This is a genomic window from Galbitalea sp. SE-J8 (assembly GCF_030345695.1).
GTDB lineage: Bacteria > Actinomycetota > Actinomycetes > Actinomycetales > Microbacteriaceae > JAUASV01.
On sequence record NZ_JAUASV010000013.1, the window covers coordinates 1 to 57302 of the forward strand.

Here is a 57302-nt window from a genome sequence, read left to right on the forward strand (position 1 = left end):
ACAACCCCACAAAGGCACCCTAGGCGCACCGCTTAGTGCGCAACTTCCCGACCGCGAGGCCCGGAAAATCAACCATCGCACCCTCAAAACGCCCAAAACGACGACCATGTGGCACGAACCAGGTCAGGACGCCGGCGAGGTCGTGACGATGCGGGTCCACGGTCCCGCGGGCACGTCGGCGTCGTCGACGAAGCGCCACGAGACGCGGTCCACGTCGCCGTCCAGATCGGCGAAGCCGAGGCATCCGTTCAGCGCGGGGGAGACGTCCATCCCCGCGCCGCCGTAGCGCGCGTTGAGCGGCCGCCGGTCGTCGGTGCCGAAGACGTACTCGGCGTCGTCGTACTCGCCGGGCCCGGCATCCTCGATCTGGCCGAAGCAGGTGCGCGAGCCCTTCCGGAGCTCGACCCAGCGGTTCTTCATGAGGCTCGCGTTGCCGTCACGCAGCATCGACGAGTACGGCGCACGGCTCGCCCACGGGATGACCGCGCCCCGCCGCGCGTGGGCGGCGCGATCGTTGAGGTCGTCGAAGGGCAGGTCGAGGTAGAACGGGTTCTGCCGGGGGGTCATGCTCGTCGGGAAGTAGTCGTGCGCGGCCGTGCGCTTCTCGGTCGAGCAGGTGCCGCCGACAACGACGCCGTCGCAGCCGCCGTACGCGGTCATCCAGTGCGAGTCGTAGGTGGAGTAGACCTGCGTGCCGTCGTCGGCATCCGGGTCGAACACCTCGCCGACCCAGAACGTCGTCGACACGATCTCGTGGTGCCAGGGGTAGGTCGAGCCCGCGCTCGGGCGTGCGGACGAACGCGTGGGAGTCGGTCGGTGCGACGGGGTGGCCCGGGGGCTGGGCGTCGTCCGCGGGGTGGCCCGGTGGGTGGGCGTCGTCGACGGCCGCGAGGTCGACGACGGTGAAGACGACGGCGGCGGAGAGGTCGGAGTCGTGGTGGGCTCGACCGGCGCCTGCGTGCCCGGCGGCCCGGTCGGCGTGGGCACCGGCACGACGACGGTGGAGGTGGCCGGGGGCGTGGGCTCCGGCGCGGACTCGCCGGCGCAGCCGCCGAGCAGCAGGGGGATCGCGATCGCGGCCGCGGCCAGCCGCACCGGGCGGGCGCCGCGCTCGGGGGCGCTCATCCGTTCCCCGGTCCCGCGTCGACCATGGCGTAGTCGTCGGTCGTGAGCCGGCCGTCGGAGAACAGGTTGAGGCCGAAGCTGAGGGCCTCCGTGTCCTTCGGCACCCGGGGTGTCGTCCAGATCGCGGTGGTGTACTCGTCGGCCGCGTCGAACCACGGACTCGACGTCCAGTACGACCAGACGCCCTGCCCGTCGCGCCGGTACACGGCGAACTGCGTGACGGCCGTGGAGCGGTACCAGGCGCTCAGCGCATAGCGGTGACCGGATGCTGCGGGCGGCGAGCAGGAGCCCTGGTCGAGGGCGGGCAGCAGCTTCGCATCGCCCGAGCCGTATGCGGTGAGCAGCAGCCGCGCGGCGGTCGCACCGCCGTGCGGCTCGGCGTCGTAGTCGACCGCGGCGTCGTTCGCGCCGTACTCGCCGAGGCTCCAGCACACCGGCACGCCGTCGGCGCCGCGCTCCTCGAGTCCCGGGTTCGACACGAGGTTGCCGTCGCGCACCGCGGACTCGCCGCCGCCCGAGATCACCGGGCGCAGGGGACCGCCGAGCACCTGCTGCACGGTCGCGACCACGGTCGTCGTGCGCTCCCGGGTGCGCTGGACGAGCCAGTCCGCGAACCGGTCGAACAGGGCGGGCGTGATCGCGAGGGGGTCGCATCCGTCGTCGCACACGCGGTGGAAGGTCAGCTGCACCCAGCCGCCCGCCGCCTCGGCCTGGGTGACCACGGACGTCAGGTCGTCGAGAGTCCAGGTCGCGTCGACCTGGGTCGGGGCGCGGGTGAGCATCGGGTCGGGCGGCGGCACGACCTCGGCCCGCGCGCAGGTGGCGCAGCCGAACCGGGTGCGGATGTCGCCGAGACCGCGCGCGCTGGTGTACCCGCACTCCGCGGCGATCTTCTCGACCGCGGGCGAGGTGCTCGCGAACGGATACGCGAGGCTGCGCACGTCGAAGCCCCAGCGCGAGAGCGTCACGCGGTCGTTGCAGAGCTGGAGGCGCGCCTCGACCGGGTCGATCGCGGCGAGGTCGGGATGCGAGACCGTGTGACCGCCGATCTCGTCCCCGAAGCCGACGAGGTCGTGCAGCCGTGCCAGCGGCATGAACCCCTCCGAGCCGACGAAGCCCGAGTTCACGAAGAACGTGCCGACGAGCCCGCGCTCGTGCAGGGCGCGGGCGGCTCCCCACTGGTCGGCGTGCCCGTCGTCGAAGGTCAGCGACACCGCGGTCGTCGGCGGCACGTGACCGAGTGTCGGCAGGTTCACCACGGCGCTGATCACGAGCAGGGCCGCAACGCCCAGGGACAGCCCGACGGGTCGCGACGCCGGCATGACATCACTCGACCGTCACGGACTTGGCGAGGTTGCGCGGCTTGTCGACGTCGCGTCCCAGCACGAGCGCGAGCTCGCGGGCGAGCACCTGCAGCGGGATGACGCTCTCGAGCGGACCGCACGCGCGGAAGCCGCCCGCGACCGGCGCCGCGAGGCTCAGCCCCAGCGCGGGCACGGATGCGCCGGGGCCGCCGATCGTGATGACGCGGCCGCCGCGCGCCTCGACCTCGGCGATGTTGCCCGCGAGCCGCGGATCGCCGTCGTCGATGACGATGACGGGGGTGCCGTCCTCGATGAGTGCGAGCGGCCCGTGCTTGAGCTCGCCGGCGGGGTAGTGCTCCGCCCAGCGATAGGTGAGCTCCTTGAGCTTGAGCGCGCCCTCCGCCGCGTAGACCACTCCGGAGCCGCGGCCGAGGAAGAGGAAACCGGTCGCCTCGGCGAGCTCCGCGGCGAGCGGGGGCACCGCGTGCTTCGAGATCGCGAGCGACTGCGCGAGCAGGTCCGGCATCCGTCGCAGGTCGTCGACGACGGCCGAGGCCCGCTCGGCGTCGATGCGGCCGGTCGCCCGCAGGGCGGAGACCGCGAGCAGCACACCGGTGAGCACCTGGGCGACGAACGTCTTCGACGCCGCGACGCCGACCTCGTGGCCCGCGGCGCACGCCATCACCGCCGCTGCCCGGCGGGCGAGCGTCGAGTGCGGGTTGTTGGTGATCGCGAGCAGCGCGGCGTCGCGCAGGGCGGTCGAGTCGAGAGCGCGCAGGATGTCGGCGGTCTCGCCGGACTGGCTCATCGCGATGACGAGCGTACGCGGTTCCACGACGAGCTCGGACGCCTCGCTCGCGATGACCGTCGTGACCGGCACGCTGCCGAACCGGCGGAACGCTGCGCCGACCACGCCGCCCGCGTTGAGCGAGGTGCCGCAGCCGAGGACCGCGACCCGGTCGAAGGGTGGCAGCGCCTGGTCGGCCCAGAGTGTGCCGCTCACGGCGTCGAGCGCGAGGGCGTCGATGATGCTCGCCGACATCTCGGGCTGCTCGTCGATCTCCTTCTGCATGTGATCGTGGTGATCGCCGAGGCCGCTCGATCGCGCAAGCCGGGGGATGCGCAGCCGAGCCGGCTCGTCCGACGACCAGGTCACGGGATCACCGAGCTCCACGACGTCGCCGTCGCCGAGCACCTGGTAGTCGTCGACCCAGCGGTCGATCGCGCTCGCGTCGCTCGCGAAGTAGGAACCGCGCGCCGACGAGGCCACGAGCAGCGGGGCGTGGAACGCCGTGCCGACGACGCGGGATGTCGCCGACTCGAGCACCACCACGGCCCAGCTGCCCCGCAGCCGTGCCGCGGTCGACGCGACCGCGGCCGCGAGGTCATCGCCGGATGCCTGGGCGGCCTCGACGAGGTGGGCGATGACCTCGCTGTCCACCTCCGACGCGAACACGTGGCCGGCGCTCTCGAGCTCGGCGCGCAGCTGCGTGGCGTTCTCGATGATGCCGTTGTGCACGACCTGCAGGCGGCCGGTGCAGTCGGCGTGCGGGTGGGCGTTGTCGTCGCGGACGCCGCCGTGCGTGGCCCAGCGGGTGTGGCCGATGCCGACGCCGGTGAGATCGAGGCGGGCCTCGCGGCGCACCCGTTCGGCGAGCGTCGCGACCCGGCCGGTGGTGCGCAGCCGCATCGTGCCGCCGTCCCGCGTGCGCACGGCGACGCCGGCCGAGTCGTAGCCCCGGTACTCGAGGGTCGCGAGGGCCTGCAGCAGGAAGGAGGCCGCGGCGCCGCGGGTGCGGCAGGCGACGATGCCGCACATCAGACGATCACCGTCGTCGAGGCGTGCGGGCGCGCCTGCTGCATCGTCCAATCCGAGCGGTCGACGGTGGACTGGAGGCTCTCCGCGACACCCCGCACGATCTCGTCGATCGAGGTTCGCGGCGCGAACCCGACGAGGTCGTGCGCCCGGGTGTTGTCGGGCACGCGGCGGCGCATGTCCTCGTAGCCGTCGCCGTACGCCGTGTCGTAGGGCACGAGCTGGATCTCGCTCGAGCTGCCCGTGACGCGGATGATCGCGCGCGCGAGATCGAGGATCGAGATCTCGTGGGCGCCGCCGAGGTTGAGCGCCTGTCCGCGGGTCGCGTCGTTGTCGATCACGCCGATGAGCGCCGGCACGATGTCGTGCACCGACGAGAAGCACCGGGTCTGCTCGCCCGTGCCGAAGACGGTCAGCGGGTCGCCGCGGAGCGCCTGGCCCACGAGGTTCGGCACGACCATGCCGTACCGGCCCTTCTGCCGCGGGCCGACCGTGTTGAACAGGCGAACGATCGACACGGCGAGGCCGAACTGGCTCCAGTACGCGTGCGCGAACGCCTCGTCGATGCCCTTCGCGGAGGCGTAGCTCCACCGCGACTTGAGTGTCGAACCGAGCACCCGGTCCGAGTCCTCGTGCAGGCGATCGGCCTCGTTCTTGCCGTAGATCTCGCTCGTCGAGGCGAGCAGCAGCGTCGCGCCGGTCTCCTCGCACACCATGAGCACGTTCTCGGTGCCGTGGATGTTGGTGCGCAGGCTCGCGAGCGGGTCGTCGATGATGAGCTTGACGCCGACGGCGGCCGCGAGGTGGAAGACGCGATCGCATCCGCTCACCACGCCGTGCACGACGGTCGGGTCGAGGATCGTGCCGACCACGAGCTGGAACCGCGGATGGTCGCGCACCGCGGCGAGGTTGCTCACGCTCCCGGTGCTCAGGTCGTCGAGCACGGTGACGTCGTCGCCGCGGGCGAGCAGCTCCTCGACGAGGTGGCTGCCGATGAAGCCGGCGCCGCCGGTGACGAGGCTCTTCACGACGCGACCGCCGTCCGGGGATAGGTGATGTCGAGGAGGGTCTCGGCGCGAAGCCAGGACAGGTCGGCGTTGCTGTGGCGAGTGTGCAGGATGACGAGGTCCGCGTCGAACTCGGGCGGCGCATCCGTCGCGGTGACGATCGTGCCGTCGCGCAGGGCGACCCGGTCGAAGTGTGCGTCGACGAATCCCACCTGGGCACCCTCCTCGGCGAGGGTGCCCAGGATCTCCAGCGCAGGGGATTCGCGGAGGTCGGCGACGTCGGGCTTGTACGACACCCCGACGACGAGGATGCGAGCGGATGCCACCGGCAGCCCGCGCTCGGAGAGCAGGCGGCGTGCGCGGTCGACGATCCGGCCGGGACGGTGCGAGATCTCGGCCATCGAGTGCTCGATGACCGGGGCGCTGATGCGGTCGCGGCGCAGCTGCCAGAGCAGGTAGTGCGGATCGCACGGGATGCAGTGGCCGCCGACGCCGGGTCCGGGCCGGAACGGCATGAAGCCGTACGGCTTCGTGGCTGCGGCGTCGATGACGTCGCTCACGTTGATGTCGAGGTGCTCGCAGATGTCGGCGAACTCGTTCGCCAGGGCGATGTTGACCGCGCGAAACGTGTTCTCGAGCAGTTTCGTCATCTCGGCGGCGGCGAGCGAGCCGACGTGGTGCACGGAGGTCGCGTAGCGGCGCAGCAGGCGGTCGGCCTCCTCGGCGCACTCGGGCGTAGCGGCGCCCATCACGCGCGGCACGTCCTCCTGGTCGAAGGCGGCGTTGCCGGGGTCGATGCGCTCGGCGCTGAACGCGACGAAGACATCGCGGCCGGCGACGAGGCCGCGGGCGGCGAGCGGTCGAACGAGCAGATCCTCGGTCGTGCCGACGTACGTCGTCGACGTGAGCATGAGCACCTGGCCGGGCACCGCGTTCTCGACGACGGTCGCGCAGGCGCTCGCCAGCATCCGCAGGTCGGGGCTGAGGTAGTCGTCGACCGGGGTGGGCACGCACACCACGACGGCGGCCGCCGAGGCGAGCCGGCCGAGGTCCGCCGTGATCTCGAGCGTCCCGTCGTCGCTTGCGAGCGCGGTCGCGAGCCGGTGCTGATCGCGGTCGAGCAGGTCGGCGGCGCCGCTGCGGATGGCGTCGATGCGCCGCTCGCTCACGTCGACGCCGAGCACGCGGGAGCCGGCGGCGTGGTACGCGATGGCGGTGGGGAGCCCGACGTATCCGAGCCCGACGATCGCCACGTCGTAGTCGAACGCGGGACGCGATCTCGGTCGGGGCACGGCGGCCAGGGCGGTGCGGAGGGCCGGGCTCTCGGGGGGCGCGGTCTGGGTGAGGACGTTCATCGTCGGCTTCCTCTTCGGGTGGGGGGTCGATACGCCCCTCACCATGACTCAGCCTCACGGATCGGGGCGAGCCCCGGACGGCGATCGTGCGGGAATGCGGGCGTGGTGTGCGGGCCGACCGCAGGATCCGCACAAGAGTGCGGGACGGACGGCATCGCGCGAGCGCGCGCGGCGCCTACCGTGAACCGCGGGACCGCGGGACCGCGGGACCGCGTGAGGAAGGAGCACCATGTCCGATCCGTGGGTGCTCGTCGCCCTGCTGTCGGCGCTCGCCGTGGTCGGCGTCGGCACCCTGGTCTGGGGCACCGCGGGCCTTGCGCGCAGCACCGCGCGGCTGCTCCGCCGCCGGCCGCCCGCAACCGACCCAGCACTGACCGTCGACGATGTGGCGGTGCTCATCGCCGCGCACAACGAGGCGCTCGTGCTGCAGGGCACGATCGACTCCGCGCGCCGGCACGTGCGCGCGGACCAGGTGTTCGTGGTCTCCGACGGCTCGACGGATGCCACGGTCGCGATCGCGCGCGCCGCGGGCGTGAACGTGCTCGCGCTCGATCCGAACCGGGGCAAGGCCGGCGCGATCGCGGCGGCCGTCGAGCGATTCGGGCTCGAGCGCCGGTTCGCGGTCGTGCTGCTGCTCGACGCCGACACCGTGCTCTCGGACGACTATTTCGCGACGGGCCTGCCCCTGTTCGCCGCGCCCGACGTGGTGGCCGTCGCGGGGCGCGCGTCGACGCGGCACGCCCGCGGCGCGGGCGGCGTCGTCGCGGCGGTGCTCACCGCGTACCGTCAGCGCGTCTATCTCGTGATGCAGTGGGCGATGAAGTACGGCCAGGCCGCGCGAGCGGCGAACGCCGTGTCCATCGTGCCCGGCTTCGCGAGCATGTACCGCTCGCACGTGCTCGCCACCGTCGACATCGCGGCGCCCGGCCTCACCATCGAGGACTACAACGTCACGTTCGAGATCCACGCCCGCGAGCTCGGGCGCATCGCGTTCCATCCGCGAGCGGCCGTGGCGTACACGCAGGACCCGGCGACGCTGCGCGACTACGCGAAGCAGGTGGCGCGCTGGTCGCTCGGCTTCTGGCAGACGGTGCGCCGGCATCCGTGGCGGCCGCGCGTGTTCTGGGTCGCGCTCTGGGCGCACATCGTCGAGCTCGTGATCGCCGCGGTCGCCGTGCTGCTCGTGCTGCCGCTCGCCGCGCTCAGCCTCGTGGCGAGCGCGATCGTCGCGATCGCCGGACCGGTGGATGCCGCAGCGGCCGATGCGGTCGCCGCGGCCCTGCCGCCGGGCGCCCTCGTGGTCGGGGTGCTCGCGCCCGATCTCGTGCTCACGCTATGGCTCGCCGTCGCGATGCGCCGGCCCGTCGTGCTGCTGTTCGGACTCGTCTTCCCGTTCATCCGGATGCTCGACGCGGCGATGTGCCTGCGGGCCGTCGCGCGCGCGTTCCGGCGCGGCGCGACCGGGGTCTGGGTCAGCCCGGTGCGCCGCGCCGCCGGCTCTCAGTAGCTCTCGTCGCCCTCCCCGTCGGCGGGCAGCAGGGCGAGCAGGTGCGAGCGCGAGCGCGCGTCGAGCTTGCGGTAGATCTGGGTGATCCGCACCTCGACCGTGCGGAGCGACACGAACAGCGCCGCCGCGATGTCCTTGTTCCGCACGCCGCGCCGGATCAGCCGGAGCACCGCGAGCTCGTTCTCGGTGAGGGTCGCGAGCAGCGGATCGGGACCGGTGCGGTGCGACCGGGCTCCGTGCAGCGCGGTGCGGGCGACCGCCGCCCACGCGAACGCGGAGGACTCGTCGAACAGCCGTTCCGCGGCGGCGCGGTGCTCCTCGGCGGTGCGCCGCCCCGCGCGCGCGAGCACGCGCGCGGCCGCGAGGTGGAGCTCGGCCACCTCCACGGTCGGCGTCGAGCGCCGGACCGTGCGGAAGGCGGCGTCGACCGCGCCCTCCACGCCGTCGTCGTCGATGAGGAAGAGGCGCGCACGCAGCAGTGCGAGATCTCCCCACCGCGACGGGAATGCGGCGTGGGCGCGTTCGAAGTCGGCGAGCGCCGTGCGGGCGCGGCGCGCATCGCCCGTCATCGACAGCGCCTCGACGTGGTCGGGTGCGAACCGGAGCACGGCGGGCCGCGCCCACGGCACGACCGCGTGCGCCCGGTCGAGTCGCACGATCGCCTCGCCGAGGTCCCCGCTCATGAGCGACGATCGCGCACGGAGCGACCAGGCTCGCGCCCGCGCCGAGGGCAGGCCGCTGAACCGGGCGAGCTCGTCCGCCTGTTCGACGAGGTCGCGCACCGCATCCGGGCCGCCCGTAGCGAGTCCGATGGAGGCGGCGGTCAGCAGCGGGCGCAGCGTGCCGCGCGCGCCGTCGGCCAGGAGCTCGTCGGCGAGCGGAGCGGCGTCGGCGAATGCACCGGCGCGGTACTCGTTGAGCGCCGCGAGCTCGAGGTGCCACCGGCGCCACGGCGAGGCCGGGTCCGTGGCGTTCAGCCGCATCGAGAGCGCGGTGAGCGCGCGCCGCCCGGCGTCGTACTCCTCGGCGTACATCATCGCGCACGCGCACATGAGCAGCGCCGGAGCGCTCATCGCCGCCATCGTCTCCGGCGAGGGCGGACGGCTGACCGCGGCGGGGACGACCTCGCGGGGCAGTGCGTCGACGCCTCGTACGAAGCGGATGATCCAGGTGCTCATGCCGGTCTCGCTCGGCACCCGATCGCGCATGAGCAGGCGGGCGCCGAGCACCCGGGCCTGGGCGCCGAGCGTGTCGAGGTCGGCCGCGAGGACGGCCGCGACGACGAGCAGCAGGCGGCCGCACTGGTCGGGGTGCGTCGTCCGGTAGCGGCTGACGTACACGTCCACCTCGCCCGTCGCCGGTCGTCGGGTGAGCACCGCGTCCGCGACGAACTCGAGAGCCACGGCGCTCAGCAGGTGCGCCGGATCCTCGGCGATCGTGCGCGCCATGGTCGCGTAGCGCAGCACGACGGCGAACGCGCCCTGTCGCGCGAGCTCGCCGGACACGGCGAGCAGCCCCGGCACCAGTCGGTCGCGGTCCCGGCTCGTGAGCACCGCCCGCTCCACGATCTCGACGAGCGCGGGGATGCACGACGTCTCCGCGAGCGCGACGGCGAGCGCGAGCGCGAGCTCGAGCAGCTCGGCGTCGTGGGCGCCCTCGGGGTCGCCGAGCGCGTCGTGCCAGGCGGCCAGCCCGAGCGGCAGCGGCCGTTCCCGCTCCGCGGCGGCGGTGTGCATCCACCGCCGCTCGGTCGCGTCCATGCTCCAGTACACGGTGGCGCGCAGCGCCGGATCGCAGATCCGGAGGAACGGTCCGAGGCGCTCGATGACGCGGTCGCTCATCAGCTGATCGACCGCGTCGCGCTCGGAGTCCGCGAGCGGCCCGAACGCGCCGGCCGCCGTGAGGGGCGCGATCGACAGCCGACGCAGCATCCGCACCCGGGTGTCGTCGAGCGCGAGGCGACCGGTGTCGACGTGCGGGGGCAGGCTCATCGCGGCCGCGCCGACCAGCTGGTCGGGGGAGAGCTGCTCGAGCGCGCGGCGCATCACGCCCGGCCATCCACCGGACTGGGACCGCACGATCCACAGGGTGCCGGGGTGGGTGTCCGGCTCCGCGAGGCTCAGGAGCAGCTGCTCGGCCTCGGTGGGGTCGAGCGGCTCGAGCCGGAGCACGCGGGCGCCCTCGAACCGCGATCGCTCGAGCGGGGCGAGGACCGTGGCGACGACGGCCAGCCCCGTGCCGGTGAGACGGGTCGACATGCACGCCAGGATCTCCTGCGTGAGGTCGTCGAGCTGATCGAGGTCGTCGATGAGCACGAGGGTCGGATCGACGTGCGCGCCGCGCAGCATCCGGATGAGGTCGACGGCCGCCGACATGACCGCGTCGGGCCCGCTTCCGATGACCGCGAACCGTCCGGCGAACTCGGCGAGCCGGGCGTGACCGAGCGCGTTGATGAGCGCGGACAGTCCGGACAGCGGCAGCTGCTTCTCGGCCGGGTGGGCGGTGACCGTGACCCGGCGTCGGGAGCGCGGGTCGATCACGTCGCGGAGGAACGTGGTGCGCCCGGACAGCGACGGCCCGGCGGCGAACGTGAAGGACTCGGCTTCCGCGGCGAGCACGGCGGCGAGGGCGTCCCGCGCCGCGGCTCTGCTGGGGATCACGATGCACGCTCCGCGAGCGGACATCCCCTCCGTGGAGTCGAGCGCGACGGAACGGTGATGGAGAGCATTCGGGTTACCTCACAGTGATCGACTTGGCGCCGACGGGAGTGCGAGGCATCGATGACCCGCACTCCCCGCCGGCGCCGGCCAGGGACGTCGCGTGCCGCCCCGGTCCGGGTGTGGGGGGCGGAACGGCCGGCGCGGGGTCTGGGCGGCAGCCGGTTGCATGAGTGTGCATCGTAATTCGAAGCCGTGCAATTACTCGGCGTCTACCCAGGAAGGGTGCCGCCGCACTCGATCGCAGCTCCGTCGCGGGCCGTTCGGCACCTTCGGGGCGGGGGCCGAACGTCGGGGTGATCGCCGACGGGATCGAGTGCGGCGACGGGGGTCACCCCGTGACGCGCAGCGTCTTCGCTGCGCTGGTCGACGTGGTGACGTGGACCGACGAGGAGATGCGCGCACGGAGCGCGTACTTCCCCGTCGAGGTGAATCGGGGCAGCCGGATGGAGATCACCCCCTTCTTGGCGGCGGAGAGCTTCGCGGACGCGATGCGGTGTCCGTTGGCGAGAATCGTGATGGTGCCGGTGGGCTTGGCGGCCGTCTTCGGCACGCTCACGTGCACGGTCGCCTTCACGACGCTCCGGCGGACCACGGCGTGCTTCTTCGACGCGGAGATCGTCACCTTCGCCTTGGCCCGGGTGACCTTGAGCACGTGCGTGGTCGACGACGCGGCCTTCACCGCGGTGCTGCCGAGGTATCGGGCGACCACGCGATGACCGCCGACCGCGAGCTTCGCGGACAGCGCGACGGATGCGGAGCCCGCGACGAGCGTCTTGGTTCCCACCGTGCGCCCGTCGACCGTGATCGAGACCTTCCCCGTGGGCACGACACCGGCCGCGCGAACGGTGACCCGAGCGGACGCGGAGTGTCCGTAGGCGGTCGATCGGGGCGAGAGCGTGAGCCCGACGGTTGCCGTGGCCGCGGGCGGTGCCGAGGTGGGCTGGTCGGTCGGGGTGTCGGTGGGCGTGCTCGTCGGCGTGCCGGTCGGCGTGTCGGTGGGCGTGCCGGTCGGTGTGTCCGTCGGCGTGTCGGTGGGTGTGTCGGTCGGGGTATCGGTGGGTGTGTCCGTCGGGGTGTCGGTCGGGGTATCGGTGGGCGTGTCGGTCGGCGGCAGCGCGGGCACCGCGAGCGTTGCGACCGCCGACGTGTTGCCGGCGACGTCGACGCTGCGGAACTCGAGCGACCGGGCGGCGTCCCCTGCGGGCACGGCGCCCGAGTAGCTCGCCCATGCGCCGCCGGCGTCACGCCACTCGATCGCCGCCACACCCGAGCCGGCGTCCGCCGCCGTCGCGCTGATCACGCGGGACGCGCTCAGCGCGGGCGTCACGGTCGGCGCGGTGGTGTCGACGCTGAGCGTGAGCGTGCGCGTCTCCTCGACGTGGCTGGCATCCGTGCTCGAGCGGTAGGAGAGCGTGGAGAGCCCGGCGGGCGCGGTGATCGGCGCGGTGTAGGTCGTCCAGGTCGTGCCGTCGTAGGAGTACTCGCTCGAGCCGTCGAGCGGCGCGGTGATCGCGAGCGCGATCGTCGGCGCCGTGCGGTACCAGCCGTTCGTGCCATCCGGCGTGCCCGGCGTCGTGGTGACCGTGGTCACCGGCAGCTGCGACGCCTCCCACAGCGCGGCGTCGTCGACGATGACCGTGCCGACGGCGGCGACGTTGAGACCGAACGAGATCGCGGTCGCACCCTCGGGAACGGGGGGAGTGGTGAACTGGGCGCGGGCGTACGTGTCCGTGGCGGGGTAGGGGCTGACGCCCGAGGCGCTCGACACCCAGTAATCCCAGCCGCCGGCGGGATTGCGCAGGTAGACCTCGAACGTGGTCGGGAGCGTAGAGGTGTACCACTCGCTCATCGTGTAGGAGCTGCCGGGCGTCACCGCCGGCGCGCACGACCCGAGATCGAGCGTGGGCAGGTACTTCGCATCGCCGCCCGCGTAGGCCGTCACCGTGACCTTCCCCGCCCGGATGCCGGAGTGGGCGGTCGAGACGAGGCTGAACTCGGGCGAGTTGTCGCCGTATCCGCCCTGCTGCCAGCACTCGGCCACACCGCTCGGGGTGAGCGTCTCGAAGCCGGGATTGCGCACCGTCGTGCCGGCGCTGCTCGGCGGCGCGGCGACCGCGGGCTTGACAACACCGCCGACGACGTCGCCGACCGTCTTCACGGTCGTGCCGGTGGCGGCGCGGGCCTGCAGCCAGTCGAGGAACTGGTCGAAGACGGCGGACGGGACGGACAGCTCGCCGCACACGCTGCCGCAGATGTTGTGGAAGGTGTACTGCACCCAGCCGCCACCGTGCGACTCGGCGTTCGTCACCGCGGTCTGGAAGTCGGCGAGCGTCCAGGTGCTGTCGACCTGGTCGAGTGCCTTCGTCTCGAAGGCGCTCTCCGGGGGGATCGACTCGGCGTAGTCGCAGTCGTCGCATCCGAACCGGGAACGGATGTCGCCGAGGTTGCGCGCGCTGTTGTAGCCGCAGTCGGCGACGAGCTGCTGCAGGTCGGCGTTGGTCTCGGCGAACGGGTAGGCGAAGCTGCGCACCGCGTGGCCCCAGGAGAGCAGCGTCGACCGGTCGAGGCAGATCTGGCGCTGCGCCTCGTCGAGGGGCAGCGACGGGAGCGACGGATGTCCGACCGTGTGCCCGCCGATCTCGTTGCCGGCCGCCTCCAGTGCGGTCAGCTGCGCCTGGGTGAAGAACCCGGGCTGACCGATGGTGCCGGAGTTGACGAAGAAGGTGCCGGCCATGCCGTGCGCGGCGAGCGACGTGGCGGCCGTGCTCTGATCGGCGTTGCCGTCGTCGAAGGTGAGGCTCACGACCGTCGCGGCGGCCGCGTGGGCGGTCTCGACGGCCACGAGGCTCGAGGTCAGACCGACGGCCGCCCCGAGCACGATCGCGAGGATCCTGCGTCTCAGGGCCGGTCGCGTCGGTGGCGGTGTGGGGTGGGAGCGTGAAGAGAGCACGGCGGGTCCTCGGATTCGATTCGGGTGCGATGCCGGTCGGCGGCTCTTACGATCGACCGGCGGCGACGCCGGGTCAACGAATCCTCGATAACAGTGCGGGGCCGCGAGTGGAATCTGCGGGAACCCGCACGACCGCAGTGCGGGGTGCGGAGACGACGAAGGGCCCCGCCGAAGCGGGGCCCTTCGTCGGGGGAGGAGGGTCCGGTCAGGCCTCGGGCGTCTCCACGTCCGCCTGGTCCAGCTCGTCGTCGATCCAGAGGTCGTCGTCGGCGCGCAGCGTCTGCCAGGCGGCGTACGCGATGCCCGCGACGACGACCACGCCGAGTCCGATCAGGATGTACTTGCCCGGGCCCGAGGACGTCGGCTTCACGACACCGGCGCGTGCCGCGAGCTCCGCGGCGCGCTTGCCGGCCGGGCTCTTCAGCGCCGTCGCGCGAGCGGCCGACGCCTTCTTCGACGCCTTCTTGATGGCCTTCTTGACCTCGGGCTTGCTCGCGATGTCGAGCGACGCGAGTGCCGACCCGATGACGGCGCCGACCTGGGGGAGCACGTCGTCGACGATCGCCGAGCGCGTGGTGTGCGCCGCGTTGAGCGCGGCGGCCGCGCCGCGATCGACTGCGGGGTGAACGCGGGTCTCGTAGGCGTCGCGGATGCGCGGAGCCACCTCCTCGCGGGTGAGGTGCGCGGCCTGCTGCCCGGCCTCGCGGACGACGCTGCCGGCCTGGCCGAGCACCTCGCGCTGCTCCTTGAGCAGCACGCCGGCGTCCTTGCGGAGCTGCGCGAGCTCCTTCTTGCGCTTGCGGGACAGGGGCATGCGGAACCTCCAGCATCGGGGAGATGATCGGGACACCATAGTGGCACGGCGGCTCCGCGCGTCGAGGAGCCTGCCAGGGCGTGCCCAGGATGCGCGCGGCGCTCATGCAAGAATCGTCGTCATGCCTGCACACACCGCCGTCGCGACGATCGTCACCTCCCTCGGCACCATCAAGGTCGACCTGCTCGGCAATCACGCCCCGAAGACGGTCGCCAACTTCGTGGGCCTCGCGACCGGCGAGAAGGACTGGACGCACCCGGCGACGGGCGCGACGCAGAGCGGCGTGCCGCTCTACGACGGCGTGATCTTCCACCGCATCATCAAGGACTTCATGCTGCAGGGCGGCGACCCGCTCGGGCAGGGCATCGGCGGACCGGGTTACGAGTTCGACGACGAGATCCACCCCGAGCTGAGCTTCCAGGAGCCCTACGTGCTCGCCATGGCGAACGCCGGCAAGCGTCTCGGCCGCGGCACGAACGGCTCGCAGTTCTTCATCACGACCGTGCCGACCCCCTGGCTGCAGGGCAAGCACACGATCTTCGGCTTCGTCACCGACGAGGAGTCGAAGAAGGTCGTCGACGCGATCGAGGCGGTGCCGACCGACGGCCGGGACAAGCCGCTCGACGATGTCGTCATCCAGAGCATCACCGTCGACGAGGTCTGACCCTGAGCGCGTCCGCACCGCAGTACGGCGAGCGCAGCAGCGACGTCTGCTACCGGCATCCGGACCGGCAGAGCTTCGTGCTCTGCCAGCGCTGCGGACGCACCATCTGCCCCGAGTGCCAGATCCCGGCCGCGGTCGGCGTGCACTGCCCGGAGTGCGTGCGCGAGCAGCGCGCGGCCTACGACCACGCGCAGCGCTCCCGGCCCGGCTCCGGCGCGGGCTCCCGGATGCTGCGCCGCGTCCGCGGGGCGGCGAGCGCCGGTCGTCCCGTCGTCACCTACGCGATCATCGCCGTGTGCGTGCTGGCCTGGCTGTTCGAGATCGCGCCGGGCATCGGTCCCTACGTGCAGCTGTACGGGCTGTACCAGCCGCGGTTCACGGACCAGCTGCCGTGGACGATGCTCACGAGCGTCTTCCTGCACTTCTCCTGGCTGCACATCGGGCTCAACATGCTCTCGCTGTTCTTCATCGGGCCGGCGCTCGAGCAGATGCTCGGCCGCTGGCGCTATCTCGCCGTGTTCCTCATCGCGGGCTTCGGCGGATCGGTCGCCGTGCTGCTGCTCGCGCCGGGGGCGGCGGTCGCGGGGGCGTCCGGTGCGATCTTCGGGCTCATGGGCGCCTACTTCATCATCGCGCGGCACCTCGGCGGCAACGGCGTGCAGATCCTCGTCGTCGTCGGACTCAACCTCGCGATCGGGCTTGTCATCGGGTCGGTGTCGTGGCAGGCGCACGTCGGCGGGCTCATCGCCGGAGCAGCCGCGGCACTCGTGCTGGTGAACACCCGGTCGCGCACGCGGCGCGGCACGCAGATCGCCGGGCTCGCCGGGATCGTGACGGCGCTGATCGCGATCAGCGCCGTCGGATACGCCGCGCTCTACTGAGGCCCCCGCTCGCCCGCCCGGGCGAGGGGTTATCCACACCCGATTGCACAGGTGGATAGTTACACCGGTGTGATTACCGCCAGCGCGTCGTCATCAGGAAGCCGATGAACATGATCCCGAAGCCGATGGCGATGTTCCAGTTCGACAGGCTCGGGATCGGCAGCGTCTGGCTGCTGACGTAGTACACGATGATCCAGGCGAGCCCGACGATCATGAAGCCGAACATGATCGGCTTGAACCAGACCGGATTCGGGGAGCTCTCGCGCGACTCCGGCGGCGCGACGGACTTCTCGGTGTTGCGGGCCATGGCCAGCATCCTAGCGGGGCGCGGCCGGGAAGCCGGGCGCGGCGGGGGTCGCCCCTCTCGTACTATGGGTGTTCCGGCCGCAACCGGCGGGCCGAGCCAGGAGGACACCGAGCCATGACGCGTGTGCTCGTCGTCGACAACTACGACTCCTTCGTCTACACCCTGGACGGCTATCTCCAGCAGCTCGGTGCGGAGACCAGGGTGGTGCGCAACGACTCGTTCCCGGTCGAGGACGTTCCCGCGGTGATCGCCGGGTACGACGCCGTGCTGCTCTCGCCCGGACCGGGCGCGCCCGCGGATGCCGGCGTCTCGATCCCCATCGTGCACGCCGCGATCGCCACCGGTCAGCCGTTGCTCGGCGTCTGCCTCGGACACCAGGCGATCGGCGAGGCGCTCGGCGCCACGGTCACCCACGCCGAGGAGCTCATGCACGGCAAGACCTCGCTCGTCGAGCACGACGGCAGCGCCTTCTACGACGGGGTGCCGCATCCGTTCACCGCGACGCGGTACCACTCGCTCGCGATCGTCGACACGACGGTGCCCGACGACCTCGTCGTGACCTCGCGCACCGCGGGGGGCGTCATCATGGGCGTGCGGCACGTGACGCGGCCCGTGTTCGGCGTGCAGTTCCACCCGGAGTCGGTGCTCACCGAGGGCGGTTACCGGATGCTCGGCAACTGGCTCGCGGTCGCAGGCCTGCCCGAGGCGGCCGAGACCGCGAAGGGGCTCACGCCGCTCGTGCGGCTCTGAGCTCAGCCCGCGGGGGCGGGCGGCGCGCTCGGCGCCGGGGCACCCGCGCACCACGTGAGCGTGATCTTCGCGTGCTGCTTCTGCACCCCGGTGAGCGACTGCTTCGTGACCGTCGTGCCCGAGCAGGTGTAGTCGGGCACCTGGTCGACGTCGAGCTGGTACTGCGCCCCGCTGAGCAGGGCTGCGGCCTCGGTGATCGGCCGGCCGGTGACGTCCTCGATGTCGATCTCGCCGTCGGAGACGATGAGCGTGACGGTCGCACCGTCCTCCGCCTGCGATCCCCCCTCCGGGGTCGAGCCCCGGACGACGTTCGCCTTGATGTTCGGCGAATGGGTCGTCGTGACGTCGTCGCTCACCTGGAAGCCGGCGGCCTCGAGCTTCGCCGTGGCGTCCTCGAGGGACAGGTTGATGATGCTCGGCACGGTCACCTGCAGCTTGCCGGTCGACACGTGCACCTCGACGACCTCGCCGCTCTCGACCGTGACCTTCGCGGCGGGCGTCGTGGACACCACGAAGCCCGCGTCGACAGTGGCGCTCGGTTCGCTCACCTGCCGCACCTGCAGCCCGTGGTCGTCGAGCTGCGCGGACGCGTCCTCGAACGACTCGCCGACGACGTCCGGCACGGCGATCGAGTTGTTCGGCACGAAGCTCGTCGTGCTGAACGTGAGGGCCCAGTAGAGCACTGCGATGACCACGACCGCGACGACGGCGATGCCCCCCCAGATCCAGGCCACCGGCGGGCGCGACTGGCTCGCCCGCGAGCCCGTGCGCGTGCGATCGTCGACCGTGAGCTGGCGCATCGTCGCCTCGGCACCCGCGGTGCGGGCCGGATCGACGCCGAACAGGGTCTGGTGGAAGTCCGCGGCGGGGACCGGTCGCTTGATGACGGTCGTGCCCTGGTCGGCGGCGGTGAGCTGGGCGCGGAACTCGGCGGCCGTCTGGAAGCGCTCGAACCGGTCCTTCGCGATCGCCCGCAGCACGACCGCGTCGAGCGCCGGGGACACCCGCGGGTTGATCACGCTGGGGCGAACGGCCTGCTGGTTCACGTGCTGGTAGGCGACGGCGACGGGGTTCTCGCCGACGAACGGCGCACGCCCGGTGAGCATCTCGAACAGCACGATGCCCGTGGAGTAGAGGTCGGTGCGGGCGTCGATGGCCTCGCCGCGCGCCTGCTCCGGCGAGAAGTACTGCGCCGTGCCGACGACCGTGCTCGTCTCGGCGAGGGTCGGGCTCGACTCCGAGACCGCTCGCGCGATGCCGAAGTCCACGACCTTCACCTGACCCGTGCTCGTGATCATCACGTTGCCCGGCTTCACGTCACGGTGCACGAGGCCCGCACGGTGCGAGTACTCGAGGGCGACGAGCACCTGCTCGATGATCCCGACGGCCTGGTGGGGATCCATCGGGCCGCCCGCGATGAGGTCGCTCAGCAGCTTGCCGTCGACGTACTCCATGACGATGAACGGCACCTGCGTCTCACGACCGGTGATCGCATCCCGCACCGTCTCCTCGCCCGCGTCGAAGATGCGCACGATCGACGCGTGCGCCATCTTCGCGGCGTCCTGCGCTTCGCGGCGGAACCGGCTGCGGAACGCCGGATCGGCGGCGAGGCTCGCTTTCAGGAGCTTGATGGCGACGCGGCGGCCGAGGCGCTCATCCGTTCCGGCGTACACGTCGGCCATGCCGCCGCGTCCGATGAGGTCGCCGACCTGGTAGCGCCCGGCGAGCACCGTCACGCCCTGCGCTACGCCGTCAACCACTGGTGATCCGTCTCCCGCCGTTCCGGCCGCCAGTGTACCCGAGCCCGGTCAGGGGTTCGGGGTGGCGGGCGGGCTGGGCGGGGTGTCGGTGGGCGGCGTGTCGGTGGGCGGGGTGCTCGGCTGGGTGTCGGTGGGCGGTGTGCTCGGCGTGTCGACCGGAGCCGGGGTGCCCGTGATCGTGAGCGGGGGCGACACCTTCGACTGCAGTCCGGCGCCGCAGTTCGCATAGTAGGTGAACTGCACGGTGCCGGGGGTGGTCGCCATCAGGATGTTGACCTGGCGCTGGTCGGGAGGGAAGGTCGACAGCCCGCCCAGGATGGTGCCGCCGCTCCCGCTCACCTCGACCGTGTAGCTCTGCAGGTCGTAGCCCGGGATGCACTGCACGTACTCGTTCCACCGGACCGTGACCTCGGTGCCGACCTGCGGGCTCGCGGACGGGGTCACCGAGGCGACGGCGGGGGCCGGCGGGCTCTCGGGGTCGGTGTAGTAGTACACCGTGACCGTCTGGCCCTTGTCGAGCTCCCCGGTGGACGGCGTCCACCGGTAGGCCACCTCCGACGTCTCACCGGAGGGCGTGACGTCGCCCGCCGTCCACTTCAGCTCGAGTCCGAGCGAGTCGAGGAGATCCTGGGCCTCATCCTTGGTCAGACCGTTCAGCTGCTGGAGCTCGGCGGCATCGATCGTCGTGGGCTCGGTCGGCGTGTTCGACGGGGTGCTCTGGGTGGGACGCGGGCTCGACGACGAGGGGTTCGGCTCGGGGCTGTTCGGGTTCGCGAGCAACGCGATCACGGCGGCGACGAGCGCGACGACGAGCACGCCGACGAGCGCCACGAGCGGCCAGGTCCAGGGGCTCCGGCGGCGCGGCTCCTCGGCCGCGGGCTCCGTCAACGGCAGGTTCTGGGTCGCGGGCATCACGCGCGTCGTGGCGGCTCCCGCGCCGAGCACGGTCGTGGCGGCGGTCGTTCCCGGGCGCGCGGAGCCGAGCACGGCCGGCACGGCGGTCGCCGCGGCCGCGACGTCGCCGCGGCGGAGCGACTGCGCGGCGCGCGCGAGGTGCTGGGCGGACGCGGGCCGGTCATCCGGTCGCTTCGCGATGCACGAGAACACGAGGTTGCGCACGGGCTCGGCGATCGTCACGGGCAGCTCGGGTGCGGCCTCGTTGATCTGCGCCATCGCGATCGCCACCTGGCTCTCGCCGGTGAACGGCCGACGGCCGGCGAGAGCCTCGTAGGCGACGATGCCGAGCGAGTAGATGTCCGTTGCGGGGCTCGCGGGGTGTCCGCTCGCCTGCTCGGGGGACAGGTACTGCACGGTGCCCATCACCTGGCCGGTCGCGGTCAGCGGCACCTGGTCGGCGATGCGCGCGATGCCGAAGTCGGTGATCTTCACGCGCCCGTCGGGGGTGATGAGCAGGTTGCCGGGCTTGATGTCGCGGTGCACGAGGCCCGCGGCGTGCGCGGCCTGCAGGGCGGATGCCGTCTGGGCCACGATGTCGAGCACGCGGTCGGAGGAGAGCACGCGCTCGCGCTCGAGGATGGCGCTGAGCGCCTCGCCGGGCACGAGCTCCATGACGAGGTAGGCGCTGCCGTCCTCCTCGCCGTAGTCGTAGACGTTGGCGATGCCCTCGTGGTTCACGAGGGCGGCGTGGCGCGCCTCGGCGCGGAAGCGCTCGAGGAACCCGGGGTCGCCGAGGTATTCGTCCTTGAGGATCTTGATGGCGACGGTGCGACCGATCACCAGGTCGGTCGCCTCCCAGACCTCGCCCATGCCGCCGATCGCGACCCGGCTCGACAGCTGGTATCGACCACCGAAGGTGAGCCCGCTCGTGGGTCTCATCTGTTCAGCACCGCCTCAATCACCTTCTTGGCCATCGGCGCGGCAACGAGGTTGCCCCATCCGTTCTGACCCATTCCGCCACCGTTCTCGACCACGACCGCCACGGCCACCTGGGGGTTGTCCGCCGGGGCGAAGCCGGTGAACCACAGCGTGTGGGGCAGGTCGCCGCCGTTCTGCGCCGTGCCTGTCTTGCCGGCGACGGAGACTCCCTCGATTGTGGCATTGCTCGCCGCCCCGTTGGTGACGCCCTGCACCATGACATCGCGCAGCGCCGCCGCGTTCGCCGCCGTGAGCGGCTGACTGAACTCGGTCGGCTGCGGGTCGTCGATGATGCTCAGGTCGGGCGCGATGATCTGGTCGACGAGGGTCGGGTTCATGAGCGTGCCGTTGTTCGCGATCGCAGCGCTCACGAGCGCCATCTGCAGCGGCGTGACGCGGTCCTCGTACTGGCCGAACGCGCTCAGCATGGTCTGCGGGTCGTCCATTCCCGTCGGGTAGGTGCTCGCCGTCGCCTTCATCGGGATCTGGAAGCTCTGCCCGAAGCCGAACTTCGCGGCCTCGGCGCCGATCGCATCCTGTCCCAGCTCGAGCCCGAGCTCGGCCATCGGGATGTTGCAGGACAGCCGGATGGCCGTGGCGATCGACGCCTTCTCGGTGCCGCCGCAGTCGCCGCCCTCGGCATTGCCGATCGTCGTGGTCGTGCCCGGCAGGGTGAGCTCGGGCGGGTTGTCGAACTCGCTGTCGACCGTGTACTGGCCGGACTCGAGCGCCGCGGCGCCGACCACGAGCTTGAAGGTCGATCCGGGGTAGTAGAGGTCGCCGGCGATCGCCCGGTCGATGAGCGGGTCGTCCGGGTTGTCGATGAGCGCCTGGTACTTCGCGAGCACGCTCGAGGTGCTGTGCACGGCGAGCTCGTTCGGGTCGTAGGAGTGCTTCGAGACGAGCGCGAGGATGCGCCCGGTCGACGGCTCGACCGCGATCACCGCGCCGTTGTTCTTGCCGAGCGCGTCGTAGGCCGCCTTCTGCACGGCCGGGTCGATGGTCGTCTCGACGCTCGCGCCCTTCGGGTCCTGCCCGGAGAAGATGCTGCCGACCTGGTCGAAGAACTGGGCGTTCGCGGTGCCGCTGAGGTAGTCGTTGAGCGCGCTCTCGAGCCCCGCGCTGCCCTGGTTGAGTGTGTAGTAGCCGGTGACCGGGGCGTAGAGGCGGCCGTGCGGGTACTTCCGCTGGTACTTGAACTGGTCGCGGCTGCGCACCGACTCCGCGATCGGCTCGCCGTCGACGAGGATCGATCCGCGCTGGGCCGAGTAGCTCGCGTAGAGCGTGCGGATGTTGCGCGCGTCGTTGCGCAGCGCATCCGCCTGCACGACCTGGATGACGCTCGTCGACCCGAACAGGGTGACGAACATGAGCAGCACGAGGATGCTGACGCGCTTGAGCTCGCGGTTCACGACAGCGCCTCCCGCGGCTCGACGATCCAGCGCGGCTGGTTGCGCACCGAGTCGGAGACGCGCAGCAGCAGCGCGGCGATGATCCAGTTGGCGACGAGCGACGAGCCGCCGGCCGCGAGGAACGGCGTGGTGAGACCCGTGAGCGGTATGACGCGCGTGACGCCGCCGATGACGATGAAGACCTGGAGCGCGATGACGAACGACAGCCCGACGCCGAGCAGGCGGCCGAAGTCGTCCTGCGCCGCGAAGCCGATGCGGAAGCCGCGCGACACGAACAGCAGGTAGAGCGCGAGGATCGCGAACAGGCCGATGAGACCGAGCTCCTCGCCGAGGCTCGCGACGATGTAGTCGCTCTCCGCGAGCGGCACGAGGTCGGGGCGGCCCTGGCCGAGGCCCGTACCGGTGAGGCCGCCGGCGCCGAGGCCGAAGATGCCCTGCACGAGCTGGTAGCTGCCGCCGGCCGCGTCGTACACGTGGTTGTTGAACGCGTCGAGCCAGTTCGTGATGCGCCCGCCGACGTAGCCGAGCGTCGTGCCCGCGACGTACGCGCCGCCCGCGAACAGCAGCAGGCCGAGCACGACCCAGCTCGCCCGCCCGGTGCCGACGTAGAGCACGACGAGGAACAGCCCGAAGTAGAGCAGCGACGTGCCGAGGTCGCGCTGGAAGATGAGCACGAGCATCGACACCGCGAACACCACGAGGAGCGGCCCGAGCGTGCGCGCCCGCGGCAGGCGGATGCCGAGGATGCGGCGCCCGGTCATCGAGAGCGTGTCGCGGGCCTGCACGAGGTAGGCCGCGAAGAACACCGCGAGCGCGATCTTGGCCAGCTCGCCCGGCTGGAACCGCGCCCCGCCGATGCCGACCCACAGCTGCGCCCCGTTGATGCGGAGCCCGATGAACGGCAGCATCGGCAGCAGCAGCAGGGCGAGACCGACGAACATCGCCACGAAGCTGTAGCGCTGCAGCGTGCGGTGGTTGCGCACGACGAGCACGACCGTGATCGCGAGCACCATGGCGATCGCCGTCCAGACGATCTGCTTGATGCTGTTGCCCGACCAGTCGGTCGTGTGCTCGGCGATGTCGATGCGGTAGATCTCGGCGATGCCGAGGCCGTTGAGCACGGTGACGACGGGCAGGATGAGCGGGTCGGCATCCGCTGCCACGACGCGCAGCACGATGTGGAAGACGAGCACGAGGCCGGTGAGCACGGCGCCGAGCGTGAGCAGCGACCAGTCGATGGCGTCGTTCGCGCCGAGCTGGACGAGCCCGATGGCCGCGACGTCGATCGCGCACGCCAGCACGAGCAGCACGAGCTCGAGGTTGCGCTTGCGTGCCGGCTGCCGCAGCTTGATGCGGATCGCGCCGGTCAGCTCGCCGATCGTCGTCGTGTGCGGAGAGGTCGTGGTGCCGACGGCCGCGGTGGGCGCGTCGCTCACGGCTCGAGCCTCTCGACGATGCGCTGGGCCTCCTCGAGCGAACCCGCGCCGATGGTCTGCTTGACCGCGCTGCGTGTGTAACTCGGCAGGTCGGCGATCTGGATCGACGTCTGCTCGTAGACGTGGTGCAGCGCGATCGGGCCGAGGTCCTGCTGCACGCCCTGGTAGATCGCGACCGTCGTGCCCTGCGCGCCGACGTACCAGCGGGTCTGCGTCCACTGGTACGCGCCGACGAGCAGGCCCGCGACGGCGAGCAGGATGACGAGGGTCCAGACGATCCACCAGATCCGGCGGCGCCGGTTGCGGCGTGCATCCTCCTTGATGAGCTCCTGCAGGTAGGTGTCCGACTCGGGCTCGAAGTGCGAGTCGTCGGGCTTCGTCGCCTTGAGCGGATGCAGCAGCAGCGTCGGCAGGCGCACCGGCCGGCGCCCGGTGTCGCCCTCGAACTGCAGCGGGAGCGCGGCCGAGCCGACGATCGCGGGCGGCTCGTGCGCGATCAGTCCGGACTCGTCGATGTCGACGAGCACGACCGTGACGTTGTCGGGGGCGCCGTGGTCGAGGCTGTCCTTGATGAGCCGATCGGCCGTCGCGCGCGCGCCCGTCACCGTGCCCAGCTCGTGCGCGATCCGTTCGACGGGCACGTAGCTCGACAGCCCGTCGGAGCAGATCAGCCAGCGGTCGCCCGGCTTCGTCGGGTACTGCGCCGTGTCGATCTCGGGGCTCGCGTCGACGTCGCCGAGCACGCGCATGAGCACGCTGCGGCGCGGGTGCACCGCGGCCTCCTCCTCGGTGATCCGTCCGGAGTCGACGAGCCGCTGCACGAAGGTGTGGTCGTGGGTGATCTGCTCGAGCTCGCCGTCGCGCCAGCGGTAGATGCGCGAGTCGCCGATGTGGGCGAGCACGACCGTGGCGCCGACGACGACGATGCCGCTCACGGTGGTGCCCATGCCGGTGAGCTCGGGATGGTCGAAGACGGTCTCGGCCATCCGTCCGTTCGCCGAGACGAGGGCCGACGCCAGGGCGTACTCGGCCTCGTCGGGGGTCGCGTACTCGCGGTCGGTGTCGAGGATGCCGGTGATCGCGATCGCGCTCGCGACGTCGCCGCCGGCGTGGCCGCCCATGCCGTCGGCGACGACGAACAGGTAGGCCCCGGCGTATCCGGAGTCCTGGTTGTTCGAGCGGATCTTGCCGACGTGCGAGACGGCTGCGCTGTTGGACGCCACGCCTACCGCCGCAGCTCGAAGCTCGTCGTGCCGATGCGCACCGTGGTGCCGAGCGGCACGAGAGTCGGCACGGCCACCTTCTTGCCGTCGAGGTAGGTGCCGTTCGTCGAGTCGAGGTCTTGCACGACCCAGCCCTCGGCCCACTTGAGCAGGCGGGCGTGGTAGGTCGAGGTGTAGTCGTCGCGGATGACGAGACCGCTCTCGCTCGCGCGGCCGATCGTGAGCTCCTCGCCCTCGAGCGGGATCTCCATGCCCTCCCGCGCGCCGGCCGTGATCACGAGGCGCGTCGCGATCGCGCCCGGTGCCGACGACGCGGGCTCGCTCGGCGCCGGGCGAGCGGCGGGCGACGCGACGGGGGACGCGGCGGGCGGAACGGATGCGGCGGGGGCGGGGGCCGCATCCGTCGCCGGCAGCTTGCGCACGCGCTGGCCGAACAGGTCGGTGCGCAGCGCGTAGACGATCGCGAAGACGAACACCCAGAGCAGGGCGAGGAAGCCGAACCGGAGTACGAGGAGCACGAGTTCGCTCATCGACGGGCGCTCCTCTCGCTCCCGGCGCCGCTGCCGGAGGCCGCCTCGGCGAGCACCCGGAACACGATGCGGGTGCGGCCGATGTCGACGATGGAGTCCGGCGGCAGCAGGGCCTTCGACACCTTCTGCCCGTTGAGCAGCGAGCCGTTCGTGGAGCCGAGGTCGGTGACCTGGGCGCGTTCGCCGTCCCAGAGGATCTCGACGTGCTTGCGCGAGATGCTCGTGTCGTCGACGGTGATGTCGGCGTCGGAGCCGCGTCCGATGACCACCCGCCCGCGGCCGATGCGGTGGGTCTTGCCGTTGACCTCGAGCACGGGCGTCCAGCGGATGCGGCCGGCGGCCGTCGCGCTGCGCACCTCGACCATGCCCTGGCTCAGCCGCTCGGCGGGCTCGAACGCGATGCGCACGGGACCGGGGAAGGTGTAGTGCTGCGCGGCGGCGTGCGACTGCACGAGGCTCGCGAGCTCGCCCGTGAGGCTGTCGCCCATCGCCGTCATCCGCTCGTAGTCGGCCGGCGAGAGGCGCACGGTGAACTCGTTGGGCACGAGGGTGCGGTCGCGGTCGACCGGCGCGGCGCGGGTGTCGAGCTCCCTGCGCAGGGCGCTCGTGATCTCGACCGGCTGCAGACCGCTCTTGAAGGTCTTCGCGAACGCGCCGTTGACGGCACGCTCGAGACCCCTCTCGAAGCTGTCCAGCAGACCCACGGGCGTGAGGCTCCCCTCGGCTCGGTACCGGGCCCCGCTGCCGGGCTCGGTTCCTGCGATGCTAGCGGAGGCACCATGGCGTGCTCTCCGAGGATCGCGGCGCGAGGTGACGAGTGGCGCTGTGGTAGTCTCGTGCGGCTGATCCCGCGGGGTCGGCTTGCGCGCGCGAGTGGCGAAATTGGCAGACGCGCACGGTTCAGGTCCGTGTGCCCGTGAGGGCATGGGGGTTCAAGTCCCCCCTCGCGCACAGAGTGGAATGGCTCCTGATCTGGGATTTCGGTCCTGGGTCGGGGGCCAGGTCCACGACCCGGCTGGTGCTGGTCTTGGTGGGCTTGACCTTGTGGTCCTGCACGGCGTCGGCGGCAGGTCAGCGACGAGCTTGGCGTGCTGCGCTCGGGCTTTCAGTGCCGTGTCGAGCGCGGCCTGCGCCTGCGTCATCGTCGTGTATCCGCCGCGGGTCGCCCGATTCTCGCCGAGTTCCGGCCGGGCCGGGTCGATGGGCACGTAGAGCTGGTGCTTCCATGGGGTGCCTTCCTCGTCGCGTAGTCGGCGACGAGTCCGGCGTGCCCGTAGCGGCGTCGGGGGCGAGGTGGTCGCTCGGTTCGGCGATGCGGCGCTCGTAGTGAAGCAGCCCACGCTCACCATCGACGACATCCGCGCCTCGCGCGCCTTCGTCATCACCCGGCTCGATGCCGCCCGAGCCCTCGGCGTCGATCCCCGCACGATCACCGCCTCGATCGAGGGCGGCACGATCCCGAGCGTGAAGCTCGGGCGGCGCGTCGTCATCCCGCGCGAGGCGTTCCTGCGCGCCTTCGACCAGGAGTCGATTCGGTGACGCGCGCCGCCAGTCATTCGCCGGCTTCCCGAGCGAGCCGAGGGCTACGTCGCCGGCCTGGTGGCGCAGAACAGCTCCGAGTCGCGTGAGGAGGTCGTCACCGTTCCCGCGTCGGACGGTGATCCGACGCCTGCACCCCACGCTTCGGACAGTTCCGTCCCGCGCGACAGCTTCTCTCCGCGTCCGTCGTCGTCGTTCGCCTCCCCGCCGCCGCAACCGGGTGAGATCGCCCGCCTCGTGGCGCAGAACAGCTCCGAGTCGCGTGAGGAGGTCGTCACCGTTCCCGCGTCGGACGCGAGCACGGCGGTGCTCTTCTCGTGCGTCGACGCTGACCGGCTCGGGTGGAAGGTCGCGAAGCCCGACGGAACCGTTATCGCCAGTTCGTGGGGCACCTGCGACGGAACGTCGGAGCGGAACACCGCGCTTCTGCCGTCAACCCGCTCCCAACGTGTCGAGGTGAGCATCGAGGGCGATTTCGGTGCGACGACGAAGGCGGCGCTCGTCGTGGTCCCCGACGAATGATCCCGGGTCCCCTGATCCCGGGTCAGCGGCGGTAGGCGGCCACGAAGAGCTCGCCGCGGATCGCCGCGAGCGCGTCGTCGAGGCGATCGAGCACCGGGCCCGTGATGCCCGAGCACGTCACGTCGAAGGGCCCGAGCGGCTGGAGCGGTCGCGTGCGCAGGCGCACGACCTCCCAGCCGACGGCGCGCAGCAGGCGATCCTTGCGGCGGTCCTTCTGCTCGTGGCGGCCGGTGTGCTCGAGGCCGAAGCGGCCGATCGTGTCGTACTCGATAGCCACGCGCAGCTCGGGGATGACGAGGTCGGGCCACACCTCGACGTGGTCGAAGAACGGCGTCGCGACCCGCACCGCGTTGGCGTCGAGCTCGAACGCGTACCGCGCGGCGAACCGCGCGTGCAGGTCGGCCTCGACCGCGGATGTCACGCGGGGCGCGTGGACGCTGACGAACGCGTCGCCGACGGCCACGGCATCCGCTCCGCTCGCCGCGGCGTTGCGGCAGACCGTGCAGCGCCGCCCGTCGATGACGCGCGAGACCTGCGCCTCGAACGACGGATGCCCCGCCGCGCACTGCCAGCGGTAGCGGCGGCCGACGAGGCTCTCGCTCTCGAGGGCGACGCGCATGCTCGGGATCGCGAGGGCCACGAGCTCGTCGCGCGTGAGCCGGGACCCGTCGAGCTTGCGGCACAGCGGGCAGCGGGTCTCATCCGGCGCGTCGATCGTGCGCTCGTCGCGCGGATGCCCGCAACCGGCATAGACGGTTACGGGCGGCGAGGACGAGCGGGGTGCGACCGGCTGCGCGAGCCGCGCGCACTCGGGGCACCAGGCCGAGCGCCGCCGCTCCGGCCCACCCGGGCGGGAGCGCTGCTCCTCGGGCGTCGCGACGAAACGGTGCCCGACGTCGCACTGCCAGACGAGGTACACCTCCGCCGCGGGCGGGATCTGCGAGAGCACGATGCCCGCGTTGAGGTCGGGGTGGTACTGCCTCACGAGAGTCGGATACGGCTTCCAGGCGTCGCGGTACGCGCCCATCGCGTAGGGCACCTCGAGGCCCTTCGTCCACTGTCGCCTGGCCCACCAGACGCCGACGCTCTCCGGCATGCGCCGAGGTTAGGACCTGCCCCCGACGAACGGCGTCTCCGTGGTGTCGACCTCGCCGGCCGCAGACCACCGCACCGCCGACATCGTGCCGCCGACGGCGAACGCCACCACGATGCCGCCCGGAGGGAAGGTGCGGCTCGACGAGCAGGACGCCGCCACGTCGTCCGCACCGGATGCGACGAGCAGGCACGGGTAACCGGTGACGTCACGGACGGCCCACGCACGGAGGTGGTCGATGTCGCCGTTCAGGCCCGCGTAGTCACCGAGCAACCGGAACGATCCCCGGTCGAACGCCCCGGTGCTGAACGCGGGCACGTCGGTCGGCAGTTGCGGCTGGTCGAACACGGCCAGCGCCGGGGGACTCGCGGTCGGGATCGGGCCCGAGGTCGATCCCGGCGACGGCGAGCCGGATGGCGCGGTCGCGCCGTCGAGGCGGGACGCGTCGAGCGCGCGCCCGATCGACACGCCCGCGAGACCGGCGATGAGCGCGGGGATGGCGACGAGCGCGACGAGCCGCGGCCGGATCCGGCGGCCCGCGGCCGACGCTGCGCCGGCTGCAGCGCCCGTCGCGTGGCCCGCCGGATCGCTCCGCGGGCCGTTCCCGCCGTCGTCCGGCGAGCCGGTCGCGGCAGCGTCGGCCGCCGCCGCGCCGGGTCCGCGCGCCGCATCCGTCGCCGCGGTGGAGGCTGCGATGCGCGCGTCGATCGCCGCGATCTGGTCGAGGAGCGCCGGGTCCGCGTCCCGTGCGAAGGCGGCGCGGGCGAGCTCGGAGCGGCGGGCGCGCAGCGCGGCGAGGTCCGCATCCGTCATCCGTCGAGTCTGGCAGGTGCGAGCACGGGTGGTGCCCGACCGGGCTTGGCCGGGAGCCCGCTGCTACGCCGACGCCGGGCGCACGACGTTCTCCACCGGCTCGCCCGCGACCAGGTGCGCCACCTGACGGCGCATCAGCTCGAGCGTGCGGGTCGGGGTGAGCGTCGTGTTGCCGCCCAGGTGCGGGGTGATGATCGTGTTCGGCGTGCGCCAGAGCGGATGCCCGGCCGGCAGCGGCTCGGGCCGGGTCACGTCGAGCGCGGCCGCGATGCGTCCCGTGGCGAGCTCGGCGACGAGCGCGTCGGTGTCGATGACGCCGCCGCGCGCGACGTTCACCACGAGCGCGCCGTCGGGAAGCGCCGCGAGGAAGGCCGCGTCGACGAGGCCGCGCGTCTCATCCGTCAGCGGAACGATGAGGATGACGACCTCGGCGTCGCGCGCGAGCCCGGGCAGCTCGTCGAAGCCGTGCACGCGCACGCCGTGCTCATCGCGGGCGGTGCGCGCGACGATCGTGAGGTGCGTCTTGAAGGCCGCGAGGCGCGCCGCGATCTCCGTGCCGATCGAGCCGTAGCCGACGAGCAGCACGCGGCGGTCGGCGAGGCTCGGCCGGAGCGTGGCGGCGGGCCAGTGCTCGACCGCGGCATCCCGCACCGCCGTGTCGATGCCGCGCAGGCTCGCGAGGGTGAGGCCGAGCGCGAGCTCCGCGGTCTCGTCGTCGTGCACGCCCCGGCCGTTCGCGACCGCGACCCTGGCCGGGATGTGCGGCACGGCGTGGTCGAAGCCGGCGCTCGGCAGCTGCACGAGCGAGAGCCTCGGCAGGTCCTGCAGCCGGCGGAACACGTCGCGGCGCACCACGAAGTGCGGGATGAGCACGACGTCGATCGTCTCCGGCTCCGGCGGCGGGCTCTGCACGTCCCACTCGACGAGCCGCACGCCCTCGGGAACCGGCCCGAAATCGGCGATGAGGTCGGGGGTCGGCAGCGTCACGGTGAGCACCGATCGACCCTACCGACCCCCGGCGTCACGCGGCGTGCGCGCCCGCGGGCTCCAGCTCGACGGCCGGCAGCTGGATGGGCGCGCGCGAGCGGAAGTGCCCCGCGACGCTCAGCACGAGACCGCCGACCGCCCACGCGGCGAGCACGAGCCACTGCTGCGCGGTGTCCGCGCTCGGGAAGTACGAGATGCTGCGCACGAGGGTCGACGCCGCGCCGGGCACGAAGTACTGGCCGATCTCGCCCCACGGCCCGACGATGAACTGCGCGGGCAGGGCGGCGCCCGAGATCGGGTTCGCGACGAGCATCGTGACGACCGAGCCGATCGCGATGCCGCGCGGCCCGAGCAGCGCGGTGCAGCCGACGATGAGGGATGCGGTGCCGAGCATAGAGACCGCGAGCGCCAGCCAGTCGAGGCCGAACGACCCGCCGAGGATGCCGAACCAGGTGTGCGTCACGAGCCCGACGACGAGCCCGGTGGCGGCCGCGTAGACGAGGAGCGCGACGAGGCGGCGCACCACCCCGACGACGAGCAGCGAGATCAGGATGCCGCCGATCATTCCGCCGAGGACGAGCGGGAACGACATCGCGGTGAGCCCGGACCCGTTCGGGTCGTCCGCGGACAGCGGCACGACGTCGGTCGTCGTCACGGTCGGCGGCTGGGCGCCCGCGGGTGCGCGGGACGCCGCGAAGGCAGCGTCGAGCTGCGCCTGCAGGCCGGTGGCGACGTGACCGAGAAGCTGGGTCGCGGCGGTGCCGCCGGCGCTCGCCGTGAGCACCTCGGGAGCGGCATCCGTGGACAGCACGAGCGCGCCGCTGGTGTCGCGCGCCTCGATCGACGACACCGCGGCGGCACGGTCGTCGACGCGGGTCCAGGCGATCGCGCCGTCGGTGGCGTCGTCGATCGCCGCCTCGACCTGCTGCACGGCGGCGCCGGGTCCGCTGATGGCGACCGGCAGGTCGTGCACCTCGGCGGTCGCGACGGGCCAGAGGAAGGCGAGCACGAGCACGCCCACGATGAGCGATCCGAGCAGGCCGAAGAGCGCGGTGAAGCCCCACCGCGTGTGGGGACGGACGGGCTGAGCCATGGCGGCACCTTTCACAGAATGGTTGTTCTGTTTGTGCACTATACAGAATGTGTATTCTGTTTGCATGCCCCGAGTGTCCGACGAGTACCGCGCCGCCCGGCGCGAGCAGATCGCCCGGGCCGCCATCCGGGCGCTCTCGCGCAAGGGCGTGCCGCACACCTCGATGGCCGACATCATCGAGGAGGCCGGGGTGTCGGCCGGCTCGTTCTACTCGAACTTCCGCGACAAGGCCGAGCTCGGCCGCTACGTCGCACGGTCCGTGCTCGGCGCACGCCTGCAGGAGTTCGCGGAGCTCGCCGACGGCGACCACGTGGTGACCCCGCGGGCCGCGCTCGACGCGATCCTCGGCAGCGTCGGCCGCGAGGTCCCGGCCGCCCTCGTCGTGCAGTTCTGGGCGGAGTCGACGACGGATGCCGCCCTTGCCGAGGCGGTGCGCGACACGATCACCGGCCTCGAGGCCGAGTTCGCGGCGATCGTGCTGCCCTGGGCGCGCGAGCGCACCGCGTCGGAGGCCGCCGCCGGCGCGCTCGCGGCGAGCACGGCATCCGCCCTGGCCGCCATCGCGCAGAGCTGGATCCTGCGCTCGGCGATCGTCGGCGCGCCCGAGCCCGCGGTCTACCTCGACGCCATCTCGGCCGCCCTCGGCTGAGAGGCGTCAGCCGACCAGACCGGTCGCGTAGCGCTCGCGCCATGCCGCGCTCGCCGCCGGACCGGGCGCGAGGCGCGGTCGCTGCGCCGCCGTGCCGTCGGCGCGCACGAAGGCGAGGCGCGCCGGCTCTCCGGTCGCGGCGTCGACGAGCACCGACGCCCGTTCGCCCGTCGCCGGGTCGAACTCGTCGCTCCACTGCGCGAGGGCGGCGATCACGAGCCGCAGCCCGTCGCCGGCCGCCGTCAGGTGGTAGCTGAACCGCTCGCGGGACCCGGGCTCGGCGTACGGGCGCTTCTCGAGGATGCCGTGCTCGACGAGGGAGGCGAGGCGCGCTGACAGCACGTCGGTCGGCGCCTTGAGCGCATCGCGGAACTCGCCGAAACGCGTGCTGCCCTTGAGCGCGTCGCGCACGATGAGCAGGGTCCACTTCTCGCCGAGCACTTCGAGCGACCGGAGGATCTGGCACGAGGGGTCGGTGCCGTGAGCTGCCGCGTACATGCCGACCATCGTACCCCGCTCACTTGGAAAAACCAATCGAGGGGGCTAGGCTCGCGACCATGCCCCGCTCACCCCGTCCCGTCCTCGGCCGCACGGCGACCTTCTGGTCATCCGCCGTCGTGCTCGCGCTCTCCCTCTGGGCCAGCGGGGCGCCGAGCGTGCTCTACCCCGTCTACGCCGCGGACTGGCACCTGACCCCCGTGATCACGACGAGCGTGTTCGGCACCTACCCGGTCGCCCTGCTCGCCGTGCTGCTGCTGTTCGGGGGCATCTCGGATGCGATCGGTCGCCGGCGCGCGATCCTCATCGGCGTCGCGCTCATCGGCATCGCGAGCGCGGTGTTCGCCACGGCGAGCGGCGCGCCCTCGCTGTTCATCGGCCGCGCACTCCAGGGAGTCGGCACCGGGTTCGCGCTGAGCGCGGCGAGCGCGTCGCTCGTCGAGAGCTCGCCGTTCCGGTCGCCGCGGCTCGCGAGCTCGCTCACCACCGCCTCGACGTCGGGCGGACTGACGCTGTCGCTCGTCGTCTCGGGCGTGCTCGCCCAGTTCCTGCCGCTGCCGCTCGTGCTCAGCTACCTCGTGCTCGCGCTGCTCAGCGCCGTGGCGCTCGTGCTCGTCGCGCTCACCCCCGACGACTCGGCGACCGGCGTGCGGTTCGCGCCCCGACCGCTGCGGCCGGCGCCCGGCATCCGTCTGCCCATCGCGATCGCCGCGGTCAGCGTGAGCATCGCCTACGCCGTCGGCGCGATGTTCCTGTCGCTCGGCGCGCAGATGGCGCGCGAGCTCACGGGCACGAACGACCTCGCCGTGATCGGCGCGCTGCTCGGCATCTCGACGATCGTCATCCTCGTCACGTCGCTGCTCATCTCGCGCGTACCGGCGCTCGCGAGCGTGACGACGGGAGCGCTCGCGTCGCTCGCCGCGGTGCTGCTCATGGCACTCGCCGCGGCGAGCGGATCGCTCGTGCTGTTCGTCGCATGGTGCGTCGTCGGCGGAGTCGGCTACGGGTTCGCCTTCACGGGCGGGCTCGCCCTCGTGAGCCGGGCGGCGCCCGCCCACCACCGCGGGGCGACGCTCTCACTCGTGTACCTCGTGAGCTACCTCGTGCAGGCCGTGACGGCGGTCGGCGCGGGCGCGATCGCGACGGCGGTCGGGCTCGGCGAGGCCGTCGACCTCGTCGCTCCGTTGCTCGCCGTGCTGTGCGCCCTCGGACTGGCGCTCGTCGGGGTGAGCGCGGCCGCGTCACGGCGCCGCGCCGCGACGGCCTGAGCCCCGCTAGCCTCGCACCATGCGGGGTCGGCAGCCGTGATCGTCCAGATCGTCGCGTGGGCGCTCATCGCCGTCGACTTCTGCGTGCGCGTCGTGTCGCTCGTCGTCGTGCCGCGCAACCGGCGCCCGCAGACGGCGCTCGCCTGGCTGCTCGCGATCAACTTCCTGCCGTACCTCGGCATCCTGCTGTTCCTGCTGCTCGGCAGCGCCCGGCTGCCGCGTCGGCGCCGCCAGCGGCAGGCGACGGTCGACGCGCTCATCCGCCGGGCGACCGAGGGACTCGCCGACGACAGCGCCGAGGAGTGGCCGTCGTGGTTCCGCACGAGCGTCGCGCTCAGTCGAGCGCTCGGCGCGATCCCGCTCGCGAGCGGCAACGCCGGCACCGTCTGGGCGGATGACGCGCGAGCGCTCGACGCGATGGTGCGGGCCATCGACGGCGCGGCCCGCACCGTCAACGCGGAGTTCTACATCCTGCTGCTCGACGACACCAGCGCCCCCTTCTTCGACGCGCTCGAGCGGGCGCACCGGCGCGGGGTCACCGTGCGGGTGATGCTCGACCACCTCGGCAACCGGCGCTACCCGGGGTGGGGGCGCACCATCCGCCGGCTCGAGGCGATGGGCGTGCAGTGGCACCTGATGCTGCCGTTCCAGCCGCTGCGCGGCAAGATCCAGCGGCCCGATCTGCGCAACCACCGCAAGCTGCTCGTCGTGGACGGCGCGGTCGCGTTCACCGGGTCGCGCAACATCGTCGACCCCGGATACCAGACCGGCAAGAACGCGCGGCGGCACCTGCGCTGGCACGACTTCATGGTCGAGTTCCGCGGGCCGGTGGTCGCGGCGCTCGACGTGCTCTTCGTCACCGACTGGTACTGCGAGACCGACGAGCTCATCGACACGACGCCGTCGATCGAGTCCATCGAGCGCGTCGGCACGCTCGACTGCCAGGTCGTGCCGTCGGGCCCCGGCTTCGACGGCGAGAACAATCTGCGGCTGTTCCTCGCGCTCGTGCACTCGGCGCAGCACCGCATCGTGATCACGAGTCCGTATTTCGTGCCCGACGACGCCATGCTCTACGCGATCACGACGGCGGCCGAGAGCGGGGTCGAGGTCGAGCTGTTCGTGAGCGCGATCGGGGACCAGTGGGCGGTGTTCCATGCGCAGCGCAGCTACTACGAGGCCCTGCTCACCGCGGGGGTGCGCATCCGGCTCTACGAGGCGCCCGTCGTGCTGCACTCGAAGCACTTCACGGTCGACGACGAGATCGCGGTGATCGGATCGAGCAACATGGACATGCGCTCGTTCACGCTCGACCTCGAGCTCTCGGTCATGGTGCGGGGCGAGGCGTTCCTGGCCCAGATGCGCGCCGTGCAGGAGGACTACCGCGCGCACTCCCGCGAGCTCACCGTTGAGGAGTGGAACGCCCGGGGGCGGTGGGCGACCGCCGTCGACAACATCGCGCGCCTGACGAGCGTGCTGCAGTGACCCGCTGAGGCTCCAGTGATTCGCTGAGGGGACGCATCCGGTCGGTATGCGGCACCCGGAAACGACGGAATGCGTCCCCTCAGCGGAAGAGCATGCCGAGCAGGCGTGGCACGAGCTCGTCGTCGAGGGTCCACGGCAGGAAGATCACCCGGTACATGATCGGGGCGAGCAGGCCGTCGATGACCGTGTCGGCGGTGAGCGCCGCATCCGTTCCGGGGGTGGGCGCCGCATCCGTTCCGACGCGATCGACGATGAGCTGCGCCTCCGAGCGCCGGTTGCGCAGGCAGTCGCTCTCGAGCTCGCCGGCGGTCGACGCGCCGCCACGCAGCAGGGCGGCGTTGACCGGATTGCGGTAGTGCTCGACGATCTCGGCGGCCCACAGCTCGAGGTCGCGGCGGATGTCGCCGGTGTCGGGGATCGGACGTGCCGGATCGAGGCGGTACGTCGCCACGTCGTTGATCATCGTCGGCAGATCGCCCCAGCGCCGGTAGACGCTCGACGGCTGCACGCCCGCGCGCTCGGCGATCATCGGGATCGTGACGCGCTCGCGGCCCTTCTCGGCGATGAGCTCCTCGACGGCCGTCTTCACGCTCGCGAGCACGGCGGCACTTCGACCGCCGGGACGTCTCGCGACCTCATTCTCGGGCATAAATGCAATCCTAGTTGCTTTAACCTCCGAGCGGGAGTACGGTCCCGATAACGCAAACCGATTTGCTTTAGGGAGCCGCCCCGTGTCCGTCAGCACCGCATCCATCCCGGTCGTCCCGGCGTCGCGCCGCCGGGCGATCTCACAGCGCGCATCCTTCGTCGGCATCTCGATCACCCTCGTCGCGTTCTTCGTCGCGGCCGGGGCGCCGGCGCCGCTGCTCGGCGCGCTCGAGTCGCGCTGGGGCTTCCCGACCTGGGAGCTCGGCGTCGCGTTCAGCGCCTACGCGTTCGCGCTGCTGCTCACCCTGCTCGTGGTGGGGTCGCTCTCCGACCACCTCGGACGCCGGCCCGTGCTCATCGGATCGCTCGCCCTCGAGCTCGTCGCGCTCGCCGTGTTCTTCGCGGCCGGCAGCGTCGAGTGGCTCATCGTCGCTCGCGTGCTGCAGGGCATCGCTACCGGCGGCGCGACCGCGGCGTTCACCGCCGCCGTCATCGAGTTCGCCCCCGCGCACCGCAAGCGGCTCGGCGCGATCATCGGCGGCGCGGCCCCCGCCGGCGGACTCGGACTGGGCGCGCTCATCGCGGGCGGGCTCGAGTCGGTGACGGATGCGACGCCCCAGCTCGTCTTCGGATCCCTCGCGATCGTGATGGTCGCCGGCGTCATCGTCGCGGCGCTCAGCGCCGAGACCGTGACCCCGGTGCCGGGAGCGCTCGCGTCCCTCCGGCCGCACCTCGCGATCCCGCGCGCCGCGCGCGGCACGTTCCGCCGGGTCGTGCCGACGGTGCTCGCGGCCTGGATGGTGCCGACCCTGTTCATCGGACTGCTGCCGACGGTGCTCGCCGGGGTGTTCGGCATCCACGACACGCTGGTCGGCGGCGTCATCTCGTTCCTGCAGCCGGGCGCCGCCGCGATCGCGGGCGCGCTGACCGGCGGCCGTCGCGCGCGCTCGATGCTCGTGCTCGCCCCGGCGCTCGTCGCGGTCGGGGCGCTCGGCATCATCCTCGGCATCGCGCTCGTCGCCCTCCCGGTGCTCGTGCTCGGCGGGATCGTCGGCGGCAGCGGGTTCGGCATCGGGTTCTCGGCCGCGCTGCGCGAGCTCACTCCGCTCGCGCAGCCGCACGAGCGCGCGGGCCTGTTCGCCGGGCTCTACCTCGTGTCGTACCTCGCGTTCGGCGTGCCCGCGGTGGTGGCGACGGCGCTCGTGGCGCCGCTGGGCGTGCTTCCCGTGGCGCTCGGCTTCGGCGCGGTGATCCTCCTCGCGGCGGGCATCGGCCTCGCGGCCCAGCTGCTCCCTCGGCGCTGAGCGCGTCCGTTCTCGCTGAGGGGACGCAAACTGCTGCTTCGGACGCGTTCAGAGCGACAGGATGCGTCCCCTCAGCGACGGAGTGGGCGCACGCCGGGCCGCCACTAGGCTCGGAGGATCGTGGCAGCATCCGTCCCCCCGCCGCCGCTCGCCGGGCGGAGCCGGATGCTGTGGGTGACGATCGCGATCGTCCTCATCGGTCTCGTGCTGCGCTCGCCCGTCGTCGCGGTCGCGCCCGTCGTGCGCGGCATCCAGCTCGACCTCGGCGTCGGCGCCTCGGTCGTGGCGCTGCTCACGAGCATCCCGGTGCTGTGCTTCGCGGTCGCGACGCCGTTCGCGGTGTGGCTCGCGAACCGCGGCGGCACGCCGTTCGCGATGACCGCGGGCCTCGCCGCGATCGTGGTCGGAGCGATCGTGCGCTCGGTCGGCGACGTGCCCGCGGTGTTCGCCGGCACGGCGCTGCTCGGCATCGGCATCACGGTCGGCAACGTCATCGTGCCCGTCGTGATCCGCCGCGAGTACTCGGGCCGGCGTGCGCGCCTCATGACGCCGCTGTACACGTCGACGCTCAACATCGGCTCGGCGGCGGCGACGCTCGGCGCCCCGCCCATCGCCGCCGGCGCCGGGTGGCGCGTCGCCATCGCGGTCTGGGCGTTCGCGGCGGTCGTCGCGATCGCCGTGCTGCTCGGCCTCAACGGATGGCGCCGCTCGCTCGTCCCGCTGCCCGCGGCGCTCCCCGAGCTCACCGAGGACCACGTGCCGCCGCGCCTGTTCCGCAGCGCGACGACGTGGATGCTCGCGGCGGCGTTCGCCGGCCAGGCGTTCGCCTACTACTCGGTCACCGCCTGGCTGCCGACCCTGCTCGCCGACGAGGTCGGCACGTCGACGACCGCGTCGGGCGCGATCGCTGCGGTGTTCCAGATCAGCGCGATCGCGGGGGCGTTCCTCGTGCCGGCCGTCGCGTCCCGTCTCGGCGACGCCGCCGGGGTCACCGTGATCGGCGCGATGTGGATGACGGTGCCGATCGGATTCCTCCTCGCGCCCGGCGCGTGGGCGGTGTGGTGCGTCGTGGGCGGCGCCGCGCAGGGAGGCGGCTTCACGGCGATCACGATCCTCGTCGTGGTGCTCGCGCGCGACGACCGCCACGCGTCACGCCTCTCGGGCCTCGTGCAGGGCGTCGCCTACGCCGTCGCGGCGCTCGGTCCGCTCGTGGTCGGGGCCGTGCACGAGGCCGTCGGCGGCTGGGTCGCACCGCTGCTCGTGGTGCTCGCGGCGACATCCGTCTACCTCGTCGTCGGAACGCTCGCGGGCGTGCGGATCGGACGTAGGGCACGATGAGGCCATGCCACTGAACGGGGAGTACGCACCGAGCACCGCCGAGCGGGCCCGCGTGCAGGCCGAGACCTTCGAGGCGACGGGCGGCGCGCAGGCAGCCGAGCTGCACGGCAAGCCGATCATCGTGCTGACGAGTGTCGGCGCGAAGAGCGGCAAGCTGCGCAAGACCGCGCTCATGCGCGTCGAGCACGACGGCGTCTATGCCGTCGTGGCGTCGAAGGGCGGGGCGCCCCAGCACCCGGTCTGGTACTGGAACCTCGTCGCCAACCCGCACGTCGAGCTCCAGGACGGCGCCGACAGGCGCGACTACGACGCACACCTCGCCGAGGGCGCTGAGCACGAGGAATGGTGGGCGCGCGCGGTCGAGGCGTGGCCCGACTACGCGACGTACCAGACGAAGACGACGCGCCGCATCCCGGTGTTCGTGCTCGTGCCCAGGGACTGAGCATCGGCTGATCGCACCGATCCCGGCCGTGGCGCGCCGGTAGCGTCACGCCATGACCCGGATCGCGGCCGTCGCGCCGGTGCTGCCCGCGCACGTCTACCCGCAGGCGGCGATCACGGCCGAGCTCGCGCCGCTGCTCACGCGAGACCCGGGCCGACGCGCGGTCATGGAGCGCCTGCACTCGTCGAGCCGCATCGCCCACCGGCACACCGCGCTGCCCCTCGAGGCGTACCGGTCGCTGGGCTCGTTCCGGGAGGCGAACGACGCGTTCATCCGCATCGCGACCGACCTGCTCGAGGGTGCGCTGAGGACAGCGCTGACGGATGCCGCGCTCGCGCCCGCCGACATCGACGCGCTGTTCTTCACCTCGGTCACCGGGATCGCCGCGCCGAGCGTCGACGCGCTGCTCGCGACGCGCATGGGCATGCGCCCGGACGTCAAGCGCACCCCGTCGTTCGGCCTCGGCTGCGTCGCCGGCGCCGCCGGGCTCGCCCGGGTCGCGGACTACCTCGACGGTCATCCGGCCGAGGTCGCCGTGCTGCTGAGCGCCGAGCTGTGCTCGCTGACCCTGCAGCGCGACGACGGCACGACGGGCAACCTCGTCGCGACCGGCCTGTTCGGCGACGGGGCGACCGCCGTCGTGCTCGTCGGCGACGCACACCCGGCCGCGCGCGGACCGCGCATCGAGGCCACCCGCAGCGCGCTCTACCCGCATACCGATGACATCCTCGGCTGGCGCGTGGGCGGCACCGGGTTCGAGATCGTGCTGACGTCGGCCGTGGCATCCGTCGTCGACGCCCACCTGCCGGCGGATGCCGCGGCCTTCCTCGCCGCGCACGGGCTCACCGCCGCCGGCGTCGACCACTGGGTCGCGCATCCGGGAGGTCCACGGGTGCTCGAGGCGCTCGCCGCCGCGTTCGGGGTGCCGGATGCCGCCCTGCAGCGCAGCTGGGACTCGCTCGAGGCGGTCGGCAACCTGTCGTCGTCGAGCGTGCTGCACGTGCTCGCCGACACGATCGAGCTGGACCGTCCCGCGCCCGGCGCGGTCGGCGTGATCGCCGCGCTCGGCCCGGGACTGAGCGCCGAGTTCGTGCTGATGCGGTGGCCGTGATGCCGTTCGCCGAGCCGTCGCTGGTGCCGGTGGTGGTGCTGCTGCCGGTGGTGGTGCCGGTGGTGGTGCCGGTGGTGGTGCCGGTGGTGCTGCTGCCGTCGGTGTCGCTGTCGGTGCTGCTGTTCTGGGCTCTCGTCGTCGGCACGGGCGCCGAGCGCGTCGGCGAGCTCGTCGTCTCGCGGCGCAACGCCGCAGCGGCTCTCGCCCGCGGCGGGGTCGAGTCGGGACGCCGCCAACTGCCGTGGATGATCGCACTGCACACCGCTCTGCTCGTCGGCTGTCTCGTCGAGGCGCCCTTCCGCCCGTTCGTGCCCGCGCTCGGCTGGCCGATGCTCGCCGTCGCGCTCGCCTGCCAGGCCGGGCGGTACTGGTGCATCGGATCGCTCGGCGCCGCGTGGAACACCCGCGTCATCGTGGTGCCGGGCGACCGGGCGGTCGCCGACCTCGGTCCGTACCGGTGGGTGCGGCATCCGAACTACTGGATCGTCGCGATCGAGGGCGTCGCGGTTCCGCTCGTGCACACCGCCTGGGTCACGGCGCTCGCGTTCACGGTGCTCAACGCGGTGCTGCTGCTGCGGTTCCGCATCCCGGTCGAGGAGCGGGCGCTGCGGGCGCTGGGGCCGCCGTGACCGCCTTCGACGCGGATGTGGTGATCGTCGGCGGGGGACCGGTCGGCCTCGTGACCGCGATCGAGGCGCGGCTCGCGGGGCTCGATGCGCTCGTGCTCGAACGGCATCCGGGGGTCGTCGACAAGGCGTGCGGGGAGGGACTCATGCCGGGCGCGCTGCCGCTGCTCGCGCGACTCGGCGTCGACCCGGAGGGGATGCCGCTGCGCGGGGTGAGCTACCGGTCGGCGTCGGGCGCCGCGGACCACCGGTTCGCGGGTCCGGCCGGCCGCGGCGTGCGGCGCACGGTGCTGCACGCCGCCCTGCGCGCGCGGGCGCTCGCGGCCGGGGCTCGCGTCGAGCGGATGCGGGTGACCGAGCTCGCGACGGATGCCGACGGCGTGACCGTGGGCGGCATCCGTTCGCGGTGGCTGGTCGGCGCCGACGGACTGCACTCGACCGTGCGCCGGCTCGCGGGACTCGCCGGGCGGGCCGGGGGCGTGCATCGGTTCGGCTACGTGCGGCACTACGCCCTCGCGCCGTGGACCGACCTCGTCGAGGTGCACTGGAGCCCGCGCGTGGAGATCTACGTGACCCCGGTCGCGCCGGGCCTGGTCGGATTCGCGATGCTCGGTCCGCGACGGATCGCGTTCGACGAGGCGCTCGCGGAGCTGCCCGAGCTGTGCGCGCGCGTGACGGGCGCGGAGCACGCGTCGTCGCTCGCGGGCGCCGGTCCGCTGCGGCAGCGCGCCGTGGCGCCGTCGCGCGGACGCGTGCTGCTCGTCGGCGACGCGTCCGGATACGTGGACGCCATCACGGGCGAGGGCCTTCGGCTCGGCTTCGCGCAGGCGCGGGCGGCGATCGCGTCGCTCACCGGCGGGCCCGCCTACGCGCCGGAGTGGCGGCGGATCACGCGGGGGTTCCGGGTGACGGCATCCGTGCTCGTGGGCGCCGCGGGCACGCCGCTGCGCCGCGCGATCGTGCCGGCCGCGCGTCGGCTCCCGCGGCTCTACGGCGCGATCGTCGAGCAGCTCGCCCGCTGACCCGCGCCGGGCACTCGTGCGCCGCGAACAACGGATTTCACGGATGATCAGCCCCTTCGTCACACGGCAGGCTGCGCGCAAGGGCGGGCCGGCGGATGACTCCGTGAAATCCGTTGTCGCGGGTCAGCCGAGGAGGAGCGGGATGAGGTCGGTCGGGGTCGCGGCGAGGGCGACCGTGTCGGTGCGTTCCGCATCCGTTCCATAGCCCCAGAGCACCGCGATCGTGGGCACGCCGTTCGCGGCCGCACCCTCGACGTCGTGGATGCGGTCGCCGACCATGACCGGCCGGGAGACGTCGAACCCGAGCGCGGCGAGGCGCACGAGCGCCTCGGCCACGACGTCCTTCTTCGCGCTGCGCACCTCATCCGCGCTCGCGCCGGTGATCACGTCGAGGGCATCGACGAGTCCCGCCTTCTCGAGGATGAGCGTGGCCGGGATCTCGGGCTTCGAGGTCGCGAGCGATGACGGCAGGCCGGCCGCGTGCACCTCGCGCACGACCGCGGCGATGCCCGGGAACAGCGGCGAGTGCACCGCTCCGTTCACGATGTAGTGCTCGCGGTAGATGGCGAGCGCACGCGCGGACTCCTCGGGGTCGAGCTTCGCGAGGTCGCGGAACGAGTCCATGATCGGCGGCCCCACCCAGTGGATGAGCTCGTCGTCGCCGGGCACGGGCATGCCGAGCTGCTGGTACGTCCAGCGCAGGCTCTCGAGGATGCCCGCGGCGGAGTCGACGATGGTGCCGTCGAGGTCCCAGAGCACGCACGAGTACGGACGGGTCGGGTCGGCGCTCACGATCCCAGGCTAACCGGCTCAGAACAGCCGGGCGTGCCCGGTCTCGAGGCCGCGCATCTCGTCGTAGTCGAGCACGAGGCAGCGGATGCCGCGGTCCTCCGCGAGCACGCGCGCCTGCGGCTTGATCTCCTGCGCCGCGAACACGCCCGCGACGGGCGCGAGCAGCGGATCGCGGTTCATGAGCTCGAGGTAGCGGGTGAGCTGCTCGACGCCGTCGATGTCGCCGCGGCGCTTGATCTCGACGGCGACGGATGCCCCCGCGGCATCCGTCGCGAGGATGTCGACCGGGCCGATCGCGGTCATGTACTCCCGCCGCACGAGGGTGTGGCCCTCGCCGAGCAGGTGGATCTGCTCGGCGAGCAGCTTCTGCAGGTCGGCCTCGACGCCGTCCTTGCGCAGTCCCGGGTCGATGCCGAGCTCGTGCGTCGAGTCGTGCAGGATCTCGTGGATGTTCACGACGAGCAGGTCGGCGGTCTTCGCGTGGCTCACCTTCCAGATCTCGGTGACGCCGGCATCCCGCTGATCCTCGTCGGGCTCGACGGTGCTGAAGGTCGCGGGCGGCGACATCCAGTTCAGCGGCTTGTACGAGAGCGCGTCGGCGTGCACGAGCAGGCTGCCGTCGGCCTTGAGGATGAGCAACCGCGTGCCGAGGTCGAGGTGCGCGCTCAGGCGCCCGGCGTAGTCGACCGAACAGCGGGCAATGACGAGTCGCACCACTCCACGGTACCCACCGGATGAGGAGGCCGTACCGCGTCAGTCGAGCAGGCTCGCGTGGATGGCGACGAGCACGACGCCCGGTCATGCTCGTCGTGGCGCCGTGACGGATGCCGCGGTCGAGCCGGCAGGCGGCCGCAGAGCCGGGGTGGTGAGCGACGCGGTCGCGAGGATCGCCATCGGGAGCAGGAACGCGTGGAGCACGCCCACGACGGAGCCGAGCCCGCCGATGATCGACGGACCGCCGAGCTGGGCGACCGTGCCGACGGTCGCAACGGCCGCGACGCGGGCGGGGGCGCCGTCCGGATCGTCGGCGGCCGCCGACATCGAGAGCGGGTAGCCGAGCGCCGCGCCGAGCCCCCACACGACGACGCCGGCTACGGCGATTGCGGGCCACGGCACGAGCACCACGACGAGGATGCCGAGCACTGCGGCGAGCATCGAGAGGCGCACGCTGCGCATCCGGCCGAGCCGGTCGACGACGCGCCCGCCGAGTGCGCGCCCGACAGTCATCGACAGGGTGAAGACGCTGAGCATCAGGGCGCCGACCGCGGCGCTCACGCCGCGCGCCTCGACCATGCCGACCGCGAGCCAGTTGTTCGCCGCGCCCTCGATGAACGCGAACCCGAGCACCACGAGGGCGATGCCGAGCACCCGCGGCTCGCGCCACACGAGCAGGCGGTCGAGCGCCCCCATCGCGGGGCGGCCGGCGAGCTCGACGCGCCGCGGCAGCGAGGGCGCGAGCAGCAGGCCGGTGACGAGCACGGCGGCCGCGACGACCCCGTCGTGCACGGCGAGCGGCACGCCCGCAGCCGATGCCGCGGCACCGAGTCCGGCGCCGACGAACCCGCCGATGCTCCAGGTCGCGTGGAACAGCGGGAGCATCGTGCGCCCGTGCGCGCGTTCGAGCGCCGCCGCCTCGACGTTCACGGCGATGACCGTCGTCGAGTTGCTCAGGCCGAACAGCACGAGGGCGCAGGCCGCGAGCGGGGCACTGTGGGCGACGGATGCCGCGGCGCCGAGCCCGGCGACCGCGACCGCCATCCCCGCTGCAGCGGTGCGCACCGTGGTGCGAGCGCCGAAGCGGTGAAGCACGTGGCTCGCGAGCAGCACGCCGACGAGGCTCCCGATCGGCACGGCCGTGATGAGGGCGCCGACCTGCGCGACGCCGAGGTGCAGCTCGGCCTGCACGACGGGGATGCGCGAGGTCCACGTGGCGACGGCGAGCCCGCTGAGCAGGAATCCCGCGAACACCGCGCGGCGCCAGGCCGCGACCGGCGGCCGCGCGTCGAGCACGGGGATCGGTGCCGTCGCCGGACCGGGGCTGACGTCGGGGTCGCTCACGGCATCCGTTCGTCCGTCAGCGCTGCCGCCGTGCCGCGGCGCGCTCGCGAGCCGCACCCGACACGAGACCCGAGACGGCGACGAGCACGAGCACCGGCACGAGCGCGTAGAGCAGCCCGACGTGCTCGCCGAGGAAGCCGATCACGGGCGGTCCGATGAGGAACGCGCAGTAGCCGATCGTCGCGACGGCGCTCACCCGCGCCGCGGCCCGGCGGGGGTCGTCGGCGGCCGCGGACATGCCCACCGGGAAGCCGAGGGACGCCCCGAGGCCCCACAGCACGACGCCGATGCCGGCGACCACGATGTTCGGAACGAGGATGTAGGCCGCGAGCCCGACGACCGCGAGCGCGGCCGAGGCGCGCAGCACGGGCACGCGTCCGAACCGGTCGATCACGAGCACCCCCGCGAGGCGCCCGATCGTCATGGCCGCGACGAACACGCCGAACACGACCGCGCCGCCCTCGTTCGATGTGCCGTGGCCGTCGACGGATGACAGCGCGAGCCAGTCGTTCGCACTGCCCTCGGCGAAGGCCATGCCGAGCACGATGAGTCCGATGAGCAGGGTCGCGGGCTCGCGCCAGATCGCGAGCCGGTCGCGCCAGGTGCCGTGGTCGGCGGCATCCGTCTCGGTCTCGGTGTCGCCGTCGACGAGGTGCTCCGACCGCAGGAAGCGCACGGAGAGCTGCACGCCGACGACGAGCAGCACCGCCGTGCCGCAGATGTGCACGAGCACGGGCACGCCGAGGCGCTCGAGCAGCGCGCCCGCGCCCGCGCCGAGCACGGTGCCGCCGCTGAAGAACGCGTGGTAGACGGGCATGATCGTGCGGCGCAGCACGCGTTCGTTCGCCGCGCCCTGCAGGTTCATCGCGACGTCGCAGACGGCGAAGCAGGAGCCGAAGACGACGAGGCCCGCGAAGATCACCGGGTAGCTCGTGAGGCCGACGCCCATGCCCGCCAGGGCGTAGCCGGCCGGTCCGAGCAGGAACGCCAGCACGATCGTGCGGCGCGCCCCGAGGCGCGCGACGATGTGGCTCGATCCGAGCAGTCCGAGGATGCTGCCCGCGGAGATCGCGAAGATCAGCCAGCCCATCTGGGCGGAGCTCGCGGCGAGCGCGTCGCGCACGGTGGGCAGGCGCGCCGCCCAGCTCGCCATGGCGATGCCGCACATCGCGAACACCACGAACAGGGCGTTGCGCCAGGCGACGACCTGGGTGCGCGAGAGTCCGCCGGCGTACGGCGCGGTCGAGACGGATGAAGCCACGGTGATTCCTGGGGATGGGGCGGATGCGGTCCGCATCCGTCCGCGGTCGCTCGCGCCGTTGGCGACGGTGCGGACGGGCGGCGGAGCGGGCGGGCGGCGGGGCCGGGGTGCCGCGGGTCGAATCGATTCGATCAACCCGGTCCGAGTACTGTAACCAGCCATGGACGCCGAGGCAAACCCCCGCCCGACGCTCGTCGCGGTCGCCGCGCGCGCGGGTGTCTCGCCGTCGACGGCGTCCCTCGCGTTCAGCGGCGCGGGCCCGGTCTCGGCGGCGACCCGGGCGCGCGTGCTCGCGGCCGCCGAGGAGCTCGGCTACGCCGGCCCCGACCCGCGCGCGGCCTCGCTGCGGCGCGGCCGCTCGGGCATCGTGGGCGTCGTCTTCGACGACCGGCTCAGCCGCGCGTTCCGCGACCCCGTGCAGCGCGCGATGCTCGACGGCGTCGCCGACGAGCTGTCGCCCGCCGGCAGCGCGCTCCTGCTCGTGACGGATGCCGGCGACGGCCCGGCGAGCGTCGCGGTCGCGCCGATGGATGCGGTCATCCTCGTCGGCTGCAGTCCGCGCGTGGCGGAGTCCGTCGCCCTCGTGCGGCAGCGCGGCGTTCCCGTCGTCGCGATCGAGGCTCCGCCGCTCGAGGGGGTGCACGCGATCGACCTCGACAACCGGGGGGCATCGCGCCGGCTCGCCGAGCACGTGCGCTCCCTCGGCCACGAGCGAGTCGCGATCGTCGCTCTCCCGCTCGATGCGCGAGAGCGGGCCGCGGGCGGCGCGCCCGGCACCGGCCGCGGTATCCGCGCGCTGCCCGACCCCGCGATCGGCACCGTGCAGGTGACGATGGAGCGGGCGGCCGGGGTGCGGGACGTGTTCCCCGGCGCGCCCGGCGTCGTCGCCGACGGCAGTTTCGTCGAGTCGGGCGAGGTCGCGGCGCGCGTCGTGCTCGAGCGCAGCCCCGCGACGGACCGGCCGACCGTGATCTTCGCCCAGAGCGACCTGCTCGCTGTGGGCGTCATCCGTGCCGCGCGCGAGCTCGGCCTGCGCGTGCCCGAGGACCTCAGCGTCCTCGGCTTCGACGGCGTGAAGCTCGACGGACTCGCCGCGGACGACCTCACGACGATGCGGCAGCCCGCGGTCGAGAAGGGCCGTGCGGCGGCGCGTGCCGCGCTGGACCTCGCCGCGGGAGAGGTGCCCGCGCCGGTCGGGCTGGTGTGCGAGTTCCACGCCGGGGCGACCGCGGGGCCCGTCCCCGCCGCCGTCCCCGCGCTCTGAGGCCCGGCCCGATCGGGGGCGTGCCGGCAGGTAGACCGCGACGTTGATCGCGCCCGCGATCGCGAGGCAGCGAGCGTCGCCCGCGCCGATGAGCACGCCGTCGAGCACGAAGACGAGTCCGCCGAGCGGGACGCCGAGCGCGAGCACCAGGAGCACCGGCAGGAGAGCCGCGCGCAGGCCCGCGGCGGTCGTGAACGCGAGCGGCAGCACGGGGGTCGCGAGCGCGGTCAGCGCGCCGAGCACCATCCGCACCGCCCCACTCTCTCGCACCCCCGCCACCAGCGGGATTTGGGAGATTCGGGAAAACGTGAAATCAGAGTAGGGTCGCGGACATGAACACGGCGATCGAGACGCACGGTCTCGTCAAGCGATTCGGGCGCACGACCGCGCTCGACGGACTCGACCTCGAGGTGGCGGCGGGCGAGGTGCACGGCTTCCTCGGCCCGAACGGCGCGGGAAAGTCGACGACGATCCGCATCCTGCTCGGGCTGATCCGGGCGAGCGCCGGCACGGCATCCGTTCTCGGCCGCAACCCATGGACGGATGCGGTGGCCGCCCACCGCGACCTCGCCTACGTGCCCGGCGACGTCAGCCTGTGGCCCAACCTGACCGGCGGCGAGACCGTCGACCTGCTCGCGAACCTGCACGGCGGCGCCGACCCGGCGCTGCGCGCCCGGCTGCTCACGGACTTCGAGCTCGACCCCCGCAAGAAGTCCCGCAGCTACTCGAAGGGCAACCGGCAGAAGGTCGCGCTCGTCGCCGCTCTCAGCCGCCGCGCGAAGCTCTACGTGCTCGACGAGCCCACGAGCGGACTCGACCCGCTCATGGAGGAGGTGTTCCGCGCCGAGATCCGCCGCGTGCACGACGAGGGCGCGACGGTGCTGCTGTCGAGCCACATCCTCGGCGAGGTCGAGCAGCTGTGCGACCGGGTCACGATCATCCGGGCGGGCCGGGCCGTCGAGCGCGGCACGCTCAGCGAGCTGCGCCACCTCACCCGCACGACGTTCACCGTCGTGAGCGACGCCGACCTCGGTTCGCTCGCCGGCGTGCACGACGTGCAGCACGACACGCGGTCGTGGCGCTTCGACGTCGACTCCGACGCGGTGCCCCCCGTGCTCGCGGCGCTCGGCGCCGCGGGCGTGTCGAGCATCACCGTCGCGCCGCCGAGCCTCGAGGAGCTGTTCCTGCGCCACTACGGCGAGCAGACGGATGCCGACGCCACCTCCGGCACGTCGCTCTCCAGGACCCACGCCTGATGCTGCGCCTCACGCTCATGCGCATCCGGCGCGACCGGATCACGACGCCGATCTGGGTGCTCGCGACCGCACTGCTCGCGCTCATGTCCGCGACCGCGATCGCCACCACGTACGGCGGAACGGCCGAGCGGGAGCAGCTCGTCCGGGTGCTCACCACCACGCCCGCGCTCCTCGCCCTGCGCGGCGTGCCCGACGGCGGCAGCGTCGGCGCGTTCAGCTTCATGCAGGTGTACACCTACCTCGCCCTGATGGCGGGTCTCATGTCGACGTTCCTCGTCGTGCGCCACTCGCGTCGGGAGGAGGAGCGCGGTCGCACCGAGCTGCTCGGCGCCGGGGCGATCGGCCGCGCGACACCGCTTGCCGCCGCCCTGCTCGACGCGCTGCTCGCGAACGTGCTGCTCGCGGCCGTGGTCGCGCTCGCCTTCATCGCGGGAGGCCTGGACGCGGGCGGCTCGGTGCTCGCCGGGCTCGCGACGGGCGGCGTCGGCCTCGCGAGCGCGGGACTCGCCGCGCTCTCCGCCCAGGTCGCGCCGACGTCCCGCTCTGCGAACGGACTCGCCGCGGCCGCAGTCGGCGTGCTGTGGGGGCTGCGCGCGATCGGCGACGCCGCCGGTCAGCGCAGCGCCGACGGGCTCACCGTGACGAGCACGTGGCCGAGCTGGCTCAGCCCGATCGGCTGGGGACAGCGCACGCTGCCGTTCTCGCACCCGGATGCCGCCCCGCTGCTTCTGCAGGTCGCGCTCGCGCTCGTCACGGCATCCGTCGCCCTCGTCGTGCAGGGCCGCCGCGACCTCGGATCGAGCCTGCTGCGCGAGCGGAGCGGACGGGCGGACGGCCGCATCCGTTCCGCCCTCGGGCTCGCCTGGCGGCTGCACCGCGGTTCGATCATCGGGTGGGGCATCGGCGGCGCCGCGCTCGGACTGCTCGCGGGCGCGCTCGCCTCGGTGCTCGACAGCTCGCTCGCCGACCAGCCTGAACTGTCGAGCGCGCTCGACACGTTCGTCGGGCGCGGCCACGGCACGATCATCGAGGAGTTCCTCGCCGTGCTGGTCGGCCTCGCGGGGGCGCTCGCCGCGGCCGCGGGGGTGCACACGATCGTCCGCGCGCGATCGGACGAGAGCGACGGCCGGGTCGAGCTGCTGCTCGCGAGCCCGGTCGGCCGCATCCGCTGGATCGGCTCCTGGCTCGTCGTCGCCGCTCTCGCGGTCGCGGTCGTGCTCACGGCGGCCGGTGCGGTCACGGCGCTCTCGCTCGTCGCGGCCGGGCGGGGAGACCTCGCCGGCGGAGCGCTCGCGGCCGCCGCGGCCCAGCTGCCCGCTGCGGCGCTGTGCGTGGGCGCGGCGGCGGTGTTGTTCGCGCTCGTGCCGCGCGTGAGCGTCGGGGTGAGCTGGGCGGCGCTCGGCGCGGCGCTGCTCATCGGGCAGTTCGGCGGCATCCTCGACGTGCCCGACGCGGTGCGCGACGCGAGCCCGTTCACGCACGTGCCGGCCGTGCCGCTCGCGGGCGTCGACTGGTCGGGGGCGTGGTGGTCGGCGGGCATCGCGATCGTGCTGCTCGCGCTCGCCGTGGTCGTCGTGCGGCAGCGCCCGCTAGCGTCGTGAGCATGGCCGGGAGCGGAGCGGGTGCGGGAGACCGCGAGACGGGGGCCGAGCGGATGCCGGAGAGCAGCATCCGTCTGGTGAGCGCGTTCGCGGACGCCGGCTTCCCCCGCATGGCGGCGACCGTGCTCGTCGCGCTGCTCACGAGCGAGGCGGGCGCGCTCGACGCCGAGCAGCTCGCGGCCGTCACGGGTGCGAGCCCCGCGGCGATCTCGGGCGCGGTCAAGTACCTGCAGGTGGTCGGGATGATCGACCGTCACCGGATGCCGGGGCAGCGCCGGTACGTCTACGAGATCCCGGCGGCGTGGTACGCCACGAGCGTCAACAACGGCGCGATCTACGAGAAGCTCATGCTCGCCGGGGAGGCCGCGGCATCCGACCTCGGCGCCGGGGCGCAGGCGCGCGTGCTCGACATGGTCGGCTTCTTCCGCTTCGTGCGGGGACGCCTGGCCGAGCTGCTCGCCGAGTGGCAGGAGCACGGCGGGCGTTGAGCCGCGCTGATCCCTCGCAGGGGGAGAGTCAGCCGCGGTCGATGCCGAACGTGTGACGGTACAGCGCCTGCACGTCGCGGTCGAGGGTGTCGAAGCGCTGATCGACTCCGTCGAACCGCGCGGACATGGCGTCGAACCGGGCGGACACGGTATCGAACCGCGCGTCCATCTTGGCGTCGAGTCGGGCGATGTCGGCGCGCAGCACGCGCACGAGCAGGGTCGACATCACGCCGAGGGCGCCGAACGCGAACGCCGCGAACACGCCCAGGGCGGTCCAGGTCTGCGCGTCGCTCACGGTCATCCTCCTATTGTCATCGAGGATCGGGAGTCTGTCACCCGCTCAGACGGAGAAGCCGGTCCAGGCCGCGCGCGGTGGCAAGGGAACGCCGACCGGGGGTTGGGGAGGAGCGATCGCCGATCGATCAGCGGCTGGAAGGACGCCCGCGCGCGAAGTCGCGTAGCGCCTGGGGCGCTTCGCGCTCGGGTGGGAGGTCCGACCACGAGTCCGGCGACGAGAAACCCCGGGTCGATCTCGAGCGACTGGGCGATGCGCACCAGGGTCGCCAGGTTCGGCAGTGCCGTGCCGGTCTCGTACCGGCCGAGGTTGGCGGCGTCGACATCCTCGCTCACGTCAGCGATGACGTCGCTGGTCTTCACGAGAGCTGCTCGGTGGGCACGCCCTGCGCGCGCGGCGGCCGGCCGTAGGCTGAAGCGCATGAACGACGCGTCAGCCGCCCCGAACGCCCCCGCCGCCGAGCCGACCGCCACCCTCGCATCCGGAATCCGCACCGCCGACCTCGACCCCGCCGTCCGGCCCCAGGACGACCTGTTCCGGCACGTGAACGGCCGCTGGATCGAGCGCACCGAGATCCCCGCCGACAAGGCGCGCTACGGCAGCTTCTACGCGCTCGCGGAGGAGGCCGAGAAGGCTGTGCACGCGATCATCGAGGAGTCGCAGCAGGCCGAGCCCGGCACCGAGGCGCGCAAGATCGGCGACCTGTTCGCGAGCTTCATGGACGAGGAGCGCATCGAGGCGCTCGGCGCGACGCCTATCGTGCCGCTGCTCGCCGAGGCGACCGCTCCGACGACCACGAGCGAGTTTCTGCGCGCGCTCGGCGCGCTCGAGCGCCGCGGCATCGGCGGCTTCTTCGGCATCTACATCGACAACGACCCGGGCGACCCGAGCCGCTACCTGCCGTTCTTCGTGCAGGGCGGCATCGGACTCCCCGACGAGTCGTACTACCGCGAGGAGCGCTTCGCCGACGTGCGCGACCGGTACCTCGCGTTCGTCGAGAAGCAGCTCGCGAGCGCGGGAGCGACGGAAGCTGCGGCCGCGGCCGGGCGTATCCTCGCGCTCGAGACCGACCTGGCCGCCTTCCACTGGAACAACGTCGACTCGCGCGACAGCGAGAAGACCTACAACCTGCGCTCGTGGGACGAGCTGCGCGCGATGGCCGCCGGCGTCGACCTCGACGCGTGGGCCGAGGGCATGGGTGTGCCGGCATCCGCGTTCGCCGAGGTCGTCGCCTACCAGCCGAGCTTCGTCGAGGGCCTCGCGACGCTGCTCACCGAGGAGCGTCTCGACGACTGGAAGGTGTGGCTCGCCTGGCAGGTCGTGCGCTCCAACGCCGCCTACCTGTCGAGCGAGTTCGTCGAGGCCAACTTCGACTTCTACGGCCGCACGCTCACCGGCACGCCCGAGATGCGCGCCCGCTGGAAGCGCGGCGTGAGCCTCACCGAGGGCGCGCTCGGTGAGGCGATCGGCCGGATCTACGTCGAACGGCACTTCCCGCCGAGCGCGAAGACCGCGATGGACGAGCTCGTCGGCAACCTCATCGAGGCGTACCGCGAGAGCATCACGAACCTCGACTGGATGACGGATGCCACGCGCGAACGTGCCCTCGCCAAGCTCGACCGGTTCACGCCGAAGATCGGTTTCCCGGTGAAGTGGCGCGACTACTCCACGCTCGCGATCGATCCGTCCGACCTGATCGCGAACGTGCGCGCGGCCGACGAGTTCGAGTTCCAGCGCGAGATCGGCAAGATCGGCTCGCCGATCGACCGCGACGAGTGGTTCATGCTGCCGCAGACGATCAACGCGTACTACAACCCCGGGTTCAACGAGATCGTGTTCCCGGCGGCGATCCTGCAGTTCCCGTTCTTCGACGAGACCCGGGATGCGGCGGCCAACTACGGCGCGATCGGCGCGGTCATCGGACACGAGATCGGGCACGGCTTCGACGACCAGGGCTCCAAGTTCGACGGCGACGGCCGGCTCACCGACTGGTGGACCGCCGACGACCGCGCCGCGTTCGAGACGCGCACGGCATCCCTCATCGCCCAGTACGAGCCGCTCGTGCCCGCCCAGCTGACCGGCGACGAGCACCACGTCAACGGCGCCCTGACGATCGGCGAGAACATCGGCGACCTCGGCGGGCTGTCGATCGCGTGGAAGGCCTACCTCATCTCGCTCGACGGCGCCGAGCCGCCGATCGTCGACGGGCTCACGGGCGCCGAACGCTTCTTCCTGTCGTGGGCGCAGGCCTGGCAGCAGCGGTCGCGCGACGAGGAGGTCATCCGTCTGCTCGCGATCGATCCGCACTCGCCGAACGAGTTCCGCTGCAACCAGATCGTGCGCAACATCGACGAGTTCTACGCGACCTTCGGGGTCACGCCGGACGACGCACTGTGGCTCGATCCGGAGGAGCGCGTCACGATCTGGTGACGCGCCCCGCCGACCAGGAGTCCAGGAGGCCAGGATGATCGAATCGCGCGAGCGCAGCAGCGCGCGGCGGCGTTCCCGCGCCGGCCGGCACGTCGGCGAGTCCGCTCCGAGCTTCGAGGGGTCGTTCCGCGCGCTGGGCACGCTCGCCTACGAGGGCGCGGCGGTATCGGCGCACGTGACGGATGCCGCGTCCGGGGCCACCCTGCTGGCGATCGATGACCGCGTGGCGCTGCCGACGGCATCCGTGGGCATGGTGCTGCTGCTCGCGGAGGTGAGTGCGCGGCTGACGGCCGAGGGCGGGGGCGCGTTCGGGATCGTCGACAAGGACTCCGCTGCGCGGGTCGGCGAGAGCGGGCTCTGGCAGCACCTCCGAGTGCCCGCGCTGCCGGTCGTCGACCTCGCCGCGCTCATCGGAGCGACGAACGACAACCTCGCGACGAACCTGCTGCTCGACCGCGTGGGCCTCGACGCGGTGCGGTCGCGCGCGGAGTCCCTGGGGCTCTCGCGCACGGCGCTCCTGGATCGCGCGCGTGACGATCGCGGACCGGACGACGCCCCGCAGTTCTCGGTCGGCTCGACGGCGGAGCTCGCGGGACTGTTCGCCGCCCTCGCGCGCGGCGAAGCGGTCGACCGGGTCACGAGCGAGCGGGTGCTCGACTGGCTCTCGCTCGGCTCCGACCTGTCGATGGTCGCGAGCGCGTTCGGGCTCGACCCCCTCGCTCATCGCGGCACCGATCACGGCCTGCGCCTCGTGAACACGACCGGAACGGATGCGGGCGTGCGCAGCGAGGTCGGCACGCTGAGCGGTCCGCGCGGCCGGGTCGCCTACGCCGTGACGGTGCAGTTCGACGACGACTCGATCGCGCGGCGGCTGCGCGCCCTCGAGGCGATGCGCACGGTCGGTTCCGACGTGCTCGAATACGTGAGCTGACCGCCGCACGCCGTCGGTTGAGGAGCCCGCGAGCAGGCGTCTCGAAACCATCGGTGGTGGTCTCGAGACGCGGCCTCGCTGCGCTCGGGCGCTCCTCGACCGGCGGAGGGGGCGCTCCTCGACCGGCGGGGGTCGCACGGTGTTGGTTGAGGAGCCCGCGAGCGGAGCGAGCAGGCGTCTCGAAACCATCGTTGGTGGTCTCGAGACGCGGCCTCGCTGCGCTCGGGCGCTCCTCGACCGGCGGAGGGGGCGCTCCTCGACCGGCGGAGGGGGCGCTCCTCGACCGGCGGAGGGGGCGCTCGACGAGCGCGACGACGAGCGCGACGCCGAGCGCGACGGTGAGCAGCGCGAGGTCGCGGGGCCGGATCAGGCCGAGTCGCGCTCCGCCTCGCCGACGGATGCCGCGGCCTCCGGCACCTCGACGCCGAACAGCGCCTCGACCGCGGTGACGAATGCGGCGGCCTCGCCGGCGCGGGCGAGCTCGCGTCCGCGCTCGCTCGGACCGTGCAGCAGCACGCCCGCGAAATGGCGCAGCGCCTGCTCGACGCGGCCGTCCTCGTCGTGCTTCGCGGCGCGCGCGACCTCGGTCTCGAGCAGGCCGAGCACGTGGCTGCGCAGCGCGACGATCGCCGGGTCGATCCTCGCGTCGGCGGCGAAGTCGGCGGCGGCGCTCGCGACGATCGCGCGCGCGTCCCGGGTCGCGGTGAGCTGCTCGAGCGGGGCGTGCAGGCCGATCGTCTCGAGGTCGAGCAGCGCGACGCCCTCGACACCGGCCACGCCGGGGTCGACGTTGCGTGGCAGGCCGAGGTCGACGATGAGACGGCGCCCGGGCGCGACATCCGCCGCGGTGATCGCGAGGTTCGCGGTGCAGGTGAGCACGACATCCGCCGCGGCGATCGCGGGAGCGAGCTCGAGCGCGTGCCGCAGTCCGTGCTTGAGCGCGAACGCGGCGCCGCGGCCGGAGGGGGAGAACACGGCGATGTCGACGACGCCGCGGTCGCGCAGCGCGGCGACGGTCGTCGCGGCGTACTGGCCCGTGCCGACGACGAGCACGGGCGTCGCGCTCCAGTCGGCGATGCGGCTGCCGACGAGCTCGAGCGCGAGGCGCACGAGGGAGCGCCCGGCGCCACCGAGCGAGGTGCGGTTCTTCACGCCGCGCGAAGTGTGCGACGCGCGCTGGAACAAGCGTTCGAGCGCGCTCGAGGTCGTGCCGCCCCGCCGCGCCGCGTCGAGCGCGCGGCCGACCTGGCCGGCGATCTCGTCCTCGCCGACGACGATCGACTCGAGACCGCTCGTGACGGCGAACAGGTGGTGGGCGACGTCGTCACCGTCGAGCACGGTGACCTGCGAGCGCAGCGCGTCGAGCGTGACCCCGGATGCCGCGGCGAGCGCCTCGAACGTCGTCTCGACCGCGACCGCACGGGCGGCCGTGAGCGGCTCGTCGATGTCGAGGTAGGCCTCGAACCGGTTGCAGGTCGCGAGCACGACGGCGCCCGTGACGACCTCGCCGCTCTCGACGAGGGCGGCCTGGGCCGCGGGGGCTCCGGTGGAGAGTGCCTCGAGCAGGTCGAACGACGCGTTGCGGTGGTTCGCGGTCAGGCACAGGAGCACGTACCTCATTATGCGCTCGCCGCGCCGCATCCCCCCGCCCCCGGCCACGGCGCGAGCGCGCGCGCCCACGGCGAGGGGCCAGGATGCGGCACCGCCTAGGGTGGACGCCGTGGTCCTGCCCCCCGAACATCCGCTCGCGACGGGCGCGACCGCATCCGCCCCGCTCATCCGCGCGTACCGGGGCGACCGTCCGGAGCGGCTGCCGGTCTGGTTCATGCGCCAGGCGGGGCGCTCGCTGCCCGAGTACCGCGAGCTGCGCGTCGGCACGCGGATGCTCGACGCGTGCCTCACGCCCGAGCTCGCGAGCGAGATCACGCTGCAGCCGGTGCGCCGCCACGGCGTCGACGCGGGCATCTTCTTCAGCGACATCGTCATCCCGGCGCGGCTCGCGGGCCTCGAGGTCGAGATCGTGCCGGGCCGGGGGCCGGTGTTCGCGAACCCGATCCGCACGGCATCCGACGTGCTGCGGCTGCGCCCGCTCGACCCGGATGCGCTCGCCCCGATCCGCGAGGCCGTCGCGCGCACGGTCGCCGAGCTCGGCGCGACTCCGCTCATCGGCTTCGCCGGCGCCCCGTTCACGCTCGCGAGCTACCTCATCGAGGGCGGCCCGTCGAAGGACCAGCAGCGCGCCCGCAGCCTGATGTACTCCGACCCGGCCACCTGGGCGGCGCTGCTCAACTGGTGCGCCGACATCTCGGGCGAGTTCCTGCTCGCGCAGGTCGAGGCCGGCGCGTCGGCGGTGCAACTGTTCGACTCGTGGGTCGGCTCGCTCTCCGAGCGCGACTACATCCGCCGCGTCGCCCCGCACTCGGCGCGCGTGCTGTCGCACCTGCGCGGCACCGACGTGCCCAAGGTGCACTTCGGACTGGGCGCGAGCGGCTTCCTGAGCGCGATGCGCGCCATCGGAGCGGATGCGGTCGGCATCGACTGGCGCCTGCCGCTCGACGAGGCCGCGGCCCGCATCCCCGGGGTGCCGTTGCAGGGCAACATCGACCCCGCGCTGCTGAGCGCGCCGTGGCCGACCCTGCGCTCCCACGTGGTCGACGTCGTGGAGCGCGGGCGGGACGCTCCCGCGCACGTCGTGAACCTCGGGCACGGCGTGCCGCCCGCGACGGACCCCGACGTGCTCACCCGCATCGTCGAGCTGGTGCACGGGCTGTGACCGACGCCGCGGGACTCGAGGTCACGGTCGTCGGCGGCGGCCTCGGCGGCCTCGTCGCGGCGCGCCGCCTCGCGCTCGGAGGAGCATCCGTCACCCTGCTCGAGGCGGGCGACCGCCTCGGCGGCACGGTGACGCACCACGTCGTGGGCGGAATCGTGCTCGACGCGGGTGCCGAGAGCTTCGCGACCCGGGCCGGCACGGTCGAGGGGCTCGCCCGCAGCCTCGGCCTCGGCGACGAGGTGGTGCCGCCGACCGGCGGCGGCTCGTGGCTGCACCGCGCGG

At 72.8% G+C, this 57302-nt stretch carries 51 protein-coding genes and 1 tRNA gene (1 of these 52 running past the window's edge); 24 read left to right on the plus strand and 28 right to left on the minus strand.

Annotated features, from left to right (window positions below):
- Nucleotides 1-123 precede the first annotated feature (123 nt).
- From QT381_RS09630 to QT381_RS09650, 5 genes are read right to left on the minus strand one after another with little or no spacing between them, the layout of a single operon-like run.
- Complete coding sequence (locus QT381_RS09630; protein WP_289248714.1) at nt 124-1125, minus strand: hypothetical protein; 1002 nt, start codon at nt 1123-1125, stop codon at nt 124-126.
- Nucleotides 1122-2447, minus strand: a complete 1326-nt coding sequence (locus tag QT381_RS09635) for a polysaccharide deacetylase family protein (RefSeq protein WP_289248715.1) — start codon at nt 2445-2447, stop codon at nt 1122-1124. Before QT381_RS09635 ends, QT381_RS09630 begins: the two co-directional genes overlap by 4 nt.
- Nucleotides 2448-2451: 4 nt before the next feature.
- Nucleotides 2452-4248: a glutamine--fructose-6-phosphate transaminase (isomerizing) gene (gene glmS, locus QT381_RS09640; RefSeq protein WP_289248717.1), complete on the minus strand. Its 1797-nt coding sequence runs from the start codon at nt 4246-4248 to the stop codon at nt 2452-2454.
- The gene (locus QT381_RS09645) at nt 4248-5273 is read right to left on the minus strand and encodes a GDP-mannose 4,6-dehydratase (RefSeq protein ID WP_289248719.1); all 1026 of its coding nucleotides are present in this window, start codon (nt 5271-5273) and stop codon (nt 4248-4250) included. The genes glmS and QT381_RS09645 overlap by 1 nt, the downstream gene beginning before the upstream one ends.
- Complete coding sequence (locus tag QT381_RS09650; RefSeq protein ID WP_289248721.1) at nt 5270-6607, minus strand: nucleotide sugar dehydrogenase; 1338 nt, start codon at nt 6605-6607, stop codon at nt 5270-5272. Before QT381_RS09650 ends, QT381_RS09645 begins: the two co-directional genes overlap by 4 nt.
- A gap of 229 nt (nt 6608-6836) precedes the next feature.
- On the opposite strand from QT381_RS09650, the gene QT381_RS09655 reads away from it, so the two are divergent.
- Entirely contained in the window at nt 6837-8114 is a 1278-nt protein-coding gene (locus QT381_RS09655) for a glycosyltransferase family 2 protein (RefSeq protein ID WP_289248722.1), read from the plus strand.
- On the opposite strand, the gene QT381_RS09660 is transcribed toward QT381_RS09655, so the two are convergent.
- From QT381_RS09660 to QT381_RS09670, 3 genes are all read right to left on the minus strand, one after another.
- A complete protein-coding gene (locus QT381_RS09660; protein ID WP_289248724.1) occupies nt 8108-10774 on the minus strand; it encodes a helix-turn-helix transcriptional regulator in 2667 nt (888 codons plus the stop codon). The two genes, QT381_RS09655 and QT381_RS09660, sit on opposite strands and share 7 nt — an antisense overlap.
- Before the next feature lie 388 nt (nt 10775-11162).
- Nucleotides 11163-13712, minus strand: a complete 2550-nt coding sequence (locus QT381_RS09665; RefSeq protein WP_289248725.1) for a polysaccharide deacetylase family protein — start codon at nt 13710-13712, stop codon at nt 11163-11165.
- Between the two features lie 277 nt (nt 13713-13989).
- Nucleotides 13990-14598, minus strand: a complete 609-nt coding sequence (locus QT381_RS09670; protein WP_289248726.1) for a hypothetical protein — start codon at nt 14596-14598, stop codon at nt 13990-13992.
- A gap of 121 nt (nt 14599-14719) precedes the next feature.
- Here QT381_RS09670 and QT381_RS09675 point away from each other — a divergent pair, with 121 nt between their 5' ends.
- Together QT381_RS09675 and QT381_RS09680 are read left to right on the plus strand one after the other, a co-directional pair.
- Nucleotides 14720-15262 (plus strand): peptidylprolyl isomerase, encoded by a 543-nt coding sequence (locus tag QT381_RS09675; protein ID WP_289248727.1) that lies wholly within the window; start codon nt 14720-14722, stop codon nt 15260-15262.
- A gap of 77 nt (nt 15263-15339) precedes the next feature.
- The gene (locus QT381_RS09680; protein WP_289248728.1) at nt 15340-16143 is read left to right on the plus strand and encodes a rhomboid family intramembrane serine protease; all 804 of its coding nucleotides are present in this window, start codon (nt 15340-15342) and stop codon (nt 16141-16143) included.
- A gap of 73 nt (nt 16144-16216) precedes the next feature.
- Here QT381_RS09680 and QT381_RS09685 read toward each other — a convergent pair whose 3' ends face one another.
- Nucleotides 16217-16450: a cell division protein CrgA gene (locus QT381_RS09685; RefSeq protein WP_502877501.1), complete on the minus strand. Its 234-nt coding sequence runs from the start codon at nt 16448-16450 to the stop codon at nt 16217-16219.
- 114 nt (nt 16451-16564) lie between these two features.
- On the opposite strand from QT381_RS09685, the gene QT381_RS09690 reads away from it, so the two are divergent.
- Complete coding sequence (locus QT381_RS09690; protein WP_289248730.1) at nt 16565-17200, plus strand: anthranilate synthase component II; 636 nt, start codon at nt 16565-16567, stop codon at nt 17198-17200.
- A 2-nt stretch (nt 17201-17202) separates the two neighbouring features.
- On the opposite strand, the gene pknB is transcribed toward QT381_RS09690, so the two are convergent.
- Genes pknB through QT381_RS09725 form a run of 7 tightly spaced genes read right to left on the minus strand, consistent with a single transcriptional unit; the run spans nt 17203 to nt 26140 of the window.
- Nucleotides 17203-18960 (minus strand): Stk1 family PASTA domain-containing Ser/Thr kinase, encoded by a 1758-nt coding sequence (gene pknB, locus QT381_RS09695; RefSeq protein ID WP_289248731.1) that lies wholly within the window; start codon nt 18958-18960, stop codon nt 17203-17205.
- A 48-nt stretch (nt 18961-19008) separates the two neighbouring features.
- A complete protein-coding gene (locus QT381_RS09700; protein WP_289248732.1) occupies nt 19009-20796 on the minus strand; it encodes a serine/threonine-protein kinase in 1788 nt (595 codons plus the stop codon).
- Nucleotides 20793-22247, minus strand: coding sequence for a peptidoglycan D,D-transpeptidase FtsI family protein (locus QT381_RS09705; protein WP_289248734.1), 1455 nt, complete (start codon nt 22245-22247; stop codon nt 20793-20795). The genes QT381_RS09700 and QT381_RS09705 overlap by 4 nt, the downstream gene beginning before the upstream one ends.
- On the minus strand, nt 22244-23626 hold the full coding sequence (locus QT381_RS09710) for an FtsW/RodA/SpoVE family cell cycle protein (RefSeq protein WP_289248797.1): 1383 nt from the start codon (nt 23624-23626) through the stop codon (nt 22244-22246). The genes QT381_RS09705 and QT381_RS09710 overlap by 4 nt, the downstream gene beginning before the upstream one ends.
- A 53-nt stretch (nt 23627-23679) precedes the next feature.
- Nucleotides 23680-24906 carry a PP2C family protein-serine/threonine phosphatase gene (locus tag QT381_RS09715; RefSeq protein ID WP_289248736.1) on the minus strand — a complete coding sequence of 409 codons (1227 nt, stop codon included), beginning with the start codon at nt 24904-24906 and terminating at the stop codon, nt 23680-23682.
- Between the two features lie 2 nt (nt 24907-24908).
- Nucleotides 24909-25436 (minus strand): FHA domain-containing protein FhaB/FipA, encoded by a 528-nt coding sequence (locus QT381_RS09720; RefSeq protein ID WP_289248737.1) that lies wholly within the window; start codon nt 25434-25436, stop codon nt 24909-24911.
- A complete protein-coding gene (locus tag QT381_RS09725; protein WP_289248738.1) occupies nt 25433-26140 on the minus strand; it encodes an FHA domain-containing protein in 708 nt (235 codons plus the stop codon). The genes QT381_RS09720 and QT381_RS09725 overlap by 4 nt, the downstream gene beginning before the upstream one ends.
- A gap of 163 nt (nt 26141-26303) precedes the next feature.
- Here QT381_RS09725 and QT381_RS09730 point away from each other — a divergent pair.
- The 3 genes from QT381_RS09730 (at nt 26304) to QT381_RS09740 (ending at nt 27497) form a co-directional block, all read left to right on the plus strand.
- A tRNA-Leu gene (locus QT381_RS09730) sits at nt 26304-26387 on the plus strand.
- A 375-nt stretch (nt 26388-26762) separates the two neighbouring features.
- The gene (locus tag QT381_RS09735) at nt 26763-26975 is read left to right on the plus strand and encodes a helix-turn-helix domain-containing protein (RefSeq protein ID WP_289248739.1); all 213 of its coding nucleotides are present in this window, start codon (nt 26763-26765) and stop codon (nt 26973-26975) included.
- Between the two features lie 237 nt (nt 26976-27212).
- Entirely contained in the window at nt 27213-27497 is a 285-nt protein-coding gene (locus QT381_RS09740) for a hypothetical protein (RefSeq protein WP_289248740.1), read from the plus strand.
- A gap of 22 nt (nt 27498-27519) precedes the next feature.
- Here QT381_RS09740 and QT381_RS09745 read toward each other — a convergent pair whose 3' ends face one another.
- The 4 genes from QT381_RS09745 to QT381_RS09760 form a co-directional block, all read right to left on the minus strand.
- Nucleotides 27520-28593, minus strand: a complete 1074-nt coding sequence (locus tag QT381_RS09745; RefSeq protein ID WP_289248741.1) for a zinc-ribbon domain-containing protein — start codon at nt 28591-28593, stop codon at nt 27520-27522.
- Nucleotides 28594-28602: 9 nt separating this feature from the next.
- Nucleotides 28603-29403 carry a hypothetical protein gene (locus QT381_RS09750; RefSeq protein ID WP_289248742.1) on the minus strand — a complete coding sequence of 267 codons (801 nt, stop codon included), beginning with the start codon at nt 29401-29403 and terminating at the stop codon, nt 28603-28605.
- A gap of 63 nt (nt 29404-29466) precedes the next feature.
- Nucleotides 29467-30399, minus strand: a complete 933-nt coding sequence (locus QT381_RS09755; protein WP_289248743.1) for a 2-hydroxyacid dehydrogenase — start codon at nt 30397-30399, stop codon at nt 29467-29469.
- 25 nt (nt 30400-30424) lie between these two features.
- On the minus strand, nt 30425-31483 hold the full coding sequence (locus QT381_RS09760; RefSeq protein WP_289248744.1) for a hypothetical protein: 1059 nt from the start codon (nt 31481-31483) through the stop codon (nt 30425-30427).
- 64 nt (nt 31484-31547) lie between these two features.
- On the opposite strand from QT381_RS09760, the gene QT381_RS09765 reads away from it, so the two are divergent.
- A complete protein-coding gene (locus QT381_RS09765) occupies nt 31548-32132 on the plus strand; it encodes a TetR/AcrR family transcriptional regulator (RefSeq protein ID WP_289248745.1) in 585 nt (194 codons plus the stop codon).
- Nucleotides 32133-32138: 6 nt separating this feature from the next.
- On the opposite strand, the gene QT381_RS09770 is transcribed toward QT381_RS09765, so the two are convergent.
- Nucleotides 32139-32630, minus strand: a complete 492-nt coding sequence (locus tag QT381_RS09770) for a winged helix-turn-helix transcriptional regulator (RefSeq protein ID WP_289248746.1) — start codon at nt 32628-32630, stop codon at nt 32139-32141.
- Nucleotides 32631-32689: 59 nt separating this feature from the next.
- Here QT381_RS09770 and QT381_RS09775 point away from each other — a divergent pair, with 59 nt between their 5' ends.
- Nucleotides 32690-33898 (plus strand): MFS transporter, encoded by a 1209-nt coding sequence (locus QT381_RS09775; RefSeq protein WP_289248747.1) that lies wholly within the window; start codon nt 32690-32692, stop codon nt 33896-33898.
- A 36-nt stretch (nt 33899-33934) separates the two neighbouring features.
- Complete coding sequence (cls, locus tag QT381_RS09780) at nt 33935-35380, plus strand: cardiolipin synthase (RefSeq protein WP_289248748.1); 1446 nt, start codon at nt 33935-33937, stop codon at nt 35378-35380.
- A gap of 79 nt (nt 35381-35459) precedes the next feature.
- On the opposite strand, the gene QT381_RS09785 is transcribed toward cls, so the two are convergent.
- The gene (locus QT381_RS09785) at nt 35460-36029 is read right to left on the minus strand and encodes a TetR/AcrR family transcriptional regulator (protein WP_289248749.1); all 570 of its coding nucleotides are present in this window, start codon (nt 36027-36029) and stop codon (nt 35460-35462) included.
- 82 nt (nt 36030-36111) lie between these two features.
- Here QT381_RS09785 and QT381_RS09790 point away from each other — a divergent pair, with 82 nt between their 5' ends.
- From QT381_RS09790 to QT381_RS09815, 6 genes are all read left to right on the plus strand, one after another.
- Nucleotides 36112-37332, plus strand: a complete 1221-nt coding sequence (locus tag QT381_RS09790; RefSeq protein WP_289248750.1) for an MFS transporter — start codon at nt 36112-36114, stop codon at nt 37330-37332.
- Between the two features lie 120 nt (nt 37333-37452).
- Entirely contained in the window at nt 37453-38670 is a 1218-nt protein-coding gene (locus QT381_RS09795) for an MFS transporter (protein WP_289248751.1), read from the plus strand.
- A 4-nt stretch (nt 38671-38674) separates the two neighbouring features.
- On the plus strand, nt 38675-39112 hold the full coding sequence (locus QT381_RS09800; RefSeq protein ID WP_289248752.1) for a nitroreductase family deazaflavin-dependent oxidoreductase: 438 nt from the start codon (nt 38675-38677) through the stop codon (nt 39110-39112).
- A 52-nt stretch (nt 39113-39164) separates the two neighbouring features.
- On the plus strand, nt 39165-40223 hold the full coding sequence (locus QT381_RS09805; RefSeq protein ID WP_289248753.1) for a type III polyketide synthase: 1059 nt from the start codon (nt 39165-39167) through the stop codon (nt 40221-40223).
- 107 nt (nt 40224-40330) lie between these two features.
- Nucleotides 40331-40852, plus strand: a complete 522-nt coding sequence (locus QT381_RS09810) for an isoprenylcysteine carboxyl methyltransferase family protein (RefSeq protein ID WP_289248798.1) — start codon at nt 40331-40333, stop codon at nt 40850-40852.
- Nucleotides 40849-41871, plus strand: a complete 1023-nt coding sequence (locus QT381_RS09815) for an NAD(P)/FAD-dependent oxidoreductase (RefSeq protein WP_289248754.1) — start codon at nt 40849-40851, stop codon at nt 41869-41871. The genes QT381_RS09810 and QT381_RS09815 overlap by 4 nt, the downstream gene beginning before the upstream one ends.
- A 123-nt stretch (nt 41872-41994) precedes the next feature.
- On the opposite strand, the gene QT381_RS09820 is transcribed toward QT381_RS09815, so the two are convergent.
- The 4 genes from QT381_RS09820 to QT381_RS09835 form a co-directional block, all read right to left on the minus strand.
- Nucleotides 41995-42663 (minus strand): HAD hydrolase-like protein, encoded by a 669-nt coding sequence (locus tag QT381_RS09820; RefSeq protein WP_289248755.1) that lies wholly within the window; start codon nt 42661-42663, stop codon nt 41995-41997.
- Nucleotides 42664-42681: 18 nt separating this feature from the next.
- Entirely contained in the window at nt 42682-43377 is a 696-nt protein-coding gene (gene nucS / locus QT381_RS09825) for an endonuclease NucS (RefSeq protein WP_289248756.1), read from the minus strand.
- 84 nt (nt 43378-43461) lie between these two features.
- Complete coding sequence (locus QT381_RS09830; protein ID WP_289248757.1) at nt 43462-44721, minus strand: MFS transporter; 1260 nt, start codon at nt 44719-44721, stop codon at nt 43462-43464.
- 16 nt (nt 44722-44737) lie between these two features.
- Nucleotides 44738-45982 (minus strand): MFS transporter, encoded by a 1245-nt coding sequence (locus QT381_RS09835; RefSeq protein WP_289248758.1) that lies wholly within the window; start codon nt 45980-45982, stop codon nt 44738-44740.
- 160 nt (nt 45983-46142) lie between these two features.
- Between QT381_RS09835 and QT381_RS09840 the strand changes: the two genes are divergently transcribed.
- The 4 genes from QT381_RS09840 to QT381_RS09855 all read left to right on the plus strand — a co-directional run bounded on the left by QT381_RS09840 (nt 46143) and on the right by QT381_RS09855 (nt 50591).
- Nucleotides 46143-47246, plus strand: a complete 1104-nt coding sequence (locus QT381_RS09840; protein WP_289248759.1) for a LacI family DNA-binding transcriptional regulator — start codon at nt 46143-46145, stop codon at nt 47244-47246.
- A gap of 332 nt (nt 47247-47578) precedes the next feature.
- Entirely contained in the window at nt 47579-48502 is a 924-nt protein-coding gene (locus tag QT381_RS09845) for an ABC transporter ATP-binding protein (RefSeq protein WP_289248760.1), read from the plus strand.
- The gene (locus tag QT381_RS09850) at nt 48502-50103 is read left to right on the plus strand and encodes an efflux permease Rv1217c-related protein (RefSeq protein WP_289248761.1); all 1602 of its coding nucleotides are present in this window, start codon (nt 48502-48504) and stop codon (nt 50101-50103) included. Before QT381_RS09845 ends, QT381_RS09850 begins: the two co-directional genes overlap by 1 nt.
- 2 nt (nt 50104-50105) lie before the next feature.
- Nucleotides 50106-50591 carry a GbsR/MarR family transcriptional regulator gene (locus tag QT381_RS09855; RefSeq protein WP_289248762.1) on the plus strand — a complete coding sequence of 162 codons (486 nt, stop codon included), beginning with the start codon at nt 50106-50108 and terminating at the stop codon, nt 50589-50591.
- Nucleotides 50592-50619: 28 nt separating this feature from the next.
- Here QT381_RS09855 and QT381_RS09860 read toward each other — a convergent pair whose 3' ends face one another.
- Entirely contained in the window at nt 50620-50892 is a 273-nt protein-coding gene (locus QT381_RS09860) for a hypothetical protein (RefSeq protein WP_289248763.1), read from the minus strand.
- A 414-nt stretch (nt 50893-51306) separates the two neighbouring features.
- On the opposite strand from QT381_RS09860, the gene QT381_RS09865 reads away from it, so the two are divergent.
- A complete protein-coding gene (locus tag QT381_RS09865) occupies nt 51307-53316 on the plus strand; it encodes a M13 family metallopeptidase (RefSeq protein WP_289248764.1) in 2010 nt (669 codons plus the stop codon).
- Between the two features lie 34 nt (nt 53317-53350).
- Nucleotides 53351-54247, plus strand: a complete 897-nt coding sequence (locus QT381_RS09870) for a serine hydrolase (RefSeq protein WP_289248765.1) — start codon at nt 53351-53353, stop codon at nt 54245-54247.
- Between the two features lie 366 nt (nt 54248-54613).
- On the opposite strand, the gene QT381_RS09875 is transcribed toward QT381_RS09870, so the two are convergent.
- Nucleotides 54614-55858 carry a glutamyl-tRNA reductase gene (locus QT381_RS09875; RefSeq protein ID WP_289248799.1) on the minus strand — a complete coding sequence of 415 codons (1245 nt, stop codon included), beginning with the start codon at nt 55856-55858 and terminating at the stop codon, nt 54614-54616.
- A gap of 109 nt (nt 55859-55967) precedes the next feature.
- Between QT381_RS09875 and hemE the strand changes: the two genes are divergently transcribed.
- On the plus strand, nt 55968-57020 hold the full coding sequence (hemE, locus tag QT381_RS09880; protein ID WP_289248766.1) for a uroporphyrinogen decarboxylase: 1053 nt from the start codon (nt 55968-55970) through the stop codon (nt 57018-57020).
- A protein-coding gene (locus tag QT381_RS09885) for a protoporphyrinogen/coproporphyrinogen oxidase (protein ID WP_289248767.1) crosses the window boundary here: on the plus strand, nt 57017-57302 show its 5' end (the start). 926 nt of this gene lie beyond the right edge of the window; 286 of the gene's 1212 nt are visible here — the first part of the coding sequence; the start codon lies at nt 57017-57019; the stop codon falls past the right edge of the window. The genes hemE and QT381_RS09885 overlap by 4 nt, the downstream gene beginning before the upstream one ends.

Excerpts from the sequence above, each read along its gene's own strand:
- QT381_RS09630 (WP_289248714.1), bottom strand. The coding sequence starts at position 1,125 with ATGAGCGCCCCCGAGCGCGGCGCCCGCCCGGTGCGGCTGGCCGCGGCC.
- QT381_RS09635 (WP_289248715.1), bottom strand. The coding sequence starts at position 2,447 with ATGCCGGCGTCGCGACCCGTCGGGCTGTCCCTGGGCGTTGCGGCCCTG.
- glmS (WP_289248717.1), bottom strand. The coding sequence starts at position 4,248 with ATGTGCGGCATCGTCGCCTGCCGCACCCGCGGCGCCGCGGCCTCCTTC.
- QT381_RS09650 (WP_289248721.1), bottom strand. The coding sequence starts at position 6,607 with ATGAACGTCCTCACCCAGACCGCGCCCCCCGAGAGCCCGGCCCTCCGC.
- QT381_RS09655 (WP_289248722.1), top strand. The coding sequence starts at position 6,837 with ATGTCCGATCCGTGGGTGCTCGTCGCCCTGCTGTCGGCGCTCGCCGTG.
- QT381_RS09670 (WP_289248726.1), bottom strand. The coding sequence starts at position 14,598 with ATGCCCCTGTCCCGCAAGCGCAAGAAGGAGCTCGCGCAGCTCCGCAAG.
- QT381_RS09675 (WP_289248727.1), top strand. The coding sequence starts at position 14,720 with ATGCCTGCACACACCGCCGTCGCGACGATCGTCACCTCCCTCGGCACC.
- QT381_RS09685 (WP_502877501.1), bottom strand. The coding sequence starts at position 16,450 with ATGGCCCGCAACACCGAGAAGTCCGTCGCGCCGCCGGAGTCGCGCGAG.
- QT381_RS09690 (WP_289248730.1), top strand. The coding sequence starts at position 16,565 with ATGACGCGTGTGCTCGTCGTCGACAACTACGACTCCTTCGTCTACACC.
- QT381_RS09700 (WP_289248732.1), bottom strand. The coding sequence starts at position 20,796 with ATGAGACCCACGAGCGGGCTCACCTTCGGTGGTCGATACCAGCTGTCG.
- QT381_RS09720 (WP_289248737.1), bottom strand. The coding sequence starts at position 25,436 with ATGAGCGAACTCGTGCTCCTCGTACTCCGGTTCGGCTTCCTCGCCCTG.
- QT381_RS09745 (WP_289248741.1), bottom strand. The coding sequence starts at position 28,593 with ATGCCGGAGAGCGTCGGCGTCTGGTGGGCCAGGCGACAGTGGACGAAG.
- QT381_RS09750 (WP_289248742.1), bottom strand. The coding sequence starts at position 29,403 with ATGACGGATGCGGACCTCGCCGCGCTGCGCGCCCGCCGCTCCGAGCTC.
- QT381_RS09760 (WP_289248744.1), bottom strand. The coding sequence starts at position 31,483 with ATGGCTCAGCCCGTCCGTCCCCACACGCGGTGGGGCTTCACCGCGCTC.
- QT381_RS09765 (WP_289248745.1), top strand. The coding sequence starts at position 31,548 with ATGCCCCGAGTGTCCGACGAGTACCGCGCCGCCCGGCGCGAGCAGATC.
- QT381_RS09770 (WP_289248746.1), bottom strand. The coding sequence starts at position 32,630 with ATGTACGCGGCAGCTCACGGCACCGACCCCTCGTGCCAGATCCTCCGG.
- QT381_RS09775 (WP_289248747.1), top strand. The coding sequence starts at position 32,690 with ATGCCCCGCTCACCCCGTCCCGTCCTCGGCCGCACGGCGACCTTCTGG.
- QT381_RS09785 (WP_289248749.1), bottom strand. The coding sequence starts at position 36,029 with ATGCCCGAGAATGAGGTCGCGAGACGTCCCGGCGGTCGAAGTGCCGCC.
- QT381_RS09800 (WP_289248752.1), top strand. The coding sequence starts at position 38,675 with ATGCCACTGAACGGGGAGTACGCACCGAGCACCGCCGAGCGGGCCCGC.
- QT381_RS09805 (WP_289248753.1), top strand. The coding sequence starts at position 39,165 with ATGACCCGGATCGCGGCCGTCGCGCCGGTGCTGCCCGCGCACGTCTAC.
- QT381_RS09840 (WP_289248759.1), top strand. The coding sequence starts at position 46,143 with ATGGACGCCGAGGCAAACCCCCGCCCGACGCTCGTCGCGGTCGCCGCG.
- QT381_RS09845 (WP_289248760.1), top strand. The coding sequence starts at position 47,579 with ATGAACACGGCGATCGAGACGCACGGTCTCGTCAAGCGATTCGGGCGC.
- QT381_RS09850 (WP_289248761.1), top strand. The coding sequence starts at position 48,502 with ATGCTGCGCCTCACGCTCATGCGCATCCGGCGCGACCGGATCACGACG.
- QT381_RS09855 (WP_289248762.1), top strand. The coding sequence starts at position 50,106 with ATGGCCGGGAGCGGAGCGGGTGCGGGAGACCGCGAGACGGGGGCCGAG.
- QT381_RS09860 (WP_289248763.1), bottom strand. The coding sequence starts at position 50,892 with ATGACCGTGAGCGACGCGCAGACCTGGACCGCCCTGGGCGTGTTCGCG.
- QT381_RS09865 (WP_289248764.1), top strand. The coding sequence starts at position 51,307 with ATGAACGACGCGTCAGCCGCCCCGAACGCCCCCGCCGCCGAGCCGACC.
- QT381_RS09870 (WP_289248765.1), top strand. The coding sequence starts at position 53,351 with ATGATCGAATCGCGCGAGCGCAGCAGCGCGCGGCGGCGTTCCCGCGCC.